Source organism: Yersinia sp. J1, from assembly GCF_050586585.1.
GTDB lineage: Bacteria > Pseudomonadota > Gammaproteobacteria > Enterobacterales > Enterobacteriaceae > Yersinia > Yersinia entomophaga.
Map to the genome: position 1 here is coordinate 1 of NZ_JBOBDP010000015.1, position 57235 is coordinate 57235.

Below are 57235 nucleotides of genomic sequence, written 5' to 3' on the forward strand. Positions count from 1 at the left end.
GAACCACCTCTCCCCCCGTAGGGATGACTACCTACCCCCATGAGGGGAGACCCTACCTCTCCCTATGGAGGGATGACCCTATATTTATCTAATCTACTTAGTATCTTTAATGTTATTCAAAGAATTATACACTCCTGACCCAACACAGATTTCATAACGAAAGAATAAGTAGCACAATGAATTAACACTTCATCACCAGATGATAAACCCTCAATAATGCTATCTTGTTGATCTATGTATCTCTGCATGAATTTATTCTTAGTCTTCTCTGCAATATAGAGACGCGCTTGCTTAAATTTACCTTTTGAGTTTTTTAGTTCAATAACAGGTTTTCCAAATGCCGATATGGATATGGTTTCAACTTTACCATAAATAGATGCTGATAATTTATTAAGTTTCTTTTGCATAGAGTACTCATTCTTCTCATATCCACTTTGCATATCCACAACACTAAAGCGCGGCGAAATATCATCTAATTTTTGAGCAAGTTTCATTGCCATATCATCTTCATTTATATATTCACACCGTTTACTTCCAGCCACATTCCCTAGCATGTTCTCAAATATCGTAAGTAGCATATAAAAATCAGAGCCAGCGATATCAACCTTGCAATTTGTAGATATATCCGGCAGAAGTAATAATTTAGAACTATCTATTTTAGAATCTGAATTTGCAAAAGCAATTGAAGATAAAATGATATAACATATTCCGCTCAGGAACATAATTTTGAGTCTATCTTTACCCATATACTTAATTCCCTATAAATATTAGGCATTAAATATAGCTTATATCCCCATATAACTGGTACTAAATAAACGGATACAAATCACAATTATCTAAACAAGATTTCATGACGAAATCCTCTACTAGCCGCGCCCTATCTGACCTGCATAATACCGCAACGGAATAGTTTCTAAACGGGATGACCCCTTAACCCCTCAAAACCATGCAAAATGAACTACAAATGAAAATTTTATTATTGTTTGTTGTTGATATGCATTCTTGTTCGCTTTGCGAATGCTAACAGTTGTTAGCACTTACGGAGTAAGCATTCTCATGTTTAACACCTAACCACTCTTTGTTATCTGTGATAGCTACGCTATTGAAGATAGTTATCTTCACTGTCCCTAGGACAGCAACTGTTATGCCTAATGTTTACAGACGGTGTACATAAAGGTGTAAGTTACTGGACACCTCAAACAACCTGTATAAAGTGTTCAATAAGTCTTTTAAAACCAAACTGAGCAATGTACATTAATGATATTGGACTTTATGAACAGGTAAGGGGTTAGATATGGCTACAATCGGTTATGCACGTGTGAGCACGGATGAACAGAGTACCGCCGTACAGATTGAACAGTTGGAAGCATTAGGATGCGATAAGTTATTCGTTGAGAATGCCAGTGGGAAGAACACAGAGAGAAGTCAGCTAAAGGCTATGCTGGACTATGTACGAGAGGGAGACACCGTTGTAGCAATGAAAGTGGATAGGCTAGCTAGGTCTACGGTTGATGCGCTGAACATAGCAGACCAACTACAGGCTAAGGGATGTGGCTTGGTTTTGAAGGACTTGGGAGAGGTGGATATTAATAGTGATGTAGGCCGTGTTATCTATACCTGTATGTCTGCATTCGCAGAGATGGAACGTAAACGCATTCTACAGCGTTGCAATGAAGGTAGAGCCAAAGCAAAATCAGACGGTGTACATCTAGGCCGTAAAGCTGATACAGCCCTCCATGAATCTATTAAGCAATTACATGCAGAAGGGCTAAACAAATCACAGATAGCCAATCAGTTGAATATATCTCGAACCACTGTCTACTCAGTTCTGAACTAATCACACCACCATGCTAGCGCCTTGCTTTACCCTTCATTAGCCCCCCTTGCGGGGCTTAGTCATACATACCTACAGCCTCACTCCATCGTCGTTCTACGGGCTTCTCTCGCACCGAAACAGCTTGAATATTTTAGGATTACTAATGCGAATGATTCTCGTCTGGTTGAAGTGCTTAACAGTGCGGACTTCAATCTCGGATATTTTTAAGATAGGAAATAGAGAGAAAGGGGGGTGGCATTTGTACCACCTCAAAATAGGGGGGGGAAGTAGAACTGTGGACAACGTTGCTTACTAACGGACAATAGAAGCCATAAAGCCCCGTTGGTGATACAACAACCATAAGCGGAGCTTAGCGACTTCATCAGTATTCTCATTACACAATAACTTATCAGGATGCCTTGTGTACCAATAGAGGAGCGTGGGCGAGACGCAGACAGAGCTTGCATAAGGTGTGCAAGTACCATCACCATAAACCTGTTTTGGCTATCATAGACAGCACATCGGGCTTAAATGCTTATTGTGTAGTGTTTTGGGGTAAAGTTTAGAGCCTACATGGTTTGTGCGGCATAGATTTCTTGTTGTACTGTCGCGGTAAGACTCTGGAAGAACCGCCAGCGTAAATGATATGCTACCCAATTAACCACACATCAAAACGCGACAGTTATCTGGGGTAGTTCAATGGGGCTAAAAGGCGGGTATGTGAGTTATCACTATCGCCGGAAGCGCTTATATATCTAACTTGTTGATATATAAGGAGATTGGAGCGGGTGAAGGGAATCGAACCCTCGTATGCAGCTTGGGAAGCTGCCGTTCTACCATTGAACTACACCCGCGTCTATGTGCGAGTGGCATTATAACCGGTTATGCCTTAGGGGCAAGGAAAGATATGCTTTAACTGCCGGAATTTTAAGCTGTTAGCGTTGTTATTTTCTTAACTGGCTTATTTGATAGCTGTAAAAAAGGGCGCCTAAGCGCCCTCATCGATAAAGTTCGGGATTACTTAACCGGACGCATCGCAGGGAACAGAATCACATCACGAATGGTGTGGCTGTTAGTAAACAACATAACCATACGGTCGATCCCAATGCCCAGACCAGCGGTCGGCGGCAAGCCGTGTTCCAACGCAGTGACATAATCTTCGTCGTAGAACATTGCTTCGTCATCGCCTTCATCTTTAGCACGAACCTGCTCCGCAAAGCGCTCGGCCTGATCTTCCGCATCATTTAACTCTGAGAAACCATTACCGATTTCACGGCCGCCGATAAAGAATTCGAAACGGTCAGTGATGAATGGATTATCATCATTACGGCGAGCCAATGGCGAAACTTCTGCTGGGTATTCAGTGATGAAGGTTGGCTGAATCAGATGGCTCTCTGCGGTTTCTTCGAAGATTTCACACTGAACACGCCCCAGCCCCCAGCTCTTCTCGACTTTGATTCCCAGAGACTCAGCGATAGCAACAGCTTTATCCATGTCGTCCAGATCGGTAACGTTGGTTTCAGGACGATATTTGCAAATCGCTTCTTTCATGGTCAGTTTGGCAAATGGTTTGCCAAAATCGAATTCCTGCTCGCCGTATTTAACGACGCTGCTGCCCAAAATGGTTTCTGTCAGCGTGCGGAACAGTTCTTCAGTCAGAACGATCAGATCTTTGTAATCCGCATACGCCATATAGAGTTCCATCATGGTGAACTCAGGATTATGACGCGGAGAAACGCCTTCGTTACGGAAGTTACGGTTAATTTCGAATACGCGCTCAAAACCACCAACAACCAAACGTTTCAGATACAGCTCAGGCGCAATACGCAGGTACATGTCGATATCTAACGCATTATGATGAGTGATAAACGGACGAGCAGATGCGCCGCCAGGAATCACTTGCATCATCGGCGTTTCAACTTCCATAAAGCCTTTTTCCACCATGAACTGGCGGATGCCGGACATTACCTGAGAACGCACTTTGAAAGTATTACGCGATTCATCGTTGGCAATCAGATCCAGATAGCGCTGACGATAGCGAGTTTCCTGATCGGCCAAACCGTGGAATTTGTCAGGCAACGGACGCAGCGCCTTGGTTAGCAAGCGCAGTTCGCTACAGTGGATAGACAGTTCCCCAGTTTTGGTTTTGAACAGCTTACCGCGAGCGCCGAGAATATCCCCCAGATCCCACTTTTTAAACTCTTCGTTGTAAACGCCGTCTGCCAAATCGTCACGGGAAACGTACAGCTGGATACGACCGCCGACGTCCTGCAAGGTAACAAAAGAGGCTTTACCCATGATGCGACGAGTCATCATGCGGCCAGCCACGGTCACTTCTACGCCCAGCGCTTCTAATTCTTCGTTATCTTTATCACCGTACGCAGCATGCAGTTGATCTGAGAGGTTCTCCCGACGAAAATCGTTCGGGAAAGCAATACCCTTCTCACGTAGTGCAGCCAATTTTTCACGACGCGCCTGTAATTCACTATTCAGTTCTTGCACTTGCTCAGCGACTTGTGGTTTTTGCTCTGACATTTCAGTTCCTCATAACCCGGCTTTCAAACTTGCCTCAATGAATTTATCCAGGTCGCCATCCAGTACGGCCTGCGTATTACGCGTTTCAACGCCGGTGCGTAAATCCTTAATACGGGAATCATCCAGTACATAAGAACGGATTTGGCTGCCCCAGCCGATGTCGGATTTGTTGTCTTCCAACATCTGTTTATCAGCATTTTTCTTTTGCATCTCAAACTCATACAGCTTGGCTTTCAGCTGTTTCATGGCTTGATCTTTGTTTTTATGCTGAGAACGGTCGTTCTGGCACTGAGTCACAATATTGGTCGGAATATGGGTAATACGTACCGCAGACTCAGTTTTGTTTACGTGCTGACCACCGGCACCGGAAGCACGGTATACGTCAATACGCAAATCTGCCGGGTTAATTTCGATATCAATATCGTCATCGACTTCCGGGTAGACAAAAGCAGAGCTGAAAGAGGTGTGGCGACGGCCACCGGAATCGAACGGACTCTTACGCACCAGGCGATGTACGCCGGTTTCAGTACGCAACCAGCCGAACGCGTATTCACCGATGATCTTGATGGTGGCAGATTTCAAACCTGCGACGTCACCGTCAGATTCTTCGATGATTTCGGTTTTAAAGCCTTTGGCTTCAGCCCAACGCAGATACATTCGCAGCAACATGCTCGCCCAGTCCTGCGCTTCGGTGCCGCCTGAACCGGCTTGCAGATCGAGATAACAGTTGGCGCTGTCGTATTCGCCGGAGAACATACGACGGAATTCCAACTGGCCCAGTTTGCCATCAAGGATTTCCAACTCGGCAACGGCTTCGTCGAAAGTCTCTTCATCGTCGGCTTCAATAGCCAATTCCAGCAAGCCAGAAACGTCTTCCAAACCTTGAGCCAATTGGTCAATAGTGGTGACAATTTCTTCTAATGCGGAACGTTCTTTACCCAAGGCTTGCGCGCGCTCGGGCTCATTCCAAACGTCAGGCTGCTCCAGCTCGGCGTTTACTTCTTCCAGTCGCTCTTTCTTTGCATCATAGTCAAAGATACCCCCTGATAACGGCGGTCCGTTCGGACAGATCCTGGATACGGTTTTTTACCGGATTAATTTCAAACATTTTTTTGATGTCTTAGGTTGAGTCGTTGATGGCGGAATGCCATTCGAACCGATAATTCTAACGGATCTCAACGACGGTTTATAGCAAGTTGACCGTATTTATGGCGCTATCTGGACGAATCGCGCCATTAGTCGCATTTTGCGAACTTTTAACATTCTGACTAATAAGGCCAGAGGTGCTGAATCAGCAATTGAACGTTGCGGTTACCGCGGAATTCATTGATATCCAACTTATAAGCCACTTTAACTTCGCGCACGCTGCTATCCGGCCATAAAGTGGTATCAATATTAAACGCGATACCATCCAGCAACGGGCCACCGTTTAACGGTTCCAGCATCACTTTCAGATGGCGTTCCCCCACCAGCCGTTGCTGCAACAGCCGGAATTTTCCGTCGAAAGTCGGTTCAGGGAAAGCCTGCCCCCAAGGGCCGCCGTCACGTAATAATTCTGCGGTTTCCAGCGTCATTTGCGCGCCGGTCAGTTCGCCATCGGACCAGATAACCCCTTCAAGCTGAGAGGCATCCATCCACTCGCCCACCAAATCGGCAAAACGCTGACGGAACTCGTCGAATTTTTGCTGTTCCAGCGATAAACCTGCGGCCATAGCGTGGCCACCAAACTTCAGCATCAGGCCAGGATTGAGCGTATCCAGGCGTTCCAGCGCATCGCGCATATGTAGCCCCGCGACCGAACGTCCCGAACCTTTTAGTATTCCTTCCCCCGCTGGCGCGAAAGCAATCACCGGGCGGTGAAAACGTTCTTTGATACGCGAAGCAAGAATCCCTACCACCCCCTGATGCCATTCGGCGTGATACATGGCAATGCCGTAAGGCAACTCCGTGCTGGTACGTTCCAGTTGGTCACAAAGTTGTAAAGCCTCAACCTGCATGCTTTGTTCTATTTCACGCCGCGCCAGGTTCAAGCTATCCAAATCCATCGCCAGTGCGCGCGCCTGAGCAATATCATCACTCAAAAGTAGCGCCACGCCGATAGACATATCATCCAGACGACCGGCGGCATTCAGCCGAGGGCCAAGGGAAAAGCCCAAATCGCTGGCTGCCAGCTGGCGCGCATCACGGTTTGCCACTTCCAGTAGCGCTTTGATTCCGGGGCGGCATTTTCCCGCCCGAATTCGGCTCAACCCTTGGTGTACCAAAATACGGTTATTGGCATCCAGTGGCACCACATCGGCGACCGTTCCCAAAGCCACCAAATCCAGCAACTCCGCTAAATTAGGAATCGCCAGCGCTCGTTGCTCAAACCAGCCGCTATCCCGTAATCGCGCACGCAAAGCCAGCATGAGGTAAAAAGTCACGCCAACACCAGCCAGCGATTTCGATGGAAAATCGCAGCCCACCAGATTGGGGTTAATAATGGCTTCGGCTGCCGGCAAAACGTCACCCGGCAAGTGGTGATCGGTAACCAGCACCTTAATCCCATGAGCATGAGCCAAATCAACGCCTGCATGGGAAGAAATACCGTTATCTACGGTTACGATAAGATCCGCACCGCGGGCAATAACCTGTTCAACCACTTCCGGGCTAAGGCCGTATCCATCATCAAAACGATTTGGAACCAGATAATCGACGTGGCTGCAGCCCATACTGCGCAGAGATAACACGGCTAAGGCGGTGCTGGTCGCGCCATCGGCATCGAAATCACCGACAATCATAATACGCTGGCTATCGGCCAATGCCTGCTGCAACAAACTGACCCCGGCATCAATGCCGTCCAGCTGTTGATAAGCCAGCAGGCCTTTCACTCCGCGCTCCAGCTCTTGCGCCCCTTTCACACCGCGAGAGGCGTACAAACGACGTAGCAACGGATGCAATTGCTCCGGCAGCGCACTCTCATCGGCAAGTTCGCGACGACGAAGTTGGGTTTTTATAGCCACTGGCGATCAACCACCGGTTTTCTTGGAAGCCTGATGCGCTCGCAGCATGGCAAGCATCTCTTTTGGCCCCTGATAGCCCGGAACAATGGTGCCATCCTGCAATACGATAGCCGGAGTACCCTGAATGCCGAATTGCACCCCTAGCTGATAATGTTTAGCAATATCGGTTTTACAGGTTGCCGGGGAAATAGCATCACCTTTCATCGCCGCATCAAAGGATTTATTGCGGTTAGCGGTACACCAGATAGAACGCATGTCTTTTTCCGCCTGAGAACTCAGCCCCTGACGCGGGAACGCCAGATAACGCACGGTAATACCCAGCGCGTTATAGTCACTCATTTCTTCATGCAGTTTATGGCAGTACCCGCAGGTGATATCAGTAAACACGGTAATCACGTGTTTTTCCTGCGGCGCTTTGTAGACAATCATTTCACCGCTTAATGCTTCCAGTTTTTTCAGCAGCAATTGATTAGTTACGTTAACCGGCTGTGCGCCACTAACGTCATACAGCGGGCCTTGCAGCAGCTGTTTGCCATCGGCGGAAATATAAAGCACTCCGCTGTCCGTCATTACCGTGCTTAAACCAGCGATAGGGGAAGGCTGGATTTCAGCATTTTTAATATCCAGTTTTTTCAATGTCTGTTGGATAGCAGCATCATCGGCATACGCCAAACCAGAAAGCGAAGCCATTAAGATTGGCAGCAACAGTAAACTTTTTTTCATTGAATAATCCTATTTTTCTTCTACAGCGCAATCATGCGCGCGGATGGTGCTGTTGATGTAGCTGTTTCAGGCGTTCCGTCGCTACATGAGTATAAATCTGGGTGGTCGACAAATCGCTATGGCCTAATAGCATCTGAACCACGCGTAAATCCGCCCCGTGGTTCAGTAAATGCGTCGCAAAAGCGTGACGTAATACATGGGGGGAAAGGCGCTCACTATCAATACCAGCAAGGATCGCATAGTGTTTGATACGATGCCAGAAAGTCTGTCGAGTCATTTGCTGACTGCGATTACTGGGGAACAATACGTCCAGCGCCTGGCCGTTAATCAACCAAGGCCGCCCATGTTCCATATAATTCTCAATCCAGTAAACCGCTTCTTCACCAAGCGGTACTAATCGCTCTTTATTCCCCTTACCTATGACTCGCACCACGCCCTGCCGCAAACTGACATCACTAATGGTTAATCCGACCAATTCAGACACACGCAAACCGGTGGCGTACAGCACCTCTAGCATCGCTTTGTCTCTGAGTTCCAAAGGAATATCGACATTCGGTGAGTTCAGCAGTGCGTCAACCTGCGCTTCGCTTAAGTCCTTCGGCAAACGTTGGGGTAATTTGGGCGATGACAACAGCGCGGTTGGGTCATCTTCTCGCAATTTTTCTCTATATAAATATTGGAAAAACCGACGCATTGCGCTCAGCAAACGAGCCGAACTGGTAGCCTTATAGCCTCCCTCAATGCGTTCCGCCAGAAAGGACTGCAAATCCAAAGGATCGGCCTGCAGCAAATCCTTATTGTGGTGGTGTAACCAGCCAGCCAGCGCCTGAAGATCCAGACGGTACGAAGCCAGAGTATTTTCGGCCAGATTACGTTCCAGCCACAGGGCATCCAAAAACTGTTCAATCAGCGGGTTATTTTGCTGTTGCATCCAGATTCCTCTCATCGATTGAACTCAGCATGGCATTATGCCTGATGAGGGCACAAATCTGGTACACTCGATGCTATTCCTATTAGTTAATGCTATGGCTACACAACATGAAGATTGGTCTCTTTTACGGCTCCAGCACCTGTTACACCGAAATTGTGGCAGAAAAAATTCGCGATGTTCTCGGTGAAGATTTGATCGATCTGCACAATCTGAAAGACGCAGATCCTGCGCTGATGGAACAGTATTCTGTGCTTATTCTAGGGATTCCTACCTGGGATTTCGGCGAACTACAGGAAGATTGGGAAGCGATCTGGCCACGGTTGAGTCAGTTGAATCTGCGGGGAAAAATTGTCGCCATGTACGGTATGGGCGATCAATTCGGCTATAGCGAATGGTTCCTCGATGCTTTAGGCATGTTGCACGATCATATTGCCCCACTGGGCGTGAAATTTATCGGTTTCTGGCCGACAGAAGGGTTCGAATTTACCAGCCCGAAACCATTAAGTGCTGATGGTAAACATTTCGTCGGCCTGGCTCTCGATGATGTCAATCAATATGAATTAACCGACCAACGCGTTGAACAGTGGTGTGAGCAAATTCTGATTGAAATGGAATCCTTGCTGTAATGCCAGCTGCGGGCACAATAACTGTGCCCGCAGCTTCGAACCTTCTCGCGGTTATTTCCACAGACGGAAATGTTCACTTCCGGCGCAGCCTGGCGGTGGAATTTCATGACGTTCGTCAGCAGGTTTTTTAGCAACCCGTCTCTGCGGATCGGCCAACTGATACCAATCCAGACGCCGAGTGAGCAACATCACTACCGCCAGCACGACAAACAGCAAACCAGATCCTAATAACAACGCGTTATCTTCTGATTGCAGCAATCCGTAAAGTACCCCATACAGTAATAATAAACTGCCTGCAAACAGTCCGCCTCGCAGCCAACTACCCAGCACCGCGCCTAAATACACCACAATCAACAGACTACAACTTAGGCTGGCCACCAGATAAGCCAAGGCAAAACCGATATGCTCCGACAGTGCTAGTAACATCAGATAGAACAGAATTAACGCTATGCCAACCAGTAAATACTGGATTGGGTGCAAACGCAGTGACGTCAGGCTTTCAAACAGGAAGAAGCTGATAAACGTCAGGCCGATAAACAGAATCGCGTATTTAATGGCTCTTTGAGTTAACTGATAATGATTGACCGGCTCAATCAAGCTGGTGCTGAAAGCGGGTAACGCATCAAAATCAAACGGCACTTCATCTGTAGCAAAAATCACGTTCAGATTATTAGCAAACCAGGTGCTGCTCCAGTGAGCCTGAAAACCATTCGCGCCAACCCGTCGTTGATTCGGCAAGAAATCCCCTAGGAAATTAGGGTGCGGCCAGTTACTTTCCAGCGTGAGTTCACTACTGCGCCCCAAAGGTACCAAGGACAAGCTGCTGGTTCCCATTAGTATCAGAGTAAAATCAACCGTAGTTTCCCCTTGCTGTAAACGTTGCAAATCCAGCATGGCGTGAATCCCCTGACTCCCCGCGCCTAAGTAAGCACCGGGCTGGAAATCCATCGCATCGCCGTTGATTTTCAGCGGAGACAGTTTCTGAATCCCTCGCGCATCGCTCAAACGCACCACTAAAATAGGTTTTCCAAACGTGATTCCGGGTCTGTTGAGGTAATCCAGGTTTTCACTATCAAATTTGGCACTGAAGTGCAGCGGCCCCTGATAGACCTGAGTCCGATAAATGCCAAGTTGACGTACATCTACGTCCGGCGATCCCGTTACGGATAAGGTTTCCGGCAGTAGATAATGGAAACGGCTAACCTTTTCCTCGCGCTTTACGCCTTCTTTTTCAACGGTGACCATTTCGCTGTAAGGCACAACGATCAACGGACCAAGAATTTTTTGCGCGCCACTAGTGCTATCAGTGACTTTGCTAATCACGCTGTAACGGTAGTTGCTTCGTTCGCTAATCACGCTCATCAGCATTTCTTTGGGAATCATCATCAGTAAGATCAATCCCAGCAACGTGGTTATTTTCCAGAACAATACGGATTTAAACATAAGTGAGGCTCCTTAACGGTCATGAAGCCAGAATAAGACGCGGAAGTGAAAGCAGAATGAGCTTGTGTGAAGTGAGTGTGAAGTTATGGGTTTTCTTGCATCAGCGGCAACATCATTTCCACGCGAACACCCTGTAGCAGGCGATTAGCCAGCCGGATGGTGCCTTGATGAATAACGGCTACTTCGCGCACAAAATTCAGCCCCAGACCGGTGCTTTTCGGGCCATCAGGACGCGGAAGAGAATAAAAACGTTCGAAAACCTTTTCCTTAGCGTATTCGGGAATACCACAGCCGCTATCTTCAATAATGATATGGTAGTTATTTGCCCGCTGTTCGCCACACAAGGTAATTTCGCCACCTTTCGGGGTAAAATCCAGTGCATTATCAATCAGATTAGTGAGTGCCTGACTCAACATTAAACCGTCTCCCGCCAGCACGGCGCGATCGCAACGTTGTAAAATCAAAGCTACACCTCGGCTACCTGCCTGAGCTTCTTTACCAGCAATAACCTGTTTAAGTAGCGAATCAATGCTAAGCGGTTCCAACTGTAGGTCTACCCGACTTTCCAGACGTGCCTGTACCAGCATTTTATCCACTAGTTGCTGAATACGAGCGCTTTGCTGTTCGATATTCAATAGGAATCGCTGTGCCGTGGCCGCCGGAGGTGCTTCCCGCAATAACTCTGCTGCGCCGCAAATCGCAGCCAGCGGGCTTTTTAGTTCATGAGTCAACGTGTGAACGTATTGCTCAATATAGGCCTTGCCATCCAACTTTAGCCGCATACTTTCTAGCGCACGTGCCAAGCCGTCCAGCTCGCTGCTGCCCATTTTGGGCAACGGCACGGCTTCGCCCTCCGCAACCCGCTCCGCGTAATTAACCAATCGACCAATTGAGCGGTTGATCCACCATACAAAACCCAGGCCAATCAATAACGCGATACCCAACAGAACCGCACCAGCCAGAAGTATTCTTCGTTCACTGCGTTTAATAACCGGAGCCATAGAGAGGTTTGGTTTCCCCACGCTCAACACGCCAATGATTTGATTATCAACCATTACCGGAGCGGAAACGTACATCACTGAGCTTTGCTCATCGTTTGGATCGCTCAAGGTACTACGTGCGCCGTATTGACCGCGCAGCGTCAGCCAGACATCATTCCATTTAGAATAATCCTGCCCGAGAGCCTGCCCGGTGGAATCAAAAATGACCTTTCCGCGGGCATCAGTAAGATAAACCCGATATTCGTTACGATCTTTGCGAATACCGGCGATATTGGCACCAATCGGCTTCTTATTCAGCGTGGCGAACGCTTCCGCCAACTGCCCATTCGCGGCATTACCTCGCTGCATATCCTGCCGGGCAAACTGCGCTAGCAAAGTAGCAGTATCCACCAGCGTCCCTTCGGTCGCACGCCTCACGCCGGGTTTCACTTCCTGCACAAAAATACTGATCACAAAGTAGCCGGCGATCGCCACTATCAAAAAATACCCGAGCAACAGACGCAGGCCAATTTTCATGGGACATAGCTCAGACTGTAGCCCAGCCCACGGTGAGTACGAATCGGCGGTTCTTCATCCCGAACAGCGCGCAACTTAGCCCGTAACGTTTTCACATGGGTATCTACGGTGCGATCCTGACTTTCTTCGGCCTGAGTCCAGACGATATCCATCAACTGTTGACGGGAAAAAATGCGGTCCGGAGCTAATAACAGGGTTTTAAGCAGTAAATATTCGTAACGGGTTAACCAGAGAATTTGTTGCTGATAGGTAATACGCGCGGCGGCTTCATCCAACGTGAAAGCGCCAAACCGATGAATTAGCGGTACGGGTGCGCTGGACTGCGACTTCTGTAAACGGCGCAAAATGGTACGAACCCGTGCGCTAACCTCGCGCGGAGAAAAAGGTTTGGCTATGTAGTCATCAGCACCGATTTCTAACCCGACTATGCGATCCAGTTCTTCACTGCGCGCAGTAAGAAAGACCACGGGTAAATCCGGAGATAAGGCCAACAGACGGCGACAAAGATCAAAACCGTTAATATCCGGTAGCCCGACGTCGATAATCGCTAACGCTGGCAGGCCGTGATGTAACGCAGCAAGCGCTGGCTCGCCGCGATCAAACCACTTGAGGGTGAACCCTTCACTCTCTAGCGTATAGATCAGCGTGTCGGCAATACTCGGCTCATCTTCCACCAGCCAGATCAATGGTTTCATTACTTACTACCTGCTGCAGAATCAAAAGTGTGTTGAAATATCAGGCACAGCTCGCGCCATTCATCTTCAGACATGCTATCAGAGGCTAGCCAGACGCGCTTTCTACGCTGACTGCCGGCGCCTTGAAGCGATAATAGTACGCCATAACGGGTAATCCACGGCTGTCGAACCAACTTCCATTCCTGACGTTTCCATATCAGCAGATTTCCAGCTTTTAACCGGATTTCTCCCTGGCGGGAGGTAATGCTTTTCTGGCTACGAATACATTCGAAAACGACCAGCGTCAACAGTATCAACCATAAAGGTGTACAGCCATCTGGCCAAGGCGCGACCAGCGTTATCAACACCAAAACGCCATGAATCAATAAGGAAAAAAGTTGGGTGCGCCATGAAACCCGCAGGTCACATCGCCACTGGGCCACGGGCTTTATTTCGCATCTGAATCAGTTGAACCATCCGTTTCAGCTCGCTGTCCTGCGGCTCCCCATGATTCATCAGCCAGTTGAATAAATCAGGATCATCGCTCGTCAGCAAGCGGACAAACACGCGCTTATCGTCATCGCTCAGCGTGTCATATTCATACTCAAAGAACGGCATAATGGAGATATCCAGCTCACGCATACCGCGACGACATGCCCAGTGGATACGAGCTTTATTATCAATTTCCATGTCCTGATTGACCCCTTGCTTAAAATGTTATTTGAATCTGGCCGGATGGCCGCTCTGCCAAAGATTCAACTCGTGAATAGAGTAGCAATTTGCGACGCCTGACGGGAAGGTTATCGCCACTAAAACGCGGACTAAGGCGTGAAATGATAAAGCAATGTGGATTTTTTGACCGCATTAATCCGCGCTCGTTGTTATTTTTGCGCATTGTACCGCAGGTTGTATTGTAACAATGGTGTATGCGGATAATTACTCTTTGCAAAGGCTCCCGCCTCTTTTACCATTGGGTCATCAGTCCACGGCACCTTTTGGTAGGATGTAATATGGCATATGCAACTCCGTTCCCTCCGCGTCAACCCTCCGCCTCTTCTGCGTTACCTTTGACTCTGATTTCATTGGATGACTGGGCATTAGTTACGGTAACCGGCGCCGAACGCGTTAAATATCTTCAAGGTCAGCTCACCGCAGACGTTGATGCGCTAGCGGTAGATCAACACGTTTTGACCGCGCACTGTGACGCAAAAGGTAAAATGTGGAGCAATATGCGGCTCTTCTATCGGGGCGAAGGATTGGCCTTTATTGAGCGCCGCAATGTGCTGGAAAACCAGTTGGCCGAGCTGAAGAAATATGCCGTATTCTCGAAAGTGACCTTTGCTATTCCATCTGACAGTGTTTTGCTGGGAATCGCCGGGGCGCAGGCCAGAGAAGCGCTGGCTCAGGTTTTCCCTGAATTACCGACGGCAGAAAAACCGGTAGTCCAATCCGGTGATGCTACATTGCTGCATTTTTCTACGCCCGCAGAACGTTTCCTGTTAGTGACCGATGCAGCTCAGGCCGCCAGTTTAGTAGAGAAATTGGGTGAGAATGCCCAGTTAAATGACAGCCAGCAGTGGTTGGCGTTAGAAATAGAAGCTGGATTCCCAATTATTGACGGCCCGAATAGCGCCCAGTTTATTCCACAGGCAACAAACATTCAGGCTCTGGGTGGAATCAGCTTTACCAAAGGCTGCTACACGGGCCAGGAAATGGTTGCCCGAGCAAAATATCGCGGAGCAAATAAACGCGCCTTGTATTGGCTTGTGGGGCAAGGCAGCAGCACGCCTGAAGCCGGTGACAGCTTAGAATGGCAATTGGGTGAAAACTGGCGTCGTACTGGTACAGTGTTGGCCGCGATTCAACTGGAAGATGGCTCGCTTTGGGTTCAAGCAGTTCTAAATAACGATCTGGCCGCCGATAGCGTGTTACGCGTACGGGAAGATGCGGCAGGGACATTGCGTATCCAACCATTACCGTATTCTTTAGAAGAGAATAATTGATCAATTTATAGCCCGTATCGTCTTGCCAGGAAAACATAGAGACAAGGCGAGATCAGACCATGCGAGATCTGGCAGTGCAAGATAAAGAGGCCGGTAATCCGGCCTCACAATCTACAGACGGTATCTGTCTTTAGCGAAACTATCGTGATATTCAGGGAAAACTCTGGATTTTCTGGGTAACGCAACAATCTAGTGTTCTGGAATAGATTTACATCTTAAACGTACAGATAAATTGCCATAAAGTGGCACAGGCTACCGCCAAGCACGAAACCGTGCCAAATAGCGTGACCAAAGCGAATACGCTTCGAAGCGTAAAACACTACTCCCAGCGTATACAGCAAACCGCCAATCGCCAACAGTGCAATACCGCCTATATCTAACTTAATAGCCAACTGATAGATAACGATCAGGGATAGCCATCCCATCGTCAGATAAGTAATGAGCGAAAGCACCTCAAAACGATGAGCAAATGCCAGTTTGAAGATAACGCCAAACAGCGCTAGCCCCCAAATAACCGCCATTAATCCTCTCGCCAAAGTAGAATCCAGCCCAACCAATAAGAAAGGCGTATAAGTGCCAGCGATCAATAAATAGATAGCGCAGTGGTCAAATTTCTTCAGCCAATGCTTAGCCTTTTGATGTGGGATTGCGTGATACAACGTGGATGCAAGGTACAGCAGAATAATGCTGCCACCATATAAACTGTAGCTGGTGAGCGCGGTGGTACTTGCACCGCTGTCTACGGCCTGTACCAGTAATAAAACCAAGCCGATTATGCCTAATACCACGCCAATACCGTGGCTGACGCTGTTGGCTATTTCTTCTGCCCAAGGATAAGGCTGAGCTTCTGATAATGCCGGTTTGACTGATTCATTGTTCAATACTAATGTATCCTGTTGATTCTTATGGGTGCGGGTGATGGACATTCTGTCAGGTTTTGACCTGTTCATTATTATTGGAATCCTCGCAGGTTAATTGTGCAAAAATACCGCTTTAAGGTTATCTGAGAATCATTCCAGTGTACACGTGTAAGCTCAAAATAATCTGTCATTGTTTGTAAACCTTGGCCTGCCCGCCCGAGAAAATCGATAACTGACTAAAACCCCGCTCAGGTTAGCGAAATGCTGCACAGTCTGGCCTACACTCTATCCGCGCCATTGTTGGTATACGCCCTATTTTTCTCGAGGTTTACTATGTCTTTCGTTCGACCAGTTCTGGATTTCGGCCCTTTGACTGATTCAATTCAGTTTTTGATGGAAATTGATAAGCTAAAAAGCATTCAACGCAGAACCAAGCTTATTGCCTGCGAACGTCAGGAAAACTCGGCGGAGCACAGCTGGCATTTCGCCGTCGCCGCTATGACACTAGCACCTTATGCCAGCAAAGATGTGGATATCAATCGAGTGATTCAAATGGCGCTGTTGCACGATATCGTCGAGATCGATGCCGGTGACGTGATCGTCTACGATCTGGCGGCGCGCGCAGCTATCCATGATAAGGAAGTCGCCGCAGCCAAACGCCTGTTTGGAATGCTGCCGCCGGAACAAAATGCAAAATTTAGTGCGCTATGGCAAGAATATGAAGATGAAAAAACGCCTGATGCCCGTTTTGCCACGGTTCTGGATCGCATTTTACCCATGCTGATGAATTTGCATAACGGCGGGCAAAATTGGGTAGAAAACGGCATTCGCCTAGAGCAGGTTGTCGAGCGTAATCAGCTAGTGGCTGAAGATTATCCCGAGCTGTGGGGCTATTTATTTCGTCATTTACAGGATGCACAGGCTAAGGGCTGGTTGGCCTGAGACATGACGAAAATCTCAGCGATAGGTTCAAGAGTAATGCTTCATATTGAGCATTGAGCATTGAGCATTGAGCATTGAGCATTGAGCATTGAGCATTGAGCATTGAGCCCAGAGTTTGAATATCTGTACCTGAATAACTCATATTTAAATCACTAGCGCTGGAATGACGATCATCCTAATAATGAAACCTGCTGCCCGTATTTTGCTCGGGCAGCCTTCTCAATCAAAGTGTTACTTTCCACCTGCCAATTCTAGTGCGCTGCCGGTAACGTAAGAAGCGCTATCCGATAGCAGCCAAACAATGGCTTCAGCGACTTCATCGGGCTGACCACCACGTTTCATGGGTAGCTGGCTCGCCACTCTTTCAACTCTGCCCGGTTCACCGCCGCTGGCATGCATTTCGGTATAGATAAAACCTGGGCGCACGCCGTTGACACGAATACCTTCCCCCGCGACTTCGAGCGATAAGCCAGTGGTCAGAGTATCAATTGCACCTTTCGATGCGGCGTAGTCCAGATATTCGCCGGGAGCCCCTAACCGAGCGGCCGCAGAAGAAACGTTAACTATCGCTCCGCCGCGACCACCGTGTCTTTTTGCCATACGTTTTACCGCTTCTCGGCAACAGAGAAAATAGCCGGTCACGTTGGTACTAAGTACCCGATTAATTCGTTCCGCACTAATCCCTTCAATTCCCGATTGTTGAAACAAAATACCGGCGTTATTGACCAGCGCAGTAATAGTGCCAAGCTGATTATCTAATTGATTAAACAACTCAATAACTTGTTGTTCGTCGGCGATATCCGCCTGCAAGGCCACCGCCCGGCCGCCCATCGCCACAATCTGATCCACAACCTGTAAAGCGGCTTGATGGTCGTTGACGTAATTGATGCCGACCTGATAACCCTGCTGTGCCAGTAATAATGCGGTGGCTCGCCCTATCCCTCTGCTGCCGCCGGTGACTAATGCAATTTTTTCCATAGCATCATCTCTGCTTTATTTTGTTGTACGGTCTGACGTCAGAAAATTTTCGCCCAAATCAGTACCCCTACCTACCCGATATTATTCATCGGCATTGTCGGCGTACGTAGGATCAGTCGATCTTTTTCAAACTCATAGTAACGAACCATCTGGGTGCCAACCCAATTAGGAAATAGGCCACCTTCAACAATATGAGTAATACTCTGTTTTTCCTCATTAATCTGATAACGACCAAAGTAGCAAAGCGCGCTCTCGAAAGCCGATTTCATTTCCGCATCACTGCCTTCCAGCCAGTCCAGAGAGGTGAAATCACGGCGCTCAGTGGTATAAAGCTGAGCAGCCATAGTGCCATTTTTTTTGTAATGTATCCGGCCTGATACCTGCTCGCCCATTGGGAAAGAAACACTGCAGTCTTGCAAAATAAAATGCTGTGAAAATTAAGCCCAGCTCCCAAAAATTCTGTCACTAATCATTATAATTACGCTAATATTTATTTATATGAAAAGTAATCGTAGTCATTGATAGGGTTATATTCCAATCAGGAAATAATGCGCAGAATTAGTAATAACTTTTGATAGTTTGGGCAGATTTTAGATAGAAAAAGGGCCGCTTTCGCGACCCTATAAGCAGGTTACTCTATAGTGATTACTCGTAATCACCGATAGGAACGCAGGAACAGAATAAATTACGGTCGCCGTACACATCATCCAGACGTTTTACCGTCGGCCAGTATTTATTTTCCATCACGCCAGCAATTGGGAACACAGCCAACTCGCGGCTATACGGATGAGTCCACTCACCCACCAGTTCAGCCTGAATGTGCGGCGCGTTCACCAGCGGGTTATCTTCCAGCGGCCATTCGCCTTTCACCACTTTGTCGATCTCGGCGCGGATAGCCAACATGGCATCAATAAAGCGATCCAGTTCGACCTTGCTTTCTGATTCCGTTGGCTCAACCATCAGCGTCCCGGCTACCGGGAAGGACATGGTAGGCGCATGGAAACCGAAGTCGATCAGACGCTTAGCGATATCCATTTCGCTAATACCGGTTTCTTCTTTCAGTGGACGAATATCCAGAATACATTCGTGAGCTACGCGGCCATCGTGGCCGGTGTACAGCACTGGATAAGCATTTTTTAAACGAGTGGCAATGTAGTTAGCGTTCAAAATCGCCACCTGGCTAGCCTGTTTCAGCCCCTGAGCGCCCATCATGCGAATGTACATCCAACTGATTGGCAGAATAGATGCACTACCGAACGGTGCAGCAGAAACTGCGCCCTGCTGCGTCGTCATACCGTCGATTTGCACAACGCTGTGACCCGGAACGAAAGGTGCCAAATGCGCTTTCACGCCGATTGGCCCCATGCCTGGGCCGCCGCCGCCGTGAGGGATACAGAAGGTTTTGTGCAAATTGAGGTGAGAAACATCTGCCCCGATATAACCAGGAGTTGTGATTCCAACCTGAGCATTCATATTCGCGCCATCCAAATACACCTGACCACCGAACTGATGAACAATCTGGCAGACTTCGCGGATGGTTTCTTCATACACGCCGTGGGTAGACGGGTAGGTGACCATGATGCAGGAAAGCTCATCACCGGCAACTTCTGCTTTCTGACGCAGATCGTGCAGGTCAATATTGCCTTGTTTATCACAGGCCACCACCACCACCGACATACCGGCCATTTGTGCCGACGCTGGGTTGGTTCCGTGAGCTGAGCTTGGAATCAGACACACATGACGCCCGGCTTCATTGCGGCTTTCATGGTAACGGCGAATAGCCAGCAAACCGGCATATTCACCCTGAGCACCGGAGTTCGGCTGCATGCACACAGCATCATAGCCGGTCAGTTGCACCAGCCATTGTGACAGCTGGCCAATCATTTGTTGATAACCGGCGGCCTGCTCTGGCGGGCAGAATGGATGCAACTCGGCAAATTCCGGCCAAGTGATTGGAATCATCTCGGCGGCAGCGTTCAGCTTCATCGTGCAAGAACCCAGCGGAATCATCGCCTGATTCAGCGCCAGATCTTTTTTCTCCAAACGATGCATATAACGCATCATTTCGGTTTCGCTGTGATAACTATTGAATACTGGATGCGTTAAAATCGGGTCTTTACGCACTAAAGCTTCAGGAATTGAGCGGCTTTCTTTGCTCACTTCCGCATCCAGCTTATCAATATCCAGACCGTGTTCATCACCTGCCAGCAGAGCAAACAGAGTTTGAATATCTTCGCGAGAGGTGGTTTCGTTCAGAGTGATACCCACCGCGCCATGAATATCGGTACGCAGATTGATACCAAAGCTTAGGGCGCGCGCCAATACCGCCGCTTTGTCTTTCACTTCAACGGTCAGGGTATCGAACCAGGTTTTGAAACGCAGAGTCAGACCGGCTTGTTGCAAGCCAGCGGCCAGAATGTCGGTCATGCGATGAATACGACCGGCTATGCGTTGCAGCCCCTGCGGGCCATGATAAACCGCATACAGGCCGGCGATGTTTGCCAGTAATACCTGTGAGGTACAAATGTTGGAGTTAGCTTTCTCGCGGCGAATATGCTGCTCACGAGTTTGCATCGCCATACGCAGCGCAGTGTTACCTGCCGCATCTCGGGAAACACCGATAATACGACCCGGCATTGAGCGTTTGAACTCATCGCGGCAAGCGAAGAAAGCGGCGTGCGGGCCGCCGTACCCCATTGGAACGCCAAAGCGTTGAGCTGAACCGAAGGCGACCTCTGCGCCCTGCTGGCCCGGAGCGGTCAGCAGTACCAGTGCCATCAAATCGGCGGCCATACAGGTAATTATTTTACGTTTTTTCAGCGCTGTCAGCAGTGTGCCGTAGTCGTGCAGCTCGCCGGTGGTGCCCACCTGTTGCAACAGCACGCCAAAGACGCCCTCTAGCTCCAGCACTTTTTCAGCGCGATCGACGATAACGTCAAAACCGAAGGTTTCGGCACGGGTGCGAACCACGTCCAGAGTTTGTGGATGTACATCGTCTGCAACGAAGAAACGGTTGGCATCTTTCACTTTGCTGGCGCGTTTACACAGCGCCATAGATTCGGCCGCTGCGGTAGCTTCATCCAGCAAAGAAGCGGAAGCCAGATCCAGACCGGTCAAATCCAGAGTTAATTGCTGGAAGTTCAACAGCGCTTCCAGGCGCCCCTGCGAAACTTCTGGCTGATAAGGGGTATAAGCGGTGTACCAGCCCGGATTTTCCAGCATATTGCGCAGAATAACCGGCGGAGTCAGCACCGGGCTGTAGCCCATCCCGATATAGGATTTATAGCGTTGGTTTTGGCTGGCAATCGCTTTAAGTTCGGCCAGAGCCTGATGTTCAGTGGCTGCGTCACCTACCGGCGGCGGGCCCGGCAATTGAATATCTGCCGGAACAATCTGCTGGATCAATGCACTTAACGAACGGACACCTACAGTAGCCAGCATTTCTTGCTGCTGCTCGGCGTTAGAACCGATGTGGCGCTGGATAAACGCGTCGTTATGTTCAAGTTGGCTGAGAGTCTGAGTCATTTGCTACAAATTCCTGAATCAAGCATGGGACGGGATACGGTCGGTCGATACAAAAAAAAGCCCCGGCTCAGCAACTGAAACGGGGCGATACTCTTATTCGTCCAGCGTGGTGCGATAGGCGTCTGCGTCCAGCAGACTATCCAGCTCTGACTCGTCAGAAGCCTTGATGCTGAACAACCAGCCGTCGGTGTAAGGTGCGCTGTTCACCAGTTCCGGGGAGCTTTCCAGATCGGTGTTAACCGCAACGATTTCGCCGCTGATCGGCGCATAGATGTCTGATGCCGCTTTAACGGATTCAGCCACGGCGCAGTCGCTACCGGCAGAAACATCGCTGCCCACTTCTGGCAGATCAACAAATACCATATCACCCAGTAATTCTTGTGCGTGTTCGGTAATACCGACGCTATAAACACCGTCTCCATCGGCACGAACCCATTCGTGAGAGGATGCATACTTCAATTCTGTTGGCACATTGCTCATGGCTACCTTCTCCTTAGAAGATATTGGTGATTTATTATTAGACGAAAATTACAGCGCGATCGCTTTACCTGCTCGCACAAAACCCGGTTTGGTGACCTTAACCGGCATAGCGCGGTTGCGGATTTGCACCACCGCCTGCTCGCCAATACCCGCAGGTACTCGAGCCAAAGCGATACTAAAGCCTAGCGTAGGAGAGAATGAGCCGCTGGTAATCACACCGGTGTGTACGTTGCCCGCATCGTCGGTGAAATGCACTGGCAGTTCGTTACGCAATACGCCTTTTTCGGTCATGATCAGGCCAACCAGTTTGTCAGTGCCTTTGGCTCGCTGCTGTTCCAGCGCTTCACGGCCAATAAACTGGCGGTCTTCCGGTAGCCAGGCCACGGTCCATCCCATATTGGCTTCCAGAGGGGAAACTCCTTCATCCATTTCCTGACCATATAAATTCATTCCGGCTTCCAGACGCAGGGTATCCCGCGCGCCCAAACCGGCAGGCTTCACGCCAGCGGCTAACAGTTTCTGCCAGAAATCAACTACCTGCTCTTTTGGCAAGGCAATTTCATAGCCCGCTTCGCCGGTGTAGCCGGTCGTGGCAATAAACAGGTCGCCGGTTTGTACGCCAAAGAATGGCTTCATGTCGGCAATAGCCTGTTTTTGCTCTGCGCTGAATAAAGTCGCTACGCGCTCCTGAGCCTGCGGCCCTTGAACGGCAACCAGCGCCAAATCGTCACGCACGGTAATATCGATGCCGTAAGGTTCTGCGTGCTGAGTGATCCAGGCCAGATCTTTGTCGCGAGTCGCGGAGTTAACCACCAGACGGAAATAATCTTCACTGAGGAAGTAGACGATCAAATCATCGATAACGCCACCAGATGCATTCAGCATCCCGGTATAGAGGGCTTTGCCCGGCTGGGTGAGTTTGGCGACATCATTCGCCAACAGATAACGCAGGAATTCACGGGTACGCGCACCGTGCAAATCAACAATGGTCATATGGGAAACATCGAACATACCGGCATCTTGCCGAACGATGTGGTGCTCATCTAACTGGGAGCCATAATGCAGCGGCATCATCCAGCCATGGAAATCTACCATGCGCGCACCGCACGCCACATGCTGGTCGTACAGTGGAGTCTGCTTTGCCATCTTTTCCCTCTTTTCACTCAAACAGTGTTCCGGACACAAGAGAAATTCAGGGCACCAATACGCGATAAAGATAACTCAGACTCATAAATAGATTTATGGCCTTACCGCTGGCACCGGCTGACTTGCTCAACAGAACGTTGCGTCAGACCAAATCATCAGACTTCGGTGAACGGTCGTGAAATTGCGGCTAAACACCGAGACGCAAACGATACCTTTCACCTGACGTTATCACTGAATCGACAAAGGAACCATAAGCTAAATTACAAGGTGAACGGTTCAGCAACCACAAAAGGCAGGGGTATTGTGCAGAGTTTTCAACTGGCAAACTGCGTACAGAGACACAAAATTAACAAATAATTAGTAAAAATACCGATGTTATATAACTAAAATGCCGGATAGCCCTCAGTTTCAACTTTTAGGTATTCGGCACTTCATGAGAAAATGTAATGCGAAAATGGTGCTGGAATTAGATTTTTTCAATCGAGCAGCTAAGGTTGCAACCACTCGGGAATATCATTCAGTCCCATTGCCTGACGAACCAGTTTAGGTTTCACCCCGGGAAGAGAGTCTGCCAACGTTAAGCCAATGTCTCGTAACAGTTTTTGTGCCGGATTATTGCCAGAAAACAGTTCGCGGAAGCCCTGCATTCCCGCCAGCATCAGTGCGGCGCTGTGCTTACGGCGACGTTCATAGCGGCGTAAGTACAGGTGCTGACCGATATCTTTCCCCTGACGCTGTAAGCGACGTAGCTCCGAAACCAGCTCCGCGGCGTCCATAAAGCCCAGGTTCACGCCCTGTCCGGCCAGCGGATGTACCGTGTGAGCGGCATCACCGACCAATGCCAGACGGTGTGCGGCAAAGCTTCGGGCATAACGCCCCATCAGTGGAAATGTTTGTCTATCACTTTCAACCTGACACATGCCTAACTGCATATCAAAGGCAACACCCAGCTCACGGTTAAACTGCTCCGGCGGTAATTCGGCAAGTCGTGCCGCTTTTTCTGGCGCTAATGACCAAACGATCGAACTGAGATTTGGCTCGCTAAACGGAAGAAATGCCAGAATACCGTCACCGTGAAACACCTGTCTCGCCTTAGCCTGATGAGGTTCTTCGGTGCGAATAGTCGCCACCAGTGCATGGTGACCATAATCCCAGAAGGTCAGCGGAATATCCGCATGTTGGCGCAGCCACGAATTCGCGCCGTCGGCACCAACCACCAATCTCGCGCTGAGCAGGCGATCGTCGGTCAGAGTAATAAAAGCCTCGCTTTCCCCCCAGGCTACCTGCTTCAAACTTGCCGGAGCCAGCAGAGTGATATCAGGCAGTTGGCTGGCGCGCTGCCATAATGCTTGCTGAATCACTCGATTTTCAATGATATGGCCCAAATGGCTAAAACCGTACTCATCGGCGCGGAAAGCAATTTTACCGAAGCTGTCCTGATCCCAGACTTCCATTCCGTCATAAGGACTGGCACGCATCACCAGAATGCTGTCCCAGACGCCAATATGCTGAAGCAGCTTTTCACTGGCGGCGTTGATAGCAGAAACCCGCAGTTCCGGTGCGCCCGTCAGCGGAACGGGGAGTTCGTCTTCCGGCTGATGATGCTCCAAAATGGCAATACTTAAGCCACTTCCCTGTAAACCACAGGCCAGCGCCAGTCCTACCATACCGCCGCCGGCGATAACTACGTCAAATGATTGCATGCTACTTTATTTCCTGTCGTGAAAACGGCAAAGAACCTGCCCACCAGCGGCGGCAGGATCTAAATGGGGTGGATTAGCGCTCAACCCACCCCAGAGTGCGTCGTGCAAAAGCATCGCGCATCGTTGGCATCTGTTCCATCGCCATTAGCCCCAAATTACGCCCTGCGGCCAGCGGAGCGTAATTATTTGCGAACAAACGAATCAACCCATCGGTCACGCCAATGGTTGCCTGTTGGTCCTTGTAACGACGATTTTGATAGCGGCTTAATGCGGAGTAAGCGCCTAAATCAGTTCCAGCCTGCGTCGCTTCCGTCAAAGTTTCTGCCAATGACATAACGTCTCGCAGACCAAGGTTAAAGCCCTGACCAGCAATCGGATGCAAGGTTTGCGCCGCGTTGCCGACCAGCGCCAGACGATGGCTAATATGGCGGGAAGCGGTCAATAAACGCAGTGGATAGCTGTGGCGTTTACCGGCTTTCAGCATTTTTCCTAACCGCCAGCCGAAGGCGGTTTGCAGCTCAGCCAGAAATTCCACGTCGTCCCAGGCGTCAACTTTGGCCCTATCTTGCTGCGGATGACACCATACCAGAGAGCTACGCCCACCAGACATTGGCAATAATGCCAGCGGGCCGTGGCGGGTAAAGCGTTCAAACGCGCGGCCTGCGGGCATTTCCGACGTCGTAATATTGGCGATGACGGCAATCTGATGATAATCCTGCTGCTGCCACTGAATATTGCAGGCGGCGGCCAGTTTGGAATGAGAACCGTCGGCAGCAACCAATAGCTCAGCCGTCAGTCGCTCGCCGTTATCCAGTATCACGCTGGCGTGTTCTACCGTTCTCTGTACATCCACAACCTTAGCGGGGCAATGAAGGGTAACGCCCGGAGCCTTAGCCAGCAGCGAAAACAGACGCTCACCGGCGTCGTGCAACTCGATAACGTTACCTAAAGCGGGAACCCGATAGTCATCGGCACGCAGATTAACAAAACCGGCGTGGCCAGTATCGCTGACCTGCACGTGGGTTATCGCAGTGGCACAATCCGCTAGCGCGGGCCAAATGCCGGTTCGCTCCAACTGCTGACAAGTGCCTTGCGACAAAGCAATCGCCCGCCCATCAAAGCCCGGATGGGCGCGATCGCCAGGTGCAGTCGCTTCCACCAAAGCGACTTCGACCTGACCTTTGGTCAATGCCGAAATCGCCAGAGCCAGCGTCGCGCCGGCCATACCACCGCCAACAATAATGATACTCATCGCTTACTTTGCCGCCGCCATTAAAGCTTCAATATCTTCTGCTCGTTTCACTACGCTTGCCGTCAGGTTTTCATTGCCGGTTTCGGTAATTACAATATCGTCTTCGATACGCACGCCGATCCCTCGGTATTTCACAGGCACATCGGCATCTGGCGCGATATACAGACCCGGCTCGATGGTTAATACCATTCCCGGCTTTAGAATACGTCCGCGGTCGCTGGTTTCATAATCGCCCACATCATGCACATCCATCCCCAGCCAATGACTGAGACCATGCATAAAGAACGGACGATGAGCCTGCTCGGCAAACAGCTGCTCTACATCGCCTTTTAGAATACCCAAATCAACCAGTCCGCTGATCATGATTCGCACCACGCTATCGTTCACTTCGCGGATGCTGATGCCCGGTTTGAACAGTTCCAGCGCGGTTTCAATAGACTCTAGTACTATGTCATATATCGCGCGCTGTGGCGGAGAGAACTTGCCGTTGACCGGGAAAGTGCGAGTAATATCACCGGCATAGCCCTGATATTCACAGCCTGCATCAATCAGTACTAAATCCCCGTCCCGCAGCTCACATTCATTTTCGGTGTAGTGGAGAATGCAGGCATTCTCGCCGCCGCCAACAATGGTGTTATAGGCAGGGAAACGCGCGCCGTGGCGGGTGAACTCATGCAGAATTTCCCCTTCCAACTGGTATTCAAATATTCCCGGGCGGCATTTTTGCATCGCACGAGTATGTGCCAAGGCGCTGATTTCGCCGGCGCGTCGCATCACTTGAATTTCTTCCGGCGATTTGAACAAACGCATTTCATGTAGCCACGGGCGCCAATCGGTCAGCGTTGCCGGAGCGCGCAGATTTTTACGGAAACCATTACGCAACTGTTCCAATGCGGCAAAGACGATTTTGTCCGCATAGGCGTATTCGCCCTGAGCGTGATAAATCACATCCAACCCATTGAATAATAGGTGCAGTTGCTCATCAATTTCATCAAATGGCAAGGCGCGATCGACGCCGAGTTTTGCCAGTGCAGCATCCTGCCCCAAGCGACGACCAAACCAGATTTCCGCCGTTAAATCCCGCACCCGATTAAACAACACGCTGTGATTGTGGGTTTCATCGCTTTTCACCAAAATCAGCACCGCTTCAGGTTCGTTAAAACCGGTTAGGTAGCTGAAATCGCTATTCTGACGATAAGGATATTCGGAGTCTGCGCTGCGGGTGGCCTCCGGCGCGGAGAAAATAATTGCTGCACTGGCTGGCGCCATCTTCGCCAACAATGCCTGGCGGCGATTTTGATATTCTTGCTGAGTCATTACCTTCTCCTGAAATCTATTGTATCGAGTTTGAGAAACGATCAATTAATCTGGGAAAACCTCTCAGCCTGTCGCAATAACACACGCCAGGCAGCCCGCAGGGCGAATGGACTGTGCCACGCGCCGCAAATCCGCTGTTAGTGCAGAGTCGGTTTCGGCAACTCGACCGCCGTCGGCTTCTGCTGAGTGAATTCTATATGGCACAGCAATGCCGCAACTCGAACATATTCAGCGACTTCTTCTAAAGACTGAGCCAGTTCTTCCTGATCTTCATCTTCGTCGTAGCCAAGCTGGGCGATATTACGCAGGTCGTCAATGGCTTCGCCCACTTCGTCTTTCACCTGAGCCAGTTTAGGCTGAAGCATACCCAATCCCAGCAAGAAGTGATTAACCCAACCAGATAACGCATCGGCGCGATCGAATACGCTGATTTCATCGCCTTCCGGCAGCATCAACTGGAACATAAAGCCTTCGTTTTCAAGCGCTTCTTGCGTAGATTCATGCAATTGTTGCAGTGGCAGACTTAGCGCCTGCGGGAAAGCCACGCCTTCGTTGGTCAGCTCATGAACTAGCGCTTGCCAGCCATTATCTTGACTGCCGCCACACAGCATCCCGCTGATCAGGCCATGCATTTCGGCAGGAGTAAGGGCGATGGCCTGCTGGTTCAGCGCCTGAGCAAGAGATTGGTAAGTTGGTAATGTATTCTGTATGGACATGCGTATTCATCATCGTTGGCAGGATAAGTTCGTGTTATGCTACCACCAAGATCAGTCGCTATACCAGAAAACGCAACGCTATAAAGGGGTTGTATCTTGGTATCGAGGTATATATAGTGGCGCCCGCTTTGACCACTAAGGGCAATTTGCTTATGGTGTTACAGGGCTAGCGCGGAAATTAGTCAGGAAGGTGGCATGTCTGCACAACCGGTAGATATTCAAATTTTTGGTCGCTCGTTAAGAGTTAATTGTCCGCCAGAACAACAAGATGCGTTGAACATGGCGGCAGAAGATCTTAACCAACGGTTGCAAGATCTTAAAGTTCGCACTAGAGTCACCAATACTGAGCAGTTAGTTTTTATCGCGGCATTGAACGTATGTCACGAACTGGCTCAGGAAAGATTGAAAACGCGTGACTATGCATCCAATATGGAGCAACGTATTAGGATGTTACAACAGACCATTGAACAAGCGTTGCTTGAACAGGGTCGCATCTCTGAACGTCAGGATGCACAATTTGAATAAATCGTTGTTGAATGATAGATTCGACAGTGAGTAAAGAATTTCTCTGAGGTGTTCGCCAGCGGGCCAGTCCCCTGAGCCGATATTTAATACCAACAGAATGTTGTGATCCGTAACCGGTGAGCATGCTCGGTCCGCCGAGAAGCCTTAAGGTAGCGACACTGCGTTCACCTTGAACCAAGGGTTCAAGGGTTACAGCCTGCGGCGGCATCTCGGAGATCCCTTTATCAATCATGATGTTGTGAGATCATGGTTATTCGATAAGTTCGATTCAATACAGGCAGCCTATGCCTTTCGATCCCCAGCACGGTCCTTTACGGCAACAAATCAGAAACGACATCCGCCAACGGCGACGCTTGTTAACTCCGGAACAACAATACAATTCTGCCCGGCTCGCCAGCCAACAAATCCAGCGTCATCCCCGAATTCAGCAAGCTCGCAGCATTGCGCTATTTCTCTCTTTCGACGGTGAACTCAACACCCAACCTATTATTCAGTTGCTCTGGCAGCAGAAAAAACAGGTGTATCTTCCGGTTTTACACCCGTTCAGCCGCGGCAATTTATTGTTTTTACGCTACGCGCCGGAAACGCCGTTAGTACTGAATCGGCTAAAAATTCGTGAGCCACAGTTGGATGTTAGAGAGGTTTTGCCACTTTCTGAGTTGGATATCATCATTACGCCACTGGTGGCGTTTGATCGTCACGGACAACGTTTAGGAATGGGCGGCGGATTTTACGATAGAACTTTACAATACTGGCAACACAATGGCCCCTACCCTATCGGGCTAGCTCATGACTGCCAGTTAGTGGACGATTTACCCGTGGAACACTGGGATATTCCGCTGCCGGAAATTATTACGCCATCTCAGGTATGGCGCTGGTAGTGACTGAATTATTTAAAATTTATCGGCATCTGCTGATACCGATAAATTGAATAAACCGCCATTTCATCCAATAGACTTCGCCTCTACGACGCAAAAGATGAAGGGTATCGATGGTTAGTAGAGCAAACGGGCGCGAATAGTCCCCGGAATCGCCTTCATTAATTGCAGAGCCGTTTCAGCCCTATCGGTGCCCTGAGTTTCCACATCGATCACCACATAACCAATTTCCGAGCTGGTTTGCAGGTACTGCGCTGCAATGTTGATTCCCTGCTCGGCAAAAATCTGGTTAATGCTGGTCAGAATACCCGGACGGTTTTCATGAATATGTAGCAAACGGCTGGCATTGTCACCGTGAGCAGGCAGGGAAACCTCTGGGAAATTAACCGCCGAAAGCGTGGAGCCGTTATCGGAATACTTAGCCAGTTTCCCCGCCACTTCATCGCCGATATTCTCTTGCGCTTCTTGCGTTGAGCCGCCGATATGCGGAGTCAGCAGCACGTTATCAAATTCACACAGCGGTGAATTAAACGGATCGCTGTTGGTTGCAGGTTCGGTCGGGAATACATCTATTGCCGCACCGGCAATATGATTGCTAGCCAAGGCATCACACAGCGCTGGAATATCGACCACGGTGCCGCGAGAAGCGTTGATCAGCAGCGCGCCGGGCTTCATTAGCGCTAATTGCTCTGCGCCCATCATATTGCGGGTCGAGCGAGTTTCCGGCACGTGCAGGCTGACCACATCGCTCATGTTCAGCAAATCAGAAAGATGGCGAACCTGTTGAGCATTGCCCAGCGGCAGCTTGTTTTCGATATCATAGAAAAAGACTTTCATACCCAGGCTTTCGGCCAGAATACCAAGCTGGGTACCGATATGACCGTAACCAATGATACCCAGTTTTTTGCCACGCGCTTCATAGGAGCCAGCGGCCAGTTTGTGCCATTCGCCGCGGTGGGCTTTGGCGTTAGCCGCAGGAATGCCACGGAACATGAGCAACAGCTCGCCTAACACCATTTCAGCGACGGAGCGGGTGTTGGAGAACGGCGCATTGAATACCGGAATGCCGCGTTTGGTCGCCGCGTTTAAATCAACCTGATTAGTGCCGATACAGAAACAGCCAACCGCGACCAATTTCTCTGCCGCAGCAAAAACTTCTTCCGTCAGATGAGTACGCGATCTTAAACCGATAAAGTGAGCATCACGAATCGATTCTTTCAATGATTCTGTGTCTAAGGCACCTTTATGGTATTCGATATTGCTATATCCGGCCGCACGAAGATTATCAACCGTGCTTTGGTGAACCCCTTCTACTAACAGAAACTTAATTCTGTCTTTTTCCAGTGATACTTTTGCCATTTCCCCAACCCTATTTTCAGACTTCAGATGCGGCTGCCTTTGTCTATGAATCTGGCTAGCACCCAGTCAACATAACAAATATTACGGCGGCATCAATACAAACGATTGCCTGGGGTTCAACACAAATTTCACTCAGGCAGGAGTTTTGCGGAAGAAAACACTGTGTAACAGCAAGTTAACGGCAGGTTAATGGAATAGAGAACATCAATGTGACATATGTCACTAAATTTAACCTTTTAAAGAAAAGATGATTAATCGCAAAAAATACTCGGGATAACGCGAAAACGTCATCCCGATGACCTATTTTAACCAGTAAGGCTTATTGAGCAGTGATTGTTTTCACGCCATCTGCGGTACCGACCAAAGCCACGTCTGCACCACGGTTAGCAAACAGACCCACGGTGACCACGCCAGCAATACCGTTGATTTTATTTTCTAACGCAATGGCATCCAGAATATCCAGATTATGTACGTCCAAGATTACGTTGCCATTATCCGTCACAACATTCTGGCGATATTCCGGCAAGCCGCCCAGTTTGACCAACTCGCGCGCCACGTAAGAACGAGCCATTGGAATCACTTCAACCGGTAAGGGGAATTTCCCCAACACATCAACCTGTTTAGACGCATCTACGATACAGATAAATTTACGCGCAATAGCTGCAATGATTTTTTCGCGGGTCAGCGCCGCGCCACCGCCTTTAATCATCTGCATATGGCCGTTGATTTCATCCGCACCGTCAACGTAGATGTCCAGGTCGTCAACTTCATTACTATCAAAAACGTGGATGCCCAGACTTTTCAGTTTTGCCGTTGAAGCGTCAGAACTGGAAACTGCACCTTTAATCTGATGTTTAATCGAGCCTAAGGCATCGATAAAATGTGCCGCAGTTGAGCCGGTGCCGACGCCAACGATGGTGTCTGGTTTGACATAATCCAATGCTGCCCAACCCACTGCTTTTTTAAGTTCGTCCTGAGTCATGGTCATTTCACTGCCTATTAATAATATGAAAACCTGTCGCTATTATAGAACATGCGGGAGGGAAATCTCGCCAATTAAGCCTGACTCAGATGGTATTAATCCACTCTGGATCACAGATATGTTCCCGCACAACCGCTGAATTTCCGTTGATTTTTGCCGCAGCAAAATAGATAAACTGTGGCATAGTGCCTTATTAAACTTATTTTGGAGAGATTACTCCGATGAAACGCCCAGACTACCGAACGCTGCAAGCGCTGGACGCGGTGATCCGTGAACGCGGCTTTGAGCGCGCGGCACAAAAACTTTGCATCACCCAATCGGCGGTATCTCAACGTATTAAACAGTTGGAAAACCTGTTCGGTCAGCCATTATTAGTACGTACCGTGCCTCCACGCCCAACGGAGCAGGGGCAGCGTCTGCTGGCGCTCTTGCATCAGGTTGAATTGCTGGAAGAAGAATGGCTGGGTAACGACAACACCGTGGATACGCCGCTGCTACTGTCTCTGGCGGTTAACGCCGACAGCTTGGCAACCTGGTTGCTTCCTGCGCTAAAACCGGTACTGGCGGATTCGCCTATTCGATTGAATTTACAGGTAGAAGATGAAACCCGAACGCAGGAACGTCTGCGTCGCGGCGAAGTCGTTGGCGCTGTGAGTATCCAACCGCAGCCTTTACCAAGCTGTCTGGTGGATCAATTGGGTGCGCTGGATTACCTGTTCGTTGCCTCAAAAAGCTTTGCCGAGCGTTACTTCCCCAACGGCGTGACTCGTCCGGCGTTACTCAAAGCACCAGCGGTCGCCTTTGACCATCTGGACGATATGCATCAGGCATTTTTACAGCAGAATTTTGATTTATCGCCGGGTAGCGTCCCTTGCCACATCGTTAATTCTTCGGAAGCCTTTGTACAACTGGCGCGCCAAGGCACCACCTGTTGTATGATTCCGCACTTGCAGATTGAGAAAGAGCTGGAGTCGGGAGAGCTTATCGATCTGACGCCGGGATTATTACAGCGCCGGATGCTGTACTGGCATCGCTTTGCGCCAGAAAGCCGGACAATGCGAAAAGTGACTGACGCCCTGTTATCACATGGGCGTCAGGTATTACGGCAGGATTAGTTTCGCGGTTTTATTTCGCCGGATTCAGTTGGAATACCACGTCGACCTGATCGTCAAAGTGAATGGTCTGCTGCTCATAAGTTTGGGCAGCATCGCTTGCCATGCCCGCTTCCGGACTTTTATACATGCGCGCTACCGGCATGGGCTGGTAGTTGGCCACGCGATAACGAATACTGTACACCGGCCCCAGAGTAGCTTTAAAGCCCTGAGCTAGAGAACCGGCCTGAGAAATCGCGTTATCGATGGCTTTCTTACGCGCCTGCTCACGGTAAGTCTCTGGATTCGCTACCCCTAATTCAACGGCGCGAATTTCATTCAAACCCGATTTGAGCGCGCCGTCCAGCAACTCGTTCAGTTTATCCAACTGACGTAGAGTAACCTGAACCTGGCGCACCGCCCGGTAACCTTTCAGTACTGCTTCGCCGGTTTTCTTGTAGTCGTATTCCGGCTGAGTACGCAAATTTGCCGCATTGATATCTTTCTTCTCAATACCATTTTTCTTCAGAAAATCAAAATATTGAGCCACACGAGTATCAACCTGTTTCTTCGCTTCTGCGGCGTCTTTGGCGGTTACGCTAACTTCAATCGCCAAATTGGCAATATCCGGCGTAGCGTCAACGCTGGCGGTTCCTGAAGTCACAACGTGCGGCCCTTCCGGCAGCTCAGCGGCCTGCGAAGCCAAAGGTAACGTTCCTAATCCCATCATTGCGGCCAAAGCCAAGGTCTTTAACTTCACGGTGCCTCCTAAAAATATGCCGATACGAAAAATCGCTGCGAAGAACGGTTTATCAGTCAATTACACCTAAGAGCAAGCTTCTTTGCAGTTAATTACTCTTACTGACGACCGGAATCATGCACAATTATTTTGTCGCTTAGTTAATTCAGTAACCTAACAAAGCTAGCACATCTTTTGCCATGAAGAATTCAGAATAGTGATAAAAAATCAAAAACTCAGGCCTTGTTTAGCCAACTGAAAGGCAATAAACCACATCACACCGCCGACTAACAAATTGATCCCTCTTTGCGCCGCTGGGCGATTGAGCCAGGGAGCCAGCCACGCGGCCAGCAACGCCAAGGCAAAAAACCAACTGATAGAGGCACTGACCGCTCCTAAAGCGAACCATGGTCTGACATCTGGCAATAACTGACCGCCCAGACTGCCCAGCACCACAAAGGTATCCAGATAAACATGCGGATTGAGCCAGGTTACGGCCAGCAGAGTAACGATGATTTTCCAGCGATTTTTCACACTGCTGCCTTCAATCGTATCCTGAATATCTCCACGCCATGCAGCGCACAGCGCTCCCCAGCCATACCACAACAGGAAAGCCACGCCGCCCCAAGTTACCAGTGCCAAAAGCAGCGGCGATTGGTTGAGTAAGGCACTACCACCGAAAATACCACCACAAATCAGGATGATATCGCTCAGCGCGCAGAGCGCAGCGCTCATAATGTGGTGCTGGCGCTTAATTCCCTGATTCATCACAAAAGCATTTTGCGGCCCCAGCGGTAAAATCATCGCGGCGCTTAAAGCAAAACCCTGAAGAAAAATGGCTAACATGTTGTTCCCTTTAGATAATATCCGCTAATGTGCGAACCGATTGCGAGCATATTACGGCGAGATAGTCATCAGAGGAAATGGATATTTCTTATCCATGATAAGGCGTACTAATAATCAACGCGGAAATAAATAAGATAATTGACGTTAAGAAGTTAAGAAGTTAAGAAATTAAGAAATTAAGAAGTTAAGAATAAGCCGCCCAATAAAAAACGGGCCATTCGGCCCGCTGAGAAGCATTTATTGCCAGAAACCGCACAATTACTCCGCCGCTTTTTTCTCTACCTGATGCAGATGCACATCCATTTGCGGGAAAGGAATACCGATATTATGGGCATCCAAAGCGCGTTTGAAGTTCTCCAGCAGATCCCAATAAACCTCCAATGCATCGCCATTGGTGGTCCAAACGCGAACGGTGAAATTCAGGGAAGAAGCGGCCATTTCGTTTAAACGAACGATCACGCCTTTATCATGCAGGATACGCTTATCCGCAGCGATAATATCGCCCAGCACTTTTTTAACTACGTCGATATCAGCGTCATAAGCCACGCCAACGGTAATATCGGTGCGGCGATTAGGTTCTCGGCTGGTATTAATGATGTTGTTGGCAATAATTTTACCATTCGGTACTACGATGATTTTGTCATCTACGGTACGCAGCGTGGTAGAAAAAATCTGAACCTGCACCACCGTACCGGCGACGCCGCCTAAATCAACGTATTCGCCAGCGCGGAACGGACGGAAGGCAACCAGCAGCACCCCGGCCGCAAAGTTGGACAGCGAGCCTTGCAGCGCCAAACCTACGGCTAAACCGGCGGCACCGATAACGGCAATCACTGAAGCGGTTTGAACGCCCAGACGTCCCAACACGGCAACGATAGTGAAGGCCAGAATACTGTAACGCACCATCGCCGCTAAAAAGTCAGCGACGGTAATATCAATACCACGCAGACGCATTACCCGGTTTACCGCGCCGGAAACCACTTTGGCGATGACCGAACCAACGATCAAAATCAATAATGCCGCAATCAGGTTTACCGCATATTGAATCAGCAAATCTTGATTGTTCGTCAACCAGGTGCTTGCATTATTAATGCCGTCAACGACGTTTAACTCTTCCATTTTTATCATCCTACGAAGTTCTCCCAACCTAGAGAAAATTGCACAAAAACTTCCGCCAGCCATCGACCGGCATCGCATTTAACCCGTTGAGGGTAACGAACTATGGGCGCGGTTGCCAACTTTGACAGAAAAACAACACCAACAGAATCAGACTTATTACCTAAAACTCACCGGATAAACCGCCATGATTACGGTATTTCTCCGTTGGATACGCTAGAAAAGAAAAAGGCTCCTACAGGAGCCTTTAAGCAAATACAAACGGAACGCTATTACAGTACGTCGACCGCGTTCAGTTCTTTGAATGCCAGTTCCAGACGAGTAATCATTGAAGTCTGGGCAGCACGGAGCCATACGCGTGGATCGTAGTATTTCTTGTTAGGTTTGTCTGCGCCTTCTGGGTTACCCAGCTGAGCTTGCAGATAGCCTTCGTTCTTTTTGTAATACTGCAGGATACCGTCCCATGTTGCCCACTGGGTATCGGTATCGATGTTCATTTTCACTACGCCGTAGCTGACCGCTTCTTTGATTTCTTCTGCAGTAGAACCTGAACCGCCGTGGAATACGAAGTCCAGGCTGTTGTGTGGCAGGCCATGTTTTTTAGAAACATAATCCTGAGAATCACGCAGAATAGTTGGGGTCAGTTTAACGTTGCCTGGCTTGTAAACACCGTGAACGTTGCCGAAAGAGGCAGCGATGGTGAAGCGTGGGCTGATTGCGTTCAGTTTTTCGTAAGCGTAATCAACGTCTTCTGGCTGAGTGTACAGAGCAGAAGCATCCATGTGACTGTTGTCCACACCGTCTTCTTCACCGCCGGTACAACCCAGTTCGATTTCCAGAGTCATACCGATTTTCGCCATGCGAGTCAGGTATTTGCTACAGATTTCGATGTTTTCTTCCAGAGACTCTTCAGACAGGTCGATCATATGAGAAGAGAACAGTGGTTTGCCGGTAGCCGCGAAGTGTTTCTCACCCGCGTCCAATAGGCCGTCTAACCATGGCAGCAATTTCTTGGCACAGTGGTCGGTATGCAGAATCACAGGAACGCCGTAATGCTCAGCCATCTGATGTACATGGTGTGCACCAGAGATTGCGCCCAGAATTGCAGCACCTTGTGGAACATCAGTTTTCACGCCTTTACCCGCGATGAACGCAGCGCCGCCGTTAGAGAACTGAACGATAACTGGTGCACGCACTTTCGCCGCTGTTTCCAGCACGGCGTTAATGGAGTCAGTACCCACGCAGTTTACTGCTGGCAGAGCAAAGTTGTTTTCTTTAGCTACTGCGAACACTTTCTGCACGTCATCACCTGTGATGACACCTGGTTTTACGAAATCAAAAATTTTAGACATGTTACGTTGTCCTGTTTCGTCGGCCGAAGATAAATGGAATCGGTTTCGCTGATTAACCTGTCGGCGGCTACCGACAGCAGCGAAATAGCGAAACGGGCGGCTTTCGCCCCCCGTCATCTAAATTACTGCTTAGCGCGCTCTTCCAGCATCACTACTGCTGGCAGTTTTTTGCCCTCCACGAATTCGAGGAATGCACCACCGCCGGTAGAGATGTAAGAGATTTGGTCAGCAATACCGAACAGATCGATTGCTGCCAGAGTGTCGCCACCGCCAGCGATAGAGAATGCTTCGCTCTCAGCGATGGCGCGAGCCACGATCTCGGTTCCTTTACGGAAGTTAGGGAACTCGAACACGCCAACCGGACCATTCCACAGAATGGTTTTGGCGTTTTTCAGAATCTCGGCCAGACGTTCAGCGGACACGTCGCCCAGATCCAGGATTTGTTCATCGTCTTTGATTTCAGTTGCTGGTTTCAGCGTCGCGGTCGCAGTTTCAGAGAACTCGGTCGCTACGCGTACATCGGTAGGAACCGGGATATTGCAGGTTTCCAACAGACGTTTGGCTTCTGGGATCAAATCAGCTTCGTACAGGGATTTACCTACGTTGTTGCCTTGAGCAGCCACGAAGGTGTTCGCGATACCGCCACCCACAATCAGCTGGTCAGCAATTTTAGACAGCGCGCCCAATACAGTCAGTTTGGTAGAAACTTTAGAACCGCCAACGATAGCCACCATCGGACGAGCTGGGTTACCCAGCGCTTTACCCAGTGCTTCCAGTTCAGCTGACAGCAGCGGACCGGCACAGGCGATAGGCGCAAATTTACCAACGCCGTGAGTAGAAGCCTGTGCACGGTGAGCGGTGCCGAAGGCATCCATCACGTAAACGTCACACAGGGCGGCGTATTTTTTAGACAGGGTTTCGTCGTCTTTCTTCTCGCCTTTGTTAAAGCGAACGTTTTCCAGAACCACCAGCTCACCGGCAGCCACTTCAACGCCATCCAGGTAATCTTTAGCCAAACGTACCGGAGAAGACAATTTGTCTTTCAGGTAGTTAACTACCGGCAACAGAGAGAACTCTTCGTTGTACTCGCCTTCGGTCGGACGACCCAGGTGAGAGGTAACCATTACTTTAGCGCCTTGCTTCAGCGCCGCTTCGATAGTCGGCAGGGATGCACGGATACGCGCATCGGAAGTCACTTTGCCATCTTTTACCGGAACATTGAGATCCGCACGGATCAGCACGCGTTTGCCAGCTAGATCCAGATCGGTCATCTTAATTACAGACATGGTGAATCCTCTCGTTGATTCTCTTTAAAGTTGCTTATCAGTAGGTCAACTCAGGGTAATCCCTTGAATTAACCCGCCGTATTAGAAACCGCTGTCGGCCATTGCCAATGTCGTATCCAACATTCTATTGGCAAAGCCCCATTCGTTATCGCACCACACCAGAGTCTTAATCAGGTGCTGCCCACTGACCCGTGTTTGGGTGCCATCAACGATAGCACTGTGCGGATCGTGGTTAAAATCGGTCGACACCAATGGTAATTCCGTATAGTCAACTATACCACGAAATGAACCCATTGCCGCCTTTTGCAAAAGCTGGTTGACCTCAGTCACCTTCACCGAACTGCTCACACTGACGCTCAGATCGATCGCCGTTACGTTGATCGTCGGCACTCGCACCGATATCGCTTCAAACCTGTCGCAGAACTTCGGAAAAATACGGGTAATGCCCGCAGCCAGCTTGGTATCAACCGGAATAATCGATTGACTGGCGGCTCGGGTGCGCCGTAAATCCTGATGATAGGCATCAATAACCGGCTGATCGTTCATCGAAGAATGGATGGTAGTGACAGTGCCGGATTCGATGCCGTAAGCCTCGTCCAACAGTTTAATAACGGGAATGATACAGTTGGTAGTGCAAGACGCGTTGGAAACAATCCGATGCTCTGCGCGCAGATCCTGATGGTTTACACCATAGACCACGGTGGCATCCAAATCATGGCTACCCGGATGAGCAAACAGTACCTTTTTGGCACCAGAGGCCAAATGCGCCTCGCCATCTTCTCGGGAACCGTACACGCCGCTGCAATCCAAAACTACATCGACTCCCAGCTCATGCCAAGGTAACTGCGCTATTTCTGGCTGATGTACCAGCCGGATAACATCGTCCCCAACGTAGAGCTTGTCACATTCCTGACGAACATCCCAAGCGAAACGGCCATGGCTGGAATCATATTTAAGCAGATGAGCCATGCCTTCCGCGTTTGCCAGTTCATTAATGGCAACCACTGAAATTTCTGCCCGACGGCCCGACTCATACAGCGCACGCAATACACTACGACCAATACGCCCAAAGCCATTTATCGCTATGCGGATTGTCATGTTACTCCCTGTTTTATGGTTATCTTCATGCAACCCCATAGAGTACTGTAGCACGTGGCCTGATATTCATCGTTTTATCACATTTCAGATAATCATGCTGTCGGCATTATGCAAATTATTCCCGACAGGCCTTGATAATGAATCACAACTGAAACGCTTCAGCCAGAATAAACCAAACGAGGTACAAAGGGAATATCTTGCTGATAAAGGGCACATATCCCCCCTTTTCTGGCGAAAAACAGGCAAAAAAAAGGCCGCAGAAGCGACCTTTTAACATCGATATTACCGAGGGATACCTTCCCTTTTACACCTTGAGAACAGCGTCTGTTATTTCAACAGCGCCTGAGCTTTCGCTACTACGTTCTCAACGGTGAAGCCGAACTCTTTAAACAGCAGATCTGCTGGAGCAGATTCCCCGAAGCTGGTCATACCAACGACAGCGCCGTTCAGGCCGACGTATTTGTACCAGTAATCCGCAATACCGGCTTCTACCGCAACGCGAGCGCTAACCGCCGCTGGCAGGACAGATTCACGGTAAGCCGCGTCTTGCTTATCAAACGCATCGGTAGATGGCATAGAAACAACGCGAACTTTACGGCCTGCGGCAGTCAGTTGATCCGCTGCGGCAACCGCCAGTTCAACTTCAGAACCGGTCGCGATGAAGATAAGTTCAGGCTGACCAGCGCAGTCTTTCAGGATATAACCACCTTTGGCGATGTTAGCCAACTGTGCTGCATCACGCGGCTGCTGAGCCAGGTTTTGACGGGAGAAGATCAGTGCGCTTGGGCCGTCTTTACGCTCCAGAGCGTACTGCCAGGCTACCGCTGACTCGACCTGATCGCATGGACGCCATGTGCTCATGTTTGGCGTTACGCGCAGGCTTGCCATTTGCTCAACCGGCTGATGGGTCGGGCCGTCTTCACCCAGACCGATAGAGTCATGGGTATAAACGAAGATGCTGCGGATTTTCATCAGAGCAGCCATGCGCACTGCGTTACGTGCGTATTCCACGAACATCAGGAAAGTTGCGCCGTAAGGGATAAAGCCGCCGTGCAGAGCAATACCGTTCATGATGGCGGACATACCGAATTCGCGCACACCGTAATGGATGTAGTTACCGGCGATATCATCGTTCAGAGCCTTAGAGCCAGACCACATGGTCAAGTTACTTGGTGCCAGGTCAGCAGAGCCGCCCAGGAACTCAGGTAACACTTTACCGAAAGCTTCAAGCGCATTTTGTGATGCTTTACGGCTAGCGATATTGGCTGGGTTTGCCTGCAATTGCTCGATGAATTTCTTGGATTCAGTTTCCCAGTTAGCTGGCAGCTCACCGCTTACGCGACGTTTGAACTCGGCAGCCAGTTCTGGGTAGGCTTTCTCATAGGCCGCAAACTTCTCGTTCCAGGCAGCCTCTTTCGCTTTGCCCGCCTCTTTAGCATCCCAGGCCGCGTAGATATCTTGTGGAATTTCAAAGGCAGGGTATTTCCAGCCCAGCGCGTCACGAGTTGCAGCCACTTCCGCAGCGCCCAAAGGCGCGCCGTGGGAATCATGGGTGCCCGCTTTGTTTGGTGAACCGAAACCGATAACGGTTTTGCACATCAACAATGAAGGCTTATCGGTAACTTTACGTGCTTCTTCGATTGCCGCTTTGATGGAGTCAGGGTTATGACCGTCTACATGACGAACCACATGCCAGCCGTAAGCTTCGAAACGCGCTGCGGTATCATCGGTGAACCAGCCTTCAACATGACCATCAATGGAGATGCCGTTGTCATCGTAGAATGCAGTCAGTTTGCCCAATTTCATGGTGCCGGCCAGAGAGCACACTTCGTGAGAAATGCCTTCCATCATGCAGCCGTCACCCATAAAGGCGTAGGTGTGGTGGTCAACAATATCGTGACCTGGGCGGTTGAACTGCGCGCCTAGAGTACGTTCGGCAATGGCAAAACCAACGGCGTTAGCAATACCCTGACCCAGAGGGCCGGTCGTGGTTTCTACACCTTCGGTGTAGCCATATTCCGGGTGGCCCGGAGTTTTAGAATGTAACTGACGGAAGTTTTTCAGCTCTTCCATCGGCAAGTCGTAACCGGTGAGGTGCAACAAGCTGTAGATCAACATGGAGCCGTGGCCGTTAGACAGCACAAAGCGGTCGCGGTCAGCCCAGTGTGGGTTAGTTGGATTATGGTTCAGGTAATCACGCCACAGGACTTCGGCAATATCTGCCATACCCATAGGGGCTCCGGGGTGGCCGGAATTCGCTTTCTGCACGGCGTCCATGCTAAGGGCGCGGATCGCGTTGGCAAGCTCTTTACGAGAGGTCATGTTTTACTCCAGGTCGGATTTAAAAAGCGTTCAAGTCTATCATTTTCTCAGACTAGACATTGAAACGGCAATCACTAAAAACAAATGAAGGCAACTTCCATGACGGCACAGCCGAATTTGCTGGATTTTCAGAATAAAGCTATAGCTCTATCGCTGATTGCACGTTACCTTCGCTACCTTCAGGTAGCTATATCAAGCGTCAGTATTGCGAGCTAGGGTAGTGGAAGCCGCACTGATGCAACAGCTATTAATGCAATTGCTGTAATGTAGCAATGAACCCAGATTAATTGAACTGTCGAACTATATTGATTGAAACGTAAAACTATATTGATTGAAACTGAATTGATTAGAACGGATTAAACCTTAAAAATTATTGAACGGCAAAACCATGCTGAACAGCATAATAATGCATAACTACAGGAAATAAGGCGTTATGAACATTCGTACTTCGTTGATGGCTTTGAGTATCACCGCGCTGCTAAGTGGGTGTCAGAATATGAACACCGAAGGCCTGATGCAATCTGGCGCACAGGCGTTTCAGGCTGCAACGCTAAGTGATACCGATGTCAGAACGCTCAGCGATAAATCCTGTGCAGAAATGGATCAAAAGGCGCAAATCGCGCCAGCTGACAGCGAATACAGCAAGCGTCTGGCAAAAATTTCCGCAGCCCTCGGCGACAATATCAATGGAACACCAGCCAACTATAAGGTTTATGTGACCAAAGACGTCAATGCCTGGGCGATGGCGAACGGTTGTATTCGCGTATACAGCGGCCTGATGGATATGATGACTGACAACGAAGTGGAAGGGGTTTTGGGCCACGAAATGGGCCACGTCGCTTTAGGGCATACCCGTAAAGCCATGCAGGTTGCTTATGGCACCACCGCCCTGCGTACCGCAGCGTCTTCCGCTGGCGGTATTGCCACTTCCCTGTCTCAGTCCCAACTTGCGGATATTGGAGAAAAACTGGTGAACGCCCAGTTCTCGCAGAAACAAGAAAGTGAAGCCGATGATTATTCCTTTGAACTGCTGAAAAAACGCGGTATCGATCCGAACGGTTTGGTCACCAGTTTCGAAAAACTGGCAAAAATGGAAGGTGGGCGAGGCAGCAGCCTGTTTGACGATCACCCGGCTTCTCAGGCACGCGCCGATCATATTCGTGAGCGTATTACCAGCGGCCAGTAAGCTAATTGGTATCAATCATTTCTACTACGCCCGTAAATCGCGGGCGTTTTTTCTTCTTTCAATTTTCATCGACTGGTTTATATCAACTAACTTTTATCGATTAATTTTCATCGATTTCCACCTGAATCTGCCCACCGTCAATCCGCACCGGATAAGTTTGTAGATCGCGATCTCCCGGCTCACGTAGACATTTCCCGCTTCTCACGTCAAACACCGCCCCGTGTAACAGGCACTCAATAGTGCCCTCATCAAAAAATCCCGGACTGAGTAACGCATTTGCGTGAGGGCAAATATCATCCATCGCAAAATATTCGCCATCAATAATATAAATCCCAATTCGTTTATCCCCCACGCTGGCGGAGAACGGCGAATCTGGTTTGACGTAAGACACTTTGCACACATTCAGCCAGCTCATGTTATCGCTCCATTTATTCTCAGGAAGCCCATTTATTTCAAGGGGTACTGTTCGGCCTATCGATCTTAGTGTGGTCGATTTTGCGCATAACGGAGGAAAATGGTTGTTCGCAGCAGAGAATAGATATGGAGGGGAAACAATAAGGGCAGACCGAAGTCTGCCCTTAAGATAATGCCTGACAAGCCAGTTAACTGGGACTCACCTTCAAGAATTACTCGTCTTCAAGATAAGTGTAGCCATACAGACCAGATTCAAACTCTTCCAGGAACTGGGCTTGCAGTTCTGGGGCCAAATCGGTTTCTTTGACCTGATCGCGGAAGTGATTCAGCAGTTTTTCCGGGTCTAGCTGCACGTAAGCCAGCATATCTGCCACGGTGTCGCCTTCGTCGGTTTGTTCCACGTTCACGGTGCCATCAGGATAAACATAGACATCAACTGCGGCCGTATCACCGAACAGGTTGTGCATGTTGCCCAGAATTTCCTGATAAGCGCCCACCATAAAGAAGCCCAGCGCTGGCGGGTTTTCCGGATCGTACGGAGGCATTGGCAACGTGGTAGCCACACCGTCGCCGTCCACGTAATGATCGATAGTACCGTCTGAATCACAGGTGATATCCAGCAACACCGCACGACGCTCCGGTGGCTTATCCAAACCTTCTAGCGGCAGAACCGGGAACAGTTGATCAATACCCCAGGCGTCTGGCATCGACTGGAACAGCGAGAAGTTGACGTACAGTTTGTCCGCCATACGTTCTTGCAGCTCGTCGATAATCGGACGGTGTGCGCGATTGCTCGGATCCAACTGTTCCTGAATCATATTGCAGATAGTCAGGTACTGTTGTTCAGCCCAGGCGCGCTGCGTCAGATCCAGCATGCCGTGCGCGTATTGGGTATGCACATCGTGCAAATCCATCTGGCTATCGTGCAGCCATTCACGCAGAGAACGACGGCTTTCTGGTTTCTGCATTTCCTGCCAAGTATCCCACAGGCTTTCCAGTGCGCGTGGCGCATCTTCGGCCGGTGCCTGAGGTTCACTGAATTCATTGCGTTCCACGCCGATAACGTTGGAAACCAGCACGGTATGATGCGCGGTAACCGCACGACCAGACTCAGTAATCACCGTTGGATGCGGCAAACCGTGTTCATTACAGGCATCGCCGATACCCCAAATCACGTTGTTGGCGTATTCGTTCAAACCGTAGTTCACAGAGCAATCGGACTGAGAACGCGTTCCTTCGTAATCCACGCCCAAACCGCCGCCCACATCGAAGCACTGGATGTTTACGCCCAGCTTATGCAGTTCGACGTAGAAGCGAGCAGATTCACGCACGCCGGTTGAGATATCGCGGATATTGGAAAGCTGCGACCCCAAATGGAAGTGCAACAGTTGCAGGCTATCCAGACTGTTGGCTTCACGCAGCATTTCTACCAGTTGCAGAACCTGAGTTGCGGATAAACCGAATTTGGATTTCTCACCGCCGCTGGCCTGCCATTTACCTGACCCCTGAGACGCCAGACGAGCGCGAACACCTAGGCGCGGCACCACGTCCAGACGTGCTGCTTCTTCCAGTACCATTTTGATTTCTGACATCTTTTCGATGACCAGATACACTTTATGGCCCAGTTTTTCGCCGGTCAGTGCCAGACGGATATATTCACGGTCTTTGTAACCATTACAGACAATCACGGAGCGAGTCATGCCCGCGTGAGCCAGTACCGCCATCATTTCTGCTTTGGAGCCGGCTTCCAGACCCAAAGGTTCACCGGAATTCACCAGCGATTCTATCACCCGGCGGTGCTGATTAACCTTAATCGGGTAAACCAGGAAGTAGTTGCCTTGATAGCCAAATTCGTTACGCGCACGCTCAAACGCTGCGTTAATGGAACGCAGGCGGTGCTGTAAAATCTGTGGGAAACAGAACAAAGCCGGTAAACGCTGCCCGCGCTGTTCTTGCATATCCTTGACCAGTTGCGCCAGATCGACACGTGCCTGGGGGACGTCCGGATCAGGGCAAACGCTGATATGGCCTAATTCATTGACGTCAAAGTAGTTCCCGCCCCAGTAGGCGACGTTATAAGTGCGCAGCATCTTGCTGGCATTACGATCATTCATGGCAACCTCCTGCATGGAGCGTAAAGAAACATGTGCGCCCGCAGTAGACGGACGGCCAATCAAGTTATCATCAGACATAATTCGCCTCTATTGCGATACTGACGATAAAGTCAGTCACTATCGCAGCTACAACCTGCAAGGACAACCCGTGTGCGCACCCTTTAGGAGGAATAATACGCTAATAAAGCGCCGCACGACCGCGAGTTATCACTCAGATAATTGTAAAACACGTTTAAATGTAAAATACGTTTAACGACACATACGTATTGAGATTTCGTGAATCGGATGCAGCCCAAATCTGAAAAACAGACGGCTGGCGAACCGGATTCAGTACTTCAGGCGACCGTTAACCTGCCCGCGAATCCTGAGTGGCACCCATATGGGTGTAACATCGGGTTGATGGTATACAAGAAAGGAAGGTTGCAAGGGGGGATTGAACGTCAGAACGACGCAGCTGTTGATGTGCAGCAACCAGTAGACAACGGATCATTAATCCAACCACCTCCACGCATGTCGTTCACGATTGAACGAACAAGACTTATTAATAAACAAGATAAAGTAACAGTTTGATGACGCCGCTGATAATGCCAATGTCGCTGACAGGATTTTCACCGCCAACTCTCGCCATTAAACAATGAGCCAATGCCATTCTATGCCATCTTCATCATTGCGTATCAAATAAGCTGCGCGCGCAGTTTATACCTAGAACAGAGAGAAAATGCAAAATGAAAATGGCCGAACAACTGTTTCAATAGGTAAAAAATTTGCCGCCAAAGCTCACTAAGCGTTATCTGATGTTAAAAAGGGCTGGTAATGAAGCTGAAAGGTGACCTAAAATAGACGTCCAGATGTTAATCCGTCCATACTACAAATATGGAATAGGATTATAGGCCGCTACAGGCTCTGTTTTTTTAATGACTGCTTGAGGCTTTGCCTAAGGGGGGCGTTACAGGACGCCAGAGTCAGGAAGCGAGCGTATTGATATGCACCACCGACTCGCCCCTCAATGCTATGCAGTGATTTTTCATCCGAATACCAAGGTAAAGAATAAAATGGCTAAACACCTTTTCACATCAGAATCCGTCTCCGAAGGACATCCTGATAAAATTGCCGACCAGATTTCCGACGCCGTACTTGACGCAATTCTGGAGCAAGATCCTAAGGCGCGAGTCGCCTGTGAGACCTATGTCAAAACCGGCATGGTCATGGTTGGCGGTGAAATCACCACCAGCGCATGGGTAGATATTGAAGAAATTACGCGTAATACCATCCGTGAGATTGGTTACGTTAATTCCGAAATGGGTTTTGATGCGAACTCTTGTGCCGTTCTGAGCGCTATCGGTAAGCAATCCCCTGATATCAATCAGGGCGTTGACCGTGCCGATCCGTTGGAGCAAGGCGCTGGCGATCAGGGCCTGATGTTTGGCTACGCCAGTAACGAAACCGATGTACTGATGCCAGCACCTATTACTTACGCGCACCGTTTGGTTCAGCGTCAGTCTGAAGTGCGTAAAAACGGTACGCTGCCTTGGCTGCGTCCAGATGCAAAAAGCCAGGTGACTTTCCAATACGAAGACAACAAAATTGTCGGAATTGATGCGGTTGTCCTGTCTACTCAGCATTCTGAAGACATCGCGCAAAAAGACCTGCAAGAAGCGGTTATGGAAGAAATCATCAAGCCGGTTCTCCCTGCTGAATGGCTTTCTGCGAATACCAAATTCTTCATCAACCCAACCGGCCGTTTTGTCATCGGTGGCCCAATGGGCGACTGCGGTCTGACCGGTCGTAAAATTATCGTTGATACTTACGGCGGCATGGCTCGTCACGGTGGCGGTGCATTCTCTGGTAAAGATCCGTCCAAAGTTGACCGTTCAGCGGCATACGCTGCGCGTTATGTAGCGAAAAACATCGTTGCTGCCGGCCTGGCCGATCGCTGCGAAATTCAGGTTTCTTACGCTATCGGCGTAGCAGAACCGACTTCCATCATGGTGGAAACCTTTGGTACAGAGAAAGTGGCTCCAGAGCAACTGACTCTGCTGGTTCGCGAGTTCTTCGACCTGCGTCCATACGGCCTGATTAAGATGCTGGATCTGCTGAAACCAATCTACCGTGAAACCGCATCCTATGGTCACTTTGGCCGTGAGCACTTCCCTTGGGAAGCGACCGACAAAGCCGAACTGCTGCGTGATGCGGCTGGCCTGAAATAAGTTTCAGACCTTTCGCGCATCAAGTTAAAACCCCGGTTTCCGGGGTTTTTTATGCCTGACGATGGGCTCTGACTCGTTCAGTCAGGCTAAAAATCATCATTCCCACCACCATCGCCAATGCGAAGATCATGCCCTTTCCCACACCGGCACCGACTAATACCAGCGCAGGGCCAGGGCAAATACCCGCTAATCCCCAACCAACCCCAAATAGCAGGCTGCCACCAATCAAGCGCCGATCGATTTGCGTTGCCGTCGGCAACTGCATCGGGAGCCCCAACAGACTTACAGAGCGCTTACGAGTCAGGAAAAAGGCTAATGTGCCTACCAGAATGGCTCCGGCCATCACCAGCCCTAAAGACGGATCCCACAGGCCGCTAATATCGAGAAAACCAAGCACTTTAGCCGGATTTGCCATACCTGCGACAATCAGTCCCAGCCCAAAAATCAGTCCGGCCAATAGAGAAAAGAACTGTTTCATTTTCCTGCCTTATCTATACCAATACGTGGCGAATTAGCCACACCGTGAAAAAACCGCCCAGCATGAAACTCAAGGTCGCCGCCAGCGAACGCAGGGAAAAACGCGATAAGCCACAGACGCCATGGCCGCTGGTGCAGCCCGAACCATAGCGGGTGCCGATACCAACCAATAACCCCGCGGCTACCAGTGTTCCGATATCGGCATCAATCCGAATCGCTGGCAAAGGTAAAAACAAGGCATAAACTAACGGGGAAGCAATCAGGCCAATCAGGAACGCCAATCGCCAACTGATATCCCCCTTTTTCCCTGCTAATAAGCCGCCAAAAATACCACTGATCCCCGTAATTTTTCCGTTGAATACCCAAAATAACGCCACGGAGCAGCCTAATATTATTCCTCCCGCCGCAGCCGAATACGGTGTAAAATTCATCCAATCAATGTTCATGAATCCCCTCTCCTTCTTTTGGACAGTAAAGCTCATATAGCGTGTGTAAAATCGCCAGAATCCGTCGATCTGCGATGGAGTAATAAATACGTTTCCCTTCCCTTCGCGTCGTCACCAGCCCTTCGTTTCTCAAAGCCCCAAGCTGCTGGGAAAGGGTCGGTTGATGAATATTCAGCAAGGTTTCCAGCTCACCAACGGATTTTTCCCCCTGACTGATTTGGCACAGCAATAACAAACGGTCTTCGTTTGCCAGCATACGCAAGGTACCGCAGGCTTCAGCCGCTCCCATGCTCATCAGATTCAGACTCAATGTGTCTTTGCTACTCATGTTACGCCCTGCAATTTCGCCATTCATTATATAAAAACATATAATATAATTATATAATGTGTAATTCGTGCGCTCAAGGCTGAACGGGTCGCTTGCATCTGCGTTTCCGTCACACTATTCTTCCGCTCTATGAGCTCACAAAGAATTCCTATCGCCCTGCAACAAGGGGTTATGCAGTGTCTACGCCAGAAGCTGCAACTTGCCAACCAGCATCTGGGAACCCAACATCCAGAGCCAAAAATCAACTATTACCAACGCGGTACTAGCGCCGGTAGCGCTTACCTACAATCCTGGGAAATTCGCCTGAATCCGGTATTACTGTTGGAAAACAAACAGACATTTATCGACGAAGTGGTGCCTCATGAACTGGCTCACTTACTGGTATTTCGTCGGTTTGGCCGCGTTGCGCCACACGGTAAAGAGTGGCGCTGGATGATGGAAAGCGTGCTGCAAGTCCCCGCCAGCCGCACGCATAAGTTTGAAATCGCCTCGGTGCAGAGCAAAACCTTCCCCTATCGCTGTGCCTGCCAACTGCACCAACTGACGGTGCGCCGCCACAATCGGGTGCTACGCGGAGAGAGTGAATATCGCTGCCGTCACTGCGGTGAAAAACTGCAATATACGACTACAGAAACATCTTAGTTATTGGATTAACTGTATAAAAAACCAGATCTTTGTTTGCCTGAGCCGATAACTTTCTATAACCTGCGTTCTTTTCCATATTTAGGTCGTTTTGGAACATGTTACGCAAAATTCTATTGGTTCTGGTTTGCTCTTCCCCGCTATTCTCATCCGTCAGTTATAGCCAAAATATCAACAACTTCTCGCATGCCAAAGCCGCAGCTGCCAAGATCCATCAAGACGCTCCCGGTAGTTTTTACTGTGGCTGCCAGATTCAGTGGCAAGGCAAAAAAGGGCTTCCCGATCTAAACAGCTGCGGCTATCAGGTACGAAAAAACGCACAACGGGCCGAGCGTATCGAGTGGGAACATGTGGTTCCGGCCTGGCAATTTGGGCACCAGCGTCAATGCTGGCAAAATGGCGGCCGTAAAAACTGCAATAAAGATGCAGTCTATCGTCAAATTGAAACCGACCTGCACAATTTGCAGCCAGCCATTGGCGAAGTGAATGGAGACCGGAATAACTTCATGTACAGTCAATGGAAAGGCGGCGAAGGTCAATATGGTCAATGTGCGATGAAGGTTGATTTCAAGAATAAGCAGGCAGAACCACCGGCGCGTGCGCGCGGTGCTATTGCCCGTACCTACTTCTATATGCGCGATCAATATCAGCTTCGCCTGTCCAGCCAGCAGACCAGGCTGTTTGAGGTTTGGGATCGCCAATATCCGGTTGATAATTGGGAATGCCTGCGTGACGAGCGTATTGCAAAAGTACAGGGCAATCATAACCCTTATGTACAACAAGCTTGCCAGCGGCAAAAAAGCTAACCTACTATATTGGCTGATATCCCCATTGGCCGATATCCCCGCCACTCTGTTATTCTGCGGGCAGCCTTTTATTTCGCGTCGTTAACCAACGAACGGCGCGGTGAAATTTTCGTTACGGAAACAAGAGCAAATCCATGCGTATACCTCGCATTTATCATCAGCAGCCGCTGTCGGCTCATTCTGAACTGGCTCTCAGCGATGACGCCGCCAATCACGTAGGCCGCGTGTTACGCATGAGCGAAGGGCAAAACCTGCAGCTTTTCGACGGTAGCAATCAGATATTCAGCGCGGAAATCATTCGCGTGGATAAAAAAAGCGTTCAGGTTCGCCTCGGCGACGCCGTGGTTGAAGATCGGGAATCCCCCCTGAATTTGCATCTCGGGCAGGTTATTTCTCGCGGCGAAAAGATGGAGTTTACTATCCAGAAATCCATCGAATTGGGTGTGAACGTCATTACGCCTCTGTTTTCAGAGCGTTGCGGAGTCAAGCTGGACGGCGAGCGTTTGGCTAAGAAAATTCAACAATGGCAAAAAATCGCAATCGCCGCCTGCGAACAGTGCGGTCGCAACACTCTGCCGGAAATCCGTGAAGCTATGCAGTTAGAGGCCTGGTGCGCCGAACAGGATGATAGCCTGAAGCTAAATCTGCACCCGCGAGCCAGCAATAGCATTAATACGCTGCCGCTGCCGGTGGATAAAGTCCGCCTGTTAATCGGCCCGGAAGGTGGTTTAACCGCCGCCGAAATTGAGATGACCTCACACCACGGATTTACTGATATCCTGCTGGGGCCACGCGTTTTGCGTACAGAAACGACAGCGCTCACCGCAATCACTGCCTTACAAGTGCGTTTCGGCGATCTGGGTTAAAGGAGAAAATAATGATCAAGCTCGGCATCGTGATGGACCCTATCTCATCCATCAATATCAAAAAAGACACCAGTTTTGCCATGCTGATGGAAGCACAGCGCCGCGGTTACGAATTGCATTATATGGAGATGAACGACCTTTATCTCCACGCTGGTGAAGGCCGCGCCCGCACTCGCTTGCTGAACGTAAAAGAAGATAAAAACCAGTGGTTCAGCTTCGGCAGCGAGCAAGATCTGACGTTGCACGATCTCGACGTTATCCTGATGCGTAAAGATCCGCCGTTTGATACCGAATATATTTACGCCACTTATATTCTGGAACGCGCTGAGATCAAAGGCACGCTGGTCGTCAATAAACCGCAAAGCCTGCGTGACTGTAACGAAAAACTGTTTACCGCCTGGTTCCCGGAGTTAACCCCGGATACGCTGGTTAGCCGGAGCAAAGAGCATATCCGCACATTCCACCAGAAGCACGGTGACATTATTTTGAAACCGCTGGATGGCATGGGCGGCGCGTCTATCTTCCGCGTGAAACAGGACGATCCTAACCTGTCGGTGATTATCGAAACCCTGACCGAGCACGGCAGTCGTTTCTGCATGGCACAAAACTTCCTGCCAGCTATTACCGAAGGCGACAAACGCATTTTGGTCGTGGACGGCGAACCGGTGCCTTACTGTCTGGCGCGCATTCCGGCACAGGGTGAAACCCGTGGCAATCTGGCCGCCGGTGGCCGAGGTGAAGCCCGCCCACTGAGCGAAAGCGACTGGAAAATTGCTCGTGCGGTTGCTCCTACGTTGAAAGAAAAGGGGCTGATCTTTGTTGGTCTGGACATCATTGGCGATCGTTTGACTGAAATTAACGTCACCAGCCCAACCTGCGCTCGCGAGATCGAAGCCGCGTTCCCTCAAGTATCCGTTACCGGTATGTTGATGGATGCCATCGAAAAACGCCTGGCTGATAAAAAAGCCTGATTCTACTTGGGGTTGCGGCTTCAACGGCAGCACCCCATCATTTTATTACTTTCATCCGCAAATTGCGGCTGTTTATCTTTTACTTCAGCTAGTTACCTATAAAACATAATGAATTTACAGCATCACTTACTTATTGCTATGCCTTCACTACAGGACCCTCAGTTTAAGCGCTCGGTGGTATATATTTGCGAGCACAATGAAGAAGGTGCCATGGGTTTGGTTATCAATAAACCTGTGGAAAAATTCACTGTGGAATCCGTGCTGAATAAACTAAAAATCACCCCTTCTCCGCGCGATCCTGCCATACGGTTGGATAAGCCGGTGCTTGCCGGCGGCCCTTTAGCTGACGATCGCGGTTTTATCCTGCATTCACCGCAGCCAGGCTTTGGCTCCAGCGTGCGCATTTCGCCGGAAACCATGATCACCACATCAAAAGACGTGCTGGCGACATTAGGTACGCCGGAACAGCCGAAAAATGTGCTGGTGGCTCTGGGTTATGCCGGTTGGCAAAAAGGCCAGTTGGAGCAGGAACTGCTGGATAATTCCTGGTTAACCATCGAGGCCGATCTCGATATCATTTTCCATACGCCTATTGCCGAACGATGGCAGCAAGCGGCCAATAAACTGGGCATCAATATTTTCAATATCGCCCCTCAAGCAGGACACGCCTGATGGCTAACCGCACCATTCTCGCCTTTGATTTTGGCACCAAAAGTATCGGCGTTGCTATCGGTCAGGAAATTACCGGTACGGCTCGCGCACTGACCTCTTTCAAAGCGCAGGACGGCACGCCAGACTGGCAGAAAGTCGAGAAATTGTTGAAAGAATGGCAGCCAGATCTGGTGGTGGTAGGGCTGCCTTTAAATATGGATGGCACCGAGCAGCCTTTGACCGCCAGAGCGCGCAAATTTGCCAATCGGCTGCATGGCCGTTTTGGTGTACCTATTGCTTTACACGACGAACGACTGAGCACAGTAGAAGCCAGAGCCTATCTGTTCGACAGCGGCGGCTATCGTGCTTTAGACAAAGGCAGCGTAGACGCTGCCTCGGCGGTGATTATTCTGGAGAGCTGGTTCGAGCAACAGCCCGAGTAATATCTTGGCAAGATCATATCATAAATGCCCTGAGCCAAGGCTTGGGGTCGCCAGCCCATACTTTCCCCGCAAAACAGATAGCACATTGATTTAAAATCACTTTACCATGATAAACACCGCTATCTGCGGCAGAATGCTGCCAATTTACCCCTATTGAGCTAAGCACGCGGTACAATAGGGCTTGGCGAATAGTTTTAGCTGACATAGTATGCTGCCCCGCGATGATATCGGCGGATGAAATTGGGCAACGGCGGCCTTGATTACTATGCTTAGCCTCTATTGTCTCGATGCCGGAACCGCCAAGTTGCGCAACGGCCAACGCCGCCGTCTCTGTAGAGATTTATTTAACTCTGACAGATTGATGGCGCAGAATATCGCTCATCCTTAGAGGGTGTTTTTTACATTTATTGAGGTTTTCTCATGACAAAAGTGACTGTTGCTGCAACACAAATGGCCTGTTCTTGGGACCTGCCGAAGAACATCGAAAATGCCGAGAAACTGGTGCGACAAGCTCACGCCAAAGGCGCGCAGATCATCCTGATTCAGGAGCTTTTCGCTGCACCTTATTTCTGTATTGATCAAAGCCCTGAGCACTATGCGCTGGCCCAAGAGCTGGACAATAGCCCGCTAATTCAACATTTCTCCAAGCTGGCCGCCGAGCTGGAAGTGGTATTGCCACTGAGCTTCTTCGAACGCGCCAACAACGCTTACTATAACTCTCTGGTGATGATCGATGCCGATGGCTCGGTGCTGGATGTTTATCGTAAAACCCATATTCCAAACGGCCCGGCCTATCAGGAAAAACAATTCTTTATTCCCGGCGACACCGGTTTTAAAGTCTGGCAAACCCGTTATGCCAAAGTCGGCGTAGGTATTTGCTGGGATCAATGGTTCCCAGAAACCGCTCGCAGCCTCGCTCTGCAAGGCGCAGAAGTGATCTTCTATCCAACCGCGATTGGTTCAGAACCGGCTTTCCCAGAAATCGACAGCCAGCCACACTGGACTCGCGTACAGCAAGGCCACGCCGCAGCCAACCTGGTTCCGGTTATCGCTTCCAACCGCATCGGTACCGAAGCCAGTCAATATATCGATGGTCTGGAAATGACTTTCTACGGTTCTTCTTTCATCGCCGACCAAACCGGCGCTTTAGTGGCTCAGGCTAACAAAACCGACGAAACCGTATTAGTACATGAATTTGATTTGCAGGAAATCGCTGCACAACGCGCTTCATGGGGCCTGTTCCGCGACCGTCGTCCTGAAATGTATCAGGCACTGGCGACTTCTGACGGCAAAACCCGGAGATAATCATGGCGTTGCAAACAACTCCTCGGCAGGACGGTTTCTATATGCCTGCCGAATGGGCACCTCAAGACGCAGTCTGGATGCTATGGCCTTACCGTCAGGATAACTGGCGCGGTAAAGGTATTCCTGCCCAACAAACTTTTGCCAAGGTTGCTGAAGCTATTGCTCGCGCCACGCCGGTATACATGGGCGTACCGGCCAAATTTATGGAGCAGGCGAAAGCCACTATGCCAGCCAATATCACATTGGTTGAAATGGAGTGTGACGACGCCTGGATGCGCGATACCGGCCCAACTATGGTTATCAATGGTAAAGGCGAACGTCGTGGCGTTGACTGGAAATTCAACGCCTGGGGCGGATTACTGGGCGGTCTGTACGCCGATTGGCGACAGGACGAAAAAGTCGCCGAACAGGTGAACCAGTTTCATAAAAACCTCAGCTATGCCGCTCCGTTGATTCTGGAAGGCGGTTCAATTCATACCGATGGCGAAGGCACACTGCTAACCACCGCGGAATGTTTATTGAATCCAAACCGCAACCCAGACCTGAACCAAGAACAAATCGAAGCATTACTGCGGGAATATCTGGGTGTAACCCACTTTATCTGGCTGCAAGACGGCGTATATAACGATGAAACCGACGGTCACATCGACAATATGTGCTGCTTTGTACGCCCCGGCGAAGTGGCGTTGCACTGGACCGACGACCAGCAGGATCCGCAGTACGCCCGATCCGTGGCCGCTTACGAAGTACTATCGCAAGCGGTGGATGCCAAAGGCCGTAAGCTGAAAGTCTGGAAGCTTCCTGCGCCCGGCCCGCTGTACAACACCGAAGAAGAGACTGCCGACGTGCTGTCAACCGATGCGGTGCCTCGTACTGCCGGTGAACGTCTGGCAGGTTCTTACGTCAACTATCTGATCAGCAACCAGCAAATCATTTTCCCAATGCTGGATAGCCGTACCGATGATTTGGCCAAAGATCTGTTGCAACAAATGTATCCTGACTACGCCATTATTGGCGTTCCAGCCAGAGAGATTTTGTTGGGCGGCGGCAATATCCACTGCATTACCCAGCAGATTCCTAAGCCTTAATCTGTACGTCATCAGCCCGGAACTTATATCCGGGCTGATATTCCCCGCATACCCCCGTTGATTCTCCTGACAAATTCCCCGCTCCCAAGAGTCTCCATTGCTGGACGTCCCTCTTCGTTGCTTATGTTTTCTCTTTCCCTCTGTCTTTTCTTTTGCCTTTTGCCTTTTGCCTTTTGCCTTTTGCCTTTTGCCTTTTGCCTTTTGCCTTTTGCCTTTTGCCTTTTGCCTTTTGCCTTTTGCCTTTTGCCTTTTGCCTTTTGCCTTTTAATGCTGCGTCCAACGTTGTTCTTCGGCCAGAGCCAATACGCCCTGATTTTGACGCTGTACTAAACCTTGCTCAAAAGTTTGCATTCCCATCGCTCCACCGGTTTGCATCAAACTGGTTAGCTGATGAGTTTTTCCTTCCCGGATCAGATGGCTGACTGCACCGGTTTGTACCATGGTTTCAAATATAGCCACTCGCCCTCCACCTCGTTTTGGCAGCAGCTTTTGCGCAATTACGGCCATCAGGCTCCCCGCCAGCTGACTGCGTACACTGCCCTTGTCTTCCGCCGGAAATGCGTCAACCAGTCGATCAACAGCCTGCGCCGCCGTGCGGGTATGTAAGGTTCCTAACACTAAGTGTCCGGTTTCTGCTGCGGTCAGCGCCAGCGTAATGCTTTCTCTGTCCCTCAATTCCCCCAGCAAAATGATATCCGGATCCTGCCTTAGCGCTGCCTTAAGCCCCGCACTAAAAGACGGCATGTGCTCGCCTAGTTCTCGCTGCTGAATCAAGCATCCCTGACTGTGATGAATAAATTCGATAGGATCTTCCAGCGTAATGATGTGTCGCCCTCCCATACGGTTAATCCCGTCGAGCATTCCTGCCAGCGTGGTGGATTTCCCACTGCCAGTCGCTCCGGTTATCAATATCAAACCGCTTTCACAGGGTAATAAATGATGCACGACCTCCGGTGCATCCAACTCGGCCAAAGTGGGACATTGGGCGGAAATCAAACGGAAAGCGGCGGAAAGCCCACGTTGCTGTTGAAAGAAATGCCCACGTAGCCGCGTTCCACAAGATAATGAAAATGAAAAATCAATCTGCCCATGCCGTTGTAATTTCTCATAATGCACCTCATCTAACAGTTGTCGGCTTAAATTCTGTATCCATGTCGATGTAACCTGCGCGACCTGCCTGAATATATGCAAGTCACCGCAAATTCGTAACGCGGGATGATAGCCAGTACACAGGTGCAGATCGGAGGCATTATGCTTTACACTAGCCGCCACCCATTCATTGAAATCCATATCAAACTCCCGGGGTCATATGAGCACTATCCAACAGAACCTACAGGATGTCAGGAACCGGATCGCCGCTGCTGCAAGGAATTGCGAACGCTCCCCAGAAGAAATTACGCTGCTTGCAGTCAGTAAAACCAAACCTGTGGCCGCGATCGAAGAAGCCATTGCCGCCGGGCAACACGCCTTTGGTGAAAACTACGTTCAGGAAGGGGTGGATAAAATCC

At 49.8% G+C, this 57235-nt stretch carries 56 protein-coding genes, 1 tRNA gene and 1 other RNA gene (1 of these 58 cut by a window edge); 19 read left to right on the plus strand and 39 right to left on the minus strand.

The window, feature by feature from the left end; genetic code table 11:
- Window positions 1-116: 116 nt before the first annotated feature.
- Window positions 117-746: a hypothetical protein gene (locus ACQ4OC_RS16280; protein ID WP_430971413.1), complete on the minus strand. Its 630-nt coding sequence runs from the start codon at window positions 744-746 to the stop codon at window positions 117-119.
- A gap of 548 nt (window positions 747-1294) precedes the next feature.
- Here ACQ4OC_RS16280 and ACQ4OC_RS16285 point away from each other — a divergent pair.
- A complete protein-coding gene (locus ACQ4OC_RS16285; RefSeq protein ID WP_430971414.1) occupies window positions 1295-1837 on the plus strand; it encodes a recombinase family protein in 543 nt (180 codons plus the stop codon).
- 759 nt (window positions 1838-2596) lie between these two features.
- On the opposite strand, the gene ACQ4OC_RS16290 is transcribed toward ACQ4OC_RS16285, so the two are convergent.
- The 6 genes from ACQ4OC_RS16290 to xerD all read right to left on the minus strand — a co-directional run bounded on the left by ACQ4OC_RS16290 (window position 2597) and on the right by xerD (window position 9007).
- Window positions 2597-2670: transfer RNA gene (locus ACQ4OC_RS16290), tRNA-Gly, on the minus strand.
- Window positions 2671-2833: 163 nt separating this feature from the next.
- Window positions 2834-4351: a lysine--tRNA ligase gene (gene lysS, locus ACQ4OC_RS16295; protein ID WP_064514889.1), complete on the minus strand. Its 1518-nt coding sequence runs from the start codon at window positions 4349-4351 to the stop codon at window positions 2834-2836.
- Between the two features lie 9 nt (window positions 4352-4360).
- Window positions 4361-5459 (minus strand): peptide chain release factor 2 gene (prfB, locus tag ACQ4OC_RS16300; protein ID WP_120806859.1). Its coding sequence is split into 2 segments (ribosomal slippage): window positions 4361-5383 and window positions 5385-5459, totalling 1098 coding nucleotides; the frame shifts between segments, so codons are not numbered across the junction.
- A gap of 160 nt (window positions 5460-5619) precedes the next feature.
- The gene (recJ, locus tag ACQ4OC_RS16305) at window positions 5620-7353 is read right to left on the minus strand and encodes a single-stranded-DNA-specific exonuclease RecJ (protein ID WP_064514890.1); all 1734 of its coding nucleotides are present in this window, start codon (window positions 7351-7353) and stop codon (window positions 5620-5622) included.
- Between the two features lie 6 nt (window positions 7354-7359).
- Window positions 7360-8076: a bifunctional protein-disulfide isomerase/oxidoreductase DsbC gene (gene dsbC, locus ACQ4OC_RS16310; protein WP_064514892.1), complete on the minus strand. Its 717-nt coding sequence runs from the start codon at window positions 8074-8076 to the stop codon at window positions 7360-7362.
- 31 nt (window positions 8077-8107) lie between these two features.
- On the minus strand, window positions 8108-9007 hold the full coding sequence (xerD, locus tag ACQ4OC_RS16315; RefSeq protein WP_064514894.1) for a site-specific tyrosine recombinase XerD: 900 nt from the start codon (window positions 9005-9007) through the stop codon (window positions 8108-8110).
- Window positions 9008-9114: 107 nt separating this feature from the next.
- Here xerD and fldB point away from each other — a divergent pair, with 107 nt between their 5' ends.
- A complete protein-coding gene (gene fldB / locus ACQ4OC_RS16320) occupies window positions 9115-9633 on the plus strand; it encodes a flavodoxin FldB (protein WP_430971415.1) in 519 nt (172 codons plus the stop codon).
- A 51-nt stretch (window positions 9634-9684) separates the two neighbouring features.
- Here fldB and creD read toward each other — a convergent pair whose 3' ends face one another.
- From creD to sdhE, 5 genes are all read right to left on the minus strand, one after another.
- Window positions 9685-11076: a cell envelope integrity protein CreD gene (gene creD, locus ACQ4OC_RS16325; RefSeq protein WP_430971416.1), complete on the minus strand. Its 1392-nt coding sequence runs from the start codon at window positions 11074-11076 to the stop codon at window positions 9685-9687.
- An 83-nt stretch (window positions 11077-11159) separates the two neighbouring features.
- A complete protein-coding gene (gene creC, locus ACQ4OC_RS16330) occupies window positions 11160-12593 on the minus strand; it encodes a two-component system sensor histidine kinase CreC (protein WP_430971417.1) in 1434 nt (477 codons plus the stop codon).
- On the minus strand, window positions 12590-13288 hold the full coding sequence (gene creB, locus ACQ4OC_RS16335) for a two-component system response regulator CreB (RefSeq protein WP_064514901.1): 699 nt from the start codon (window positions 13286-13288) through the stop codon (window positions 12590-12592). The genes creC and creB overlap by 4 nt, the downstream gene beginning before the upstream one ends.
- Window positions 13288-13710: a protein YgfX gene (locus ACQ4OC_RS16340; RefSeq protein ID WP_064514903.1), complete on the minus strand. Its 423-nt coding sequence runs from the start codon at window positions 13708-13710 to the stop codon at window positions 13288-13290. The genes creB and ACQ4OC_RS16340 overlap by 1 nt, the downstream gene beginning before the upstream one ends.
- On the minus strand, window positions 13691-13957 hold the full coding sequence (sdhE, locus tag ACQ4OC_RS16345; protein WP_049599738.1) for an FAD assembly factor SdhE: 267 nt from the start codon (window positions 13955-13957) through the stop codon (window positions 13691-13693). The genes ACQ4OC_RS16340 and sdhE overlap by 20 nt, the downstream gene beginning before the upstream one ends.
- Window positions 13958-14277: 320 nt before the next feature.
- Between sdhE and ygfZ the strand changes: the two genes are divergently transcribed.
- A complete protein-coding gene (gene ygfZ, locus ACQ4OC_RS16350) occupies window positions 14278-15270 on the plus strand; it encodes a tRNA-modifying protein YgfZ (protein WP_430971418.1) in 993 nt (330 codons plus the stop codon).
- A 215-nt stretch (window positions 15271-15485) separates the two neighbouring features.
- Here the strand turns inward: ygfZ and trhA are convergent, their stop codons facing one another.
- The gene (gene trhA / locus ACQ4OC_RS16355; RefSeq protein WP_371112912.1) at window positions 15486-16196 is read right to left on the minus strand and encodes a PAQR family membrane homeostasis protein TrhA; all 711 of its coding nucleotides are present in this window, start codon (window positions 16194-16196) and stop codon (window positions 15486-15488) included.
- 267 nt (window positions 16197-16463) lie between these two features.
- Here trhA and ACQ4OC_RS16360 point away from each other — a divergent pair, with 267 nt between their 5' ends.
- Entirely contained in the window at window positions 16464-17072 is a 609-nt protein-coding gene (locus tag ACQ4OC_RS16360) for an HD domain-containing protein (RefSeq protein ID WP_430971419.1), read from the plus strand.
- Window positions 17073-17303: 231 nt separating this feature from the next.
- On the opposite strand, the gene ACQ4OC_RS16365 is transcribed toward ACQ4OC_RS16360, so the two are convergent.
- The 9 genes from ACQ4OC_RS16365 to ACQ4OC_RS16405 all read right to left on the minus strand — a co-directional run bounded on the left by ACQ4OC_RS16365 (window position 17304) and on the right by ACQ4OC_RS16405 (window position 28189).
- Window positions 17304-18050, minus strand: coding sequence for an SDR family oxidoreductase (locus ACQ4OC_RS16365; protein WP_064514909.1), 747 nt, complete (start codon window positions 18048-18050; stop codon window positions 17304-17306).
- A gap of 71 nt (window positions 18051-18121) precedes the next feature.
- Window positions 18122-18472: a lipocalin-like domain-containing protein gene (locus tag ACQ4OC_RS16370; protein ID WP_430971424.1), complete on the minus strand. Its 351-nt coding sequence runs from the start codon at window positions 18470-18472 to the stop codon at window positions 18122-18124.
- Window positions 18473-18695: 223 nt separating this feature from the next.
- Complete coding sequence (gene gcvP, locus ACQ4OC_RS16375) at window positions 18696-21575, minus strand: aminomethyl-transferring glycine dehydrogenase (RefSeq protein ID WP_120806599.1); 2880 nt, start codon at window positions 21573-21575, stop codon at window positions 18696-18698.
- Between the two features lie 93 nt (window positions 21576-21668).
- Window positions 21669-22055 carry a glycine cleavage system protein GcvH gene (gene gcvH / locus ACQ4OC_RS16380; RefSeq protein WP_064514913.1) on the minus strand — a complete coding sequence of 129 codons (387 nt, stop codon included), beginning with the start codon at window positions 22053-22055 and terminating at the stop codon, window positions 21669-21671.
- Between the two features lie 48 nt (window positions 22056-22103).
- On the minus strand, window positions 22104-23201 hold the full coding sequence (gene gcvT, locus ACQ4OC_RS16385) for a glycine cleavage system aminomethyltransferase GcvT (protein WP_120806598.1): 1098 nt from the start codon (window positions 23199-23201) through the stop codon (window positions 22104-22106).
- A 488-nt stretch (window positions 23202-23689) separates the two neighbouring features.
- The gene (gene ubiI, locus ACQ4OC_RS16390; protein WP_120806597.1) at window positions 23690-24904 is read right to left on the minus strand and encodes an FAD-dependent 2-octaprenylphenol hydroxylase; all 1215 of its coding nucleotides are present in this window, start codon (window positions 24902-24904) and stop codon (window positions 23690-23692) included.
- A 73-nt stretch (window positions 24905-24977) separates the two neighbouring features.
- The gene (ubiH, locus tag ACQ4OC_RS16395) at window positions 24978-26156 is read right to left on the minus strand and encodes a 2-octaprenyl-6-methoxyphenyl hydroxylase (RefSeq protein ID WP_120806596.1); all 1179 of its coding nucleotides are present in this window, start codon (window positions 26154-26156) and stop codon (window positions 24978-24980) included.
- A gap of 3 nt (window positions 26157-26159) precedes the next feature.
- Window positions 26160-27473 carry a Xaa-Pro aminopeptidase gene (gene pepP / locus ACQ4OC_RS16400; RefSeq protein WP_064514921.1) on the minus strand — a complete coding sequence of 438 codons (1314 nt, stop codon included), beginning with the start codon at window positions 27471-27473 and terminating at the stop codon, window positions 26160-26162.
- Window positions 27474-27610: 137 nt separating this feature from the next.
- Complete coding sequence (locus ACQ4OC_RS16405; protein WP_064514923.1) at window positions 27611-28189, minus strand: YecA family protein; 579 nt, start codon at window positions 28187-28189, stop codon at window positions 27611-27613.
- 195 nt (window positions 28190-28384) lie between these two features.
- Here ACQ4OC_RS16405 and zapA point away from each other — a divergent pair, with 195 nt between their 5' ends.
- From zapA to ACQ4OC_RS16420, 3 genes are all read left to right on the plus strand, one after another.
- A complete protein-coding gene (zapA, locus tag ACQ4OC_RS16410; RefSeq protein WP_004706812.1) occupies window positions 28385-28714 on the plus strand; it encodes a cell division protein ZapA in 330 nt (109 codons plus the stop codon).
- Between the two features lie 37 nt (window positions 28715-28751).
- Window positions 28752-28934, plus strand: a non-coding RNA gene (gene ssrS / locus ACQ4OC_RS16415) — 6S RNA.
- Between the two features lie 64 nt (window positions 28935-28998).
- Window positions 28999-29595: a 5-formyltetrahydrofolate cyclo-ligase gene (locus ACQ4OC_RS16420; RefSeq protein ID WP_120806595.1), complete on the plus strand. Its 597-nt coding sequence runs from the start codon at window positions 28999-29001 to the stop codon at window positions 29593-29595.
- Window positions 29596-29709: 114 nt separating this feature from the next.
- Here the strand turns inward: ACQ4OC_RS16420 and serA are convergent, their stop codons facing one another.
- Window positions 29710-30951 (minus strand): phosphoglycerate dehydrogenase, encoded by a 1242-nt coding sequence (serA, locus tag ACQ4OC_RS16425; RefSeq protein ID WP_064514927.1) that lies wholly within the window; start codon window positions 30949-30951, stop codon window positions 29710-29712.
- Window positions 30952-31270: 319 nt separating this feature from the next.
- Entirely contained in the window at window positions 31271-31933 is a 663-nt protein-coding gene (rpiA, locus tag ACQ4OC_RS16430) for a ribose-5-phosphate isomerase RpiA (protein ID WP_064518351.1), read from the minus strand.
- A 221-nt stretch (window positions 31934-32154) separates the two neighbouring features.
- Here rpiA and ACQ4OC_RS16435 point away from each other — a divergent pair, with 221 nt between their 5' ends.
- A complete protein-coding gene (locus ACQ4OC_RS16435) occupies window positions 32155-33048 on the plus strand; it encodes a LysR family transcriptional regulator ArgP (RefSeq protein ID WP_064514929.1) in 894 nt (297 codons plus the stop codon).
- Window positions 33049-33058: 10 nt separating this feature from the next.
- Here ACQ4OC_RS16435 and ACQ4OC_RS16440 read toward each other — a convergent pair whose 3' ends face one another.
- The 7 genes from ACQ4OC_RS16440 to tkt form a co-directional block, all read right to left on the minus strand.
- Window positions 33059-33784, minus strand: coding sequence for an oxidative stress defense protein (locus ACQ4OC_RS16440; protein ID WP_120806594.1), 726 nt, complete (start codon window positions 33782-33784; stop codon window positions 33059-33061).
- Window positions 33785-33991: 207 nt separating this feature from the next.
- Complete coding sequence (argO, locus tag ACQ4OC_RS16445) at window positions 33992-34609, minus strand: arginine exporter ArgO (RefSeq protein ID WP_064514931.1); 618 nt, start codon at window positions 34607-34609, stop codon at window positions 33992-33994.
- A 258-nt stretch (window positions 34610-34867) separates the two neighbouring features.
- Window positions 34868-35728: a small-conductance mechanosensitive channel MscS gene (gene mscS, locus ACQ4OC_RS16450; RefSeq protein ID WP_120806593.1), complete on the minus strand. Its 861-nt coding sequence runs from the start codon at window positions 35726-35728 to the stop codon at window positions 34868-34870.
- A 269-nt stretch (window positions 35729-35997) separates the two neighbouring features.
- Window positions 35998-37077 carry a class II fructose-bisphosphate aldolase gene (gene fbaA, locus ACQ4OC_RS16455; protein WP_064518361.1) on the minus strand — a complete coding sequence of 360 codons (1080 nt, stop codon included), beginning with the start codon at window positions 37075-37077 and terminating at the stop codon, window positions 35998-36000.
- A 122-nt stretch (window positions 37078-37199) separates the two neighbouring features.
- Entirely contained in the window at window positions 37200-38363 is a 1164-nt protein-coding gene (gene pgk, locus ACQ4OC_RS16460; protein ID WP_049599683.1) for a phosphoglycerate kinase, read from the minus strand.
- A gap of 81 nt (window positions 38364-38444) precedes the next feature.
- Complete coding sequence (gene epd, locus ACQ4OC_RS16465; RefSeq protein ID WP_064514999.1) at window positions 38445-39461, minus strand: erythrose-4-phosphate dehydrogenase; 1017 nt, start codon at window positions 39459-39461, stop codon at window positions 38445-38447.
- A gap of 327 nt (window positions 39462-39788) precedes the next feature.
- Window positions 39789-41783, minus strand: a complete 1995-nt coding sequence (gene tkt, locus ACQ4OC_RS16470) for a transketolase (protein WP_064515003.1) — start codon at window positions 41781-41783, stop codon at window positions 39789-39791.
- A gap of 433 nt (window positions 41784-42216) precedes the next feature.
- On the opposite strand from tkt, the gene ACQ4OC_RS16475 reads away from it, so the two are divergent.
- A complete protein-coding gene (locus tag ACQ4OC_RS16475; protein WP_120806592.1) occupies window positions 42217-42969 on the plus strand; it encodes a M48 family metallopeptidase in 753 nt (250 codons plus the stop codon).
- Window positions 42970-43069: 100 nt separating this feature from the next.
- Here the strand turns inward: ACQ4OC_RS16475 and ACQ4OC_RS16480 are convergent, their stop codons facing one another.
- The 3 genes from ACQ4OC_RS16480 to ACQ4OC_RS16490 form a co-directional block, all read right to left on the minus strand.
- Complete coding sequence (locus ACQ4OC_RS16480; RefSeq protein ID WP_064515007.1) at window positions 43070-43384, minus strand: non-heme iron oxygenase ferredoxin subunit; 315 nt, start codon at window positions 43382-43384, stop codon at window positions 43070-43072.
- A gap of 211 nt (window positions 43385-43595) precedes the next feature.
- Window positions 43596-45575 (minus strand): biosynthetic arginine decarboxylase, encoded by a 1980-nt coding sequence (gene speA, locus ACQ4OC_RS16485; protein ID WP_064515009.1) that lies wholly within the window; start codon window positions 45573-45575, stop codon window positions 43596-43598.
- Between the two features lie 268 nt (window positions 45576-45843).
- Window positions 45844-45987 (minus strand): hypothetical protein, encoded by a 144-nt coding sequence (locus tag ACQ4OC_RS16490; RefSeq protein WP_420804279.1) that lies wholly within the window; start codon window positions 45985-45987, stop codon window positions 45844-45846.
- Between the two features lie 562 nt (window positions 45988-46549).
- Here ACQ4OC_RS16490 and metK point away from each other — a divergent pair.
- Window positions 46550-47704 (plus strand): methionine adenosyltransferase, encoded by a 1155-nt coding sequence (gene metK, locus ACQ4OC_RS16495; protein WP_064515013.1) that lies wholly within the window; start codon window positions 46550-46552, stop codon window positions 47702-47704.
- A gap of 49 nt (window positions 47705-47753) precedes the next feature.
- Here the strand turns inward: metK and ACQ4OC_RS16500 are convergent, their stop codons facing one another.
- Genes ACQ4OC_RS16500 through ACQ4OC_RS16510 form a run of 3 tightly spaced genes read right to left on the minus strand, consistent with a single transcriptional unit; the run spans window position 47754 to window position 48955 of the window.
- A complete protein-coding gene (locus ACQ4OC_RS16500; protein WP_064515015.1) occupies window positions 47754-48182 on the minus strand; it encodes a DUF6691 family protein in 429 nt (142 codons plus the stop codon).
- A gap of 13 nt (window positions 48183-48195) precedes the next feature.
- Window positions 48196-48627 carry a YeeE/YedE family protein gene (locus tag ACQ4OC_RS16505; protein ID WP_064515017.1) on the minus strand — a complete coding sequence of 144 codons (432 nt, stop codon included), beginning with the start codon at window positions 48625-48627 and terminating at the stop codon, window positions 48196-48198.
- Window positions 48617-48955: an ArsR/SmtB family transcription factor gene (locus ACQ4OC_RS16510; protein ID WP_064518363.1), complete on the minus strand. Its 339-nt coding sequence runs from the start codon at window positions 48953-48955 to the stop codon at window positions 48617-48619. The genes ACQ4OC_RS16505 and ACQ4OC_RS16510 overlap by 11 nt, the downstream gene beginning before the upstream one ends.
- 129 nt (window positions 48956-49084) lie before the next feature.
- On the opposite strand from ACQ4OC_RS16510, the gene ACQ4OC_RS16515 reads away from it, so the two are divergent.
- The 8 genes from ACQ4OC_RS16515 to aguA all read left to right on the plus strand — a co-directional run bounded on the left by ACQ4OC_RS16515 (window position 49085) and on the right by aguA (window position 55727).
- A complete protein-coding gene (locus ACQ4OC_RS16515) occupies window positions 49085-49597 on the plus strand; it encodes a SprT family zinc-dependent metalloprotease (RefSeq protein WP_064515019.1) in 513 nt (170 codons plus the stop codon).
- Window positions 49598-49695: 98 nt separating this feature from the next.
- Window positions 49696-50403 (plus strand): deoxyribonuclease I, encoded by a 708-nt coding sequence (gene endA, locus ACQ4OC_RS16520; protein WP_064515021.1) that lies wholly within the window; start codon window positions 49696-49698, stop codon window positions 50401-50403.
- A gap of 134 nt (window positions 50404-50537) precedes the next feature.
- Entirely contained in the window at window positions 50538-51269 is a 732-nt protein-coding gene (gene rsmE / locus ACQ4OC_RS16525) for a 16S rRNA (uracil(1498)-N(3))-methyltransferase (RefSeq protein WP_064515023.1), read from the plus strand.
- 11 nt (window positions 51270-51280) lie between these two features.
- On the plus strand, window positions 51281-52240 hold the full coding sequence (gene gshB / locus ACQ4OC_RS16530) for a glutathione synthase (RefSeq protein WP_064515024.1): 960 nt from the start codon (window positions 51281-51283) through the stop codon (window positions 52238-52240).
- Window positions 52241-52348: 108 nt separating this feature from the next.
- Window positions 52349-52912 (plus strand): YqgE/AlgH family protein, encoded by a 564-nt coding sequence (locus tag ACQ4OC_RS16535; RefSeq protein WP_430971420.1) that lies wholly within the window; start codon window positions 52349-52351, stop codon window positions 52910-52912.
- Window positions 52912-53334, plus strand: coding sequence for a Holliday junction resolvase RuvX (gene ruvX / locus ACQ4OC_RS16540; protein ID WP_064515028.1), 423 nt, complete (start codon window positions 52912-52914; stop codon window positions 53332-53334). The genes ACQ4OC_RS16535 and ruvX overlap by 1 nt, the downstream gene beginning before the upstream one ends.
- A gap of 420 nt (window positions 53335-53754) precedes the next feature.
- Window positions 53755-54639 carry an N-carbamoylputrescine amidase gene (gene aguB, locus ACQ4OC_RS16545; protein ID WP_064515030.1) on the plus strand — a complete coding sequence of 295 codons (885 nt, stop codon included), beginning with the start codon at window positions 53755-53757 and terminating at the stop codon, window positions 54637-54639.
- A gap of 2 nt (window positions 54640-54641) precedes the next feature.
- A complete protein-coding gene (gene aguA, locus ACQ4OC_RS16550; protein ID WP_120806588.1) occupies window positions 54642-55727 on the plus strand; it encodes an agmatine deiminase in 1086 nt (361 codons plus the stop codon).
- A 121-nt stretch (window positions 55728-55848) separates the two neighbouring features.
- Here aguA and ACQ4OC_RS16555 read toward each other — a convergent pair whose 3' ends face one another.
- On the minus strand, window positions 55849-56007 hold the full coding sequence (locus tag ACQ4OC_RS16555) for a hypothetical protein (RefSeq protein WP_430971421.1): 159 nt from the start codon (window positions 56005-56007) through the stop codon (window positions 55849-55851).
- Window positions 55992-57017: a type IV pilus twitching motility protein PilT gene (locus ACQ4OC_RS16560; RefSeq protein WP_064515034.1), complete on the minus strand. Its 1026-nt coding sequence runs from the start codon at window positions 57015-57017 to the stop codon at window positions 55992-55994. Before ACQ4OC_RS16560 ends, ACQ4OC_RS16555 begins: the two co-directional genes overlap by 16 nt.
- A gap of 19 nt (window positions 57018-57036) precedes the next feature.
- Here ACQ4OC_RS16560 and ACQ4OC_RS16565 point away from each other — a divergent pair, with 19 nt between their 5' ends.
- A protein-coding gene (locus ACQ4OC_RS16565; RefSeq protein WP_120806587.1) for a YggS family pyridoxal phosphate-dependent enzyme crosses the window boundary here: on the plus strand, window positions 57037-57235 show its beginning. It continues 515 nt past the right edge of the window; 199 of the gene's 714 nt are visible here — the first part of the coding sequence; it begins with the start codon at window positions 57037-57039; the stop codon falls past the right edge of the window.

Bases quoted from the DNA above. Each gene is read 5' to 3' on its own strand.
- ACQ4OC_RS16280 (WP_430971413.1), bottom strand. From the start codon at position 746: ATGGGTAAAGATAGACTCAAAATTATGTTCCTGAGCGGAATATGTTAT.
- ACQ4OC_RS16285 (WP_430971414.1), top strand. From the start codon at position 1,295: ATGGCTACAATCGGTTATGCACGTGTGAGCACGGATGAACAGAGTACC.
- lysS (WP_064514889.1), bottom strand. From the start codon at position 4,351: ATGTCAGAGCAAAAACCACAAGTCGCTGAGCAAGTGCAAGAACTGAAT.
- dsbC (WP_064514892.1), bottom strand. From the start codon at position 8,076: ATGAAAAAAAGTTTACTGTTGCTGCCAATCTTAATGGCTTCGCTTTCT.
- xerD (WP_064514894.1), bottom strand. From the start codon at position 9,007: ATGCAACAGCAAAATAACCCGCTGATTGAACAGTTTTTGGATGCCCTG.
- fldB (WP_430971415.1), top strand. From the start codon at position 9,115: ATGAAGATTGGTCTCTTTTACGGCTCCAGCACCTGTTACACCGAAATT.
- creD (WP_430971416.1), bottom strand. From the start codon at position 11,076: ATGTTTAAATCCGTATTGTTCTGGAAAATAACCACGTTGCTGGGATTG.
- creC (WP_430971417.1), bottom strand. From the start codon at position 12,593: ATGAAAATTGGCCTGCGTCTGTTGCTCGGGTATTTTTTGATAGTGGCG.
- creB (WP_064514901.1), bottom strand. From the start codon at position 13,288: ATGAAACCATTGATCTGGCTGGTGGAAGATGAGCCGAGTATTGCCGAC.
- sdhE (WP_049599738.1), bottom strand. From the start codon at position 13,957: ATGGAAATTGATAATAAAGCTCGTATCCACTGGGCATGTCGTCGCGGT.
- ygfZ (WP_430971418.1), top strand. From the start codon at position 14,278: ATGGCATATGCAACTCCGTTCCCTCCGCGTCAACCCTCCGCCTCTTCT.
- trhA (WP_371112912.1), bottom strand. From the start codon at position 16,196: ATGTCCATCACCCGCACCCATAAGAATCAACAGGATACATTAGTATTG.
- ACQ4OC_RS16360 (WP_430971419.1), top strand. From the start codon at position 16,464: ATGTCTTTCGTTCGACCAGTTCTGGATTTCGGCCCTTTGACTGATTCA.
- ACQ4OC_RS16365 (WP_064514909.1), bottom strand. From the start codon at position 18,050: ATGGAAAAAATTGCATTAGTCACCGGCGGCAGCAGAGGGATAGGGCGA.
- gcvP (WP_120806599.1), bottom strand. From the start codon at position 21,575: ATGACTCAGACTCTCAGCCAACTTGAACATAACGACGCGTTTATCCAG.
- gcvH (WP_064514913.1), bottom strand. From the start codon at position 22,055: ATGAGCAATGTGCCAACAGAATTGAAGTATGCATCCTCTCACGAATGG.
- gcvT (WP_120806598.1), bottom strand. From the start codon at position 23,201: ATGGCAAAGCAGACTCCACTGTACGACCAGCATGTGGCGTGCGGTGCG.
- ubiI (WP_120806597.1), bottom strand. From the start codon at position 24,904: ATGCAATCATTTGACGTAGTTATCGCCGGCGGCGGTATGGTAGGACTG.
- ubiH (WP_120806596.1), bottom strand. From the start codon at position 26,156: ATGAGTATCATTATTGTTGGCGGTGGTATGGCCGGCGCGACGCTGGCT.
- pepP (WP_064514921.1), bottom strand. From the start codon at position 27,473: ATGACTCAGCAAGAATATCAAAATCGCCGCCAGGCATTGTTGGCGAAG.
- ACQ4OC_RS16405 (WP_064514923.1), bottom strand. From the start codon at position 28,189: ATGTCCATACAGAATACATTACCAACTTACCAATCTCTTGCTCAGGCG.
- zapA (WP_004706812.1), top strand. From the start codon at position 28,385: ATGTCTGCACAACCGGTAGATATTCAAATTTTTGGTCGCTCGTTAAGA.
- ACQ4OC_RS16420 (WP_120806595.1), top strand. From the start codon at position 28,999: ATGCCTTTCGATCCCCAGCACGGTCCTTTACGGCAACAAATCAGAAAC.
- serA (WP_064514927.1), bottom strand. From the start codon at position 30,951: ATGGCAAAAGTATCACTGGAAAAAGACAGAATTAAGTTTCTGTTAGTA.
- rpiA (WP_064518351.1), bottom strand. From the start codon at position 31,933: ATGACTCAGGACGAACTTAAAAAAGCAGTGGGTTGGGCAGCATTGGAT.
- ACQ4OC_RS16435 (WP_064514929.1), top strand. From the start codon at position 32,155: ATGAAACGCCCAGACTACCGAACGCTGCAAGCGCTGGACGCGGTGATC.
- argO (WP_064514931.1), bottom strand. From the start codon at position 34,609: ATGTTAGCCATTTTTCTTCAGGGTTTTGCTTTAAGCGCCGCGATGATT.
- mscS (WP_120806593.1), bottom strand. From the start codon at position 35,728: ATGGAAGAGTTAAACGTCGTTGACGGCATTAATAATGCAAGCACCTGG.
- fbaA (WP_064518361.1), bottom strand. From the start codon at position 37,077: ATGTCTAAAATTTTTGATTTCGTAAAACCAGGTGTCATCACAGGTGAT.
- pgk (WP_049599683.1), bottom strand. From the start codon at position 38,363: ATGTCTGTAATTAAGATGACCGATCTGGATCTAGCTGGCAAACGCGTG.
- epd (WP_064514999.1), bottom strand. From the start codon at position 39,461: ATGACAATCCGCATAGCGATAAATGGCTTTGGGCGTATTGGTCGTAGT.
- tkt (WP_064515003.1), bottom strand. From the start codon at position 41,783: ATGACCTCTCGTAAAGAGCTTGCCAACGCGATCCGCGCCCTTAGCATG.
- ACQ4OC_RS16475 (WP_120806592.1), top strand. From the start codon at position 42,217: ATGAACATTCGTACTTCGTTGATGGCTTTGAGTATCACCGCGCTGCTA.
- ACQ4OC_RS16480 (WP_064515007.1), bottom strand. From the start codon at position 43,384: ATGAGCTGGCTGAATGTGTGCAAAGTGTCTTACGTCAAACCAGATTCG.
- speA (WP_064515009.1), bottom strand. From the start codon at position 45,575: ATGTCTGATGATAACTTGATTGGCCGTCCGTCTACTGCGGGCGCACAT.
- ACQ4OC_RS16490 (WP_420804279.1), bottom strand. From the start codon at position 45,987: ATGATCCGTTGTCTACTGGTTGCTGCACATCAACAGCTGCGTCGTTCT.
- metK (WP_064515013.1), top strand. From the start codon at position 46,550: ATGGCTAAACACCTTTTCACATCAGAATCCGTCTCCGAAGGACATCCT.
- ACQ4OC_RS16500 (WP_064515015.1), bottom strand. From the start codon at position 48,182: ATGAAACAGTTCTTTTCTCTATTGGCCGGACTGATTTTTGGGCTGGGA.
- ACQ4OC_RS16505 (WP_064515017.1), bottom strand. From the start codon at position 48,627: ATGAACATTGATTGGATGAATTTTACACCGTATTCGGCTGCGGCGGGA.
- ACQ4OC_RS16510 (WP_064518363.1), bottom strand. From the start codon at position 48,955: ATGAGTAGCAAAGACACATTGAGTCTGAATCTGATGAGCATGGGAGCG.
- ACQ4OC_RS16515 (WP_064515019.1), top strand. From the start codon at position 49,085: ATGAGCTCACAAAGAATTCCTATCGCCCTGCAACAAGGGGTTATGCAG.
- endA (WP_064515021.1), top strand. From the start codon at position 49,696: ATGTTACGCAAAATTCTATTGGTTCTGGTTTGCTCTTCCCCGCTATTC.
- rsmE (WP_064515023.1), top strand. From the start codon at position 50,538: ATGCGTATACCTCGCATTTATCATCAGCAGCCGCTGTCGGCTCATTCT.
- gshB (WP_064515024.1), top strand. From the start codon at position 51,281: ATGATCAAGCTCGGCATCGTGATGGACCCTATCTCATCCATCAATATC.
- ACQ4OC_RS16535 (WP_430971420.1), top strand. From the start codon at position 52,349: ATGAATTTACAGCATCACTTACTTATTGCTATGCCTTCACTACAGGAC.
- ruvX (WP_064515028.1), top strand. From the start codon at position 52,912: ATGGCTAACCGCACCATTCTCGCCTTTGATTTTGGCACCAAAAGTATC.
- aguB (WP_064515030.1), top strand. From the start codon at position 53,755: ATGACAAAAGTGACTGTTGCTGCAACACAAATGGCCTGTTCTTGGGAC.
- aguA (WP_120806588.1), top strand. From the start codon at position 54,642: ATGGCGTTGCAAACAACTCCTCGGCAGGACGGTTTCTATATGCCTGCC.
- ACQ4OC_RS16560 (WP_064515034.1), bottom strand. From the start codon at position 57,017: ATGGATTTCAATGAATGGGTGGCGGCTAGTGTAAAGCATAATGCCTCC.